The 55,892-nt window shown below is 66.6% G+C and carries 57 protein-coding genes and 1 pseudogene (2 of these 58 running past the window's edge); 29 read left to right on the forward strand and 29 right to left on the reverse strand.

Annotation, left to right across the window (positions count from 1 at the left end):
- The 6 genes from QF038_RS21460 to QF038_RS21485 all read right to left on the reverse strand — a co-directional run.
- On the reverse strand, nt 1–1,719 hold the 5' portion of the coding sequence (locus tag QF038_RS21460; protein WP_307613138.1) for a cation-translocating P-type ATPase. The gene continues 549 nt to the left of window position 1, outside the view; the window shows 1,719 of its 2,268 coding nt (coding positions 1–1,719); the start codon lies at nt 1,717–1,719; its stop codon lies beyond the left edge, outside the window.
- A 36-nt stretch (nt 1,720–1,755) separates the two neighbouring features.
- Complete coding sequence (locus QF038_RS21465) at nt 1,756–1,995, reverse strand: heavy-metal-associated domain-containing protein (protein ID WP_307613140.1); 240 nt, start codon at nt 1,993–1,995, stop codon at nt 1,756–1,758.
- A gap of 90 nt (nt 1,996–2,085) precedes the next feature.
- Nucleotides 2,086–2,445, reverse strand: coding sequence for a metal-sensitive transcriptional regulator (locus QF038_RS21470; protein ID WP_307613142.1), 360 nt, complete (start codon nt 2,443–2,445; stop codon nt 2,086–2,088).
- Nucleotides 2,446–2,716: 271 nt separating this feature from the next.
- Complete coding sequence (locus tag QF038_RS21475) at nt 2,717–3,235, reverse strand: universal stress protein (RefSeq protein WP_307613144.1); 519 nt, start codon at nt 3,233–3,235, stop codon at nt 2,717–2,719.
- A 54-nt stretch (nt 3,236–3,289) separates the two neighbouring features.
- Nucleotides 3,290–4,066: a class F sortase gene (locus QF038_RS21480; protein WP_307613146.1), complete on the reverse strand. Its 777-nt coding sequence runs from the start codon at nt 4,064–4,066 to the stop codon at nt 3,290–3,292.
- Between the two features lie 101 nt (nt 4,067–4,167).
- Nucleotides 4,168–4,881, reverse strand: coding sequence for an LPXTG cell wall anchor domain-containing protein (locus tag QF038_RS21485; RefSeq protein WP_307613148.1), 714 nt, complete (start codon nt 4,879–4,881; stop codon nt 4,168–4,170).
- 277 nt (nt 4,882–5,158) lie between these two features.
- On the opposite strand from QF038_RS21485, the gene QF038_RS21490 reads away from it, so the two are divergent.
- The 3 genes from QF038_RS21490 to QF038_RS21500 are packed head-to-tail and all read left to right on the forward strand — an operon-like array spanning nt 5,159 to nt 6,806.
- Nucleotides 5,159–5,359, forward strand: coding sequence for a hypothetical protein (locus tag QF038_RS21490; RefSeq protein ID WP_307613150.1), 201 nt, complete (start codon nt 5,159–5,161; stop codon nt 5,357–5,359).
- 60 nt (nt 5,360–5,419) lie between these two features.
- Nucleotides 5,420–6,526 carry an exo-alpha-sialidase gene (locus tag QF038_RS21495; protein ID WP_307613152.1) on the forward strand — a complete coding sequence of 369 codons (1,107 nt, stop codon included), beginning with the start codon at nt 5,420–5,422 and terminating at the stop codon, nt 6,524–6,526.
- Entirely contained in the window at nt 6,519–6,806 is a 288-nt protein-coding gene (locus QF038_RS21500) for a MoaD/ThiS family protein (protein ID WP_307613154.1), read from the forward strand. Before QF038_RS21495 ends, QF038_RS21500 begins: the two co-directional genes overlap by 8 nt.
- A 100-nt stretch (nt 6,807–6,906) precedes the next feature.
- Here QF038_RS21500 and QF038_RS21505 read toward each other — a convergent pair whose 3' ends face one another.
- From QF038_RS21505 to QF038_RS21520, 4 genes and pseudogenes are all read right to left on the reverse strand, one after another.
- A complete protein-coding gene (locus tag QF038_RS21505) occupies nt 6,907–7,143 on the reverse strand; it encodes a hypothetical protein (protein ID WP_091419481.1) in 237 nt (78 codons plus the stop codon).
- 136 nt (nt 7,144–7,279) lie between these two features.
- Nucleotides 7,280–8,506 carry a pyridoxal phosphate-dependent aminotransferase gene (locus tag QF038_RS21510; RefSeq protein ID WP_307613157.1) on the reverse strand — a complete coding sequence of 409 codons (1,227 nt, stop codon included), beginning with the start codon at nt 8,504–8,506 and terminating at the stop codon, nt 7,280–7,282.
- A gap of 40 nt (nt 8,507–8,546) precedes the next feature.
- Nucleotides 8,547–10,242: pseudogene (locus tag QF038_RS21515) on the reverse strand (alpha-amylase family protein).
- Nucleotides 10,239–11,267 carry a TIGR03885 family FMN-dependent LLM class oxidoreductase gene (locus QF038_RS21520; protein WP_307613159.1) on the reverse strand — a complete coding sequence of 343 codons (1,029 nt, stop codon included), beginning with the start codon at nt 11,265–11,267 and terminating at the stop codon, nt 10,239–10,241. The pseudogene QF038_RS21515 and the gene QF038_RS21520 overlap by 4 nt, the downstream one beginning before the upstream one ends.
- A 171-nt stretch (nt 11,268–11,438) precedes the next feature.
- Between QF038_RS21520 and QF038_RS21525 the strand changes: the two genes are divergently transcribed.
- Together QF038_RS21525 and QF038_RS21530 are read left to right on the forward strand one after the other, a co-directional pair.
- Nucleotides 11,439–12,362, forward strand: a complete 924-nt coding sequence (locus tag QF038_RS21525; RefSeq protein ID WP_307613555.1) for an AEC family transporter — start codon at nt 11,439–11,441, stop codon at nt 12,360–12,362.
- A 62-nt stretch (nt 12,363–12,424) separates the two neighbouring features.
- Nucleotides 12,425–13,501 (forward strand): ATP-dependent DNA ligase, encoded by a 1,077-nt coding sequence (locus tag QF038_RS21530; RefSeq protein ID WP_307613161.1) that lies wholly within the window; start codon nt 12,425–12,427, stop codon nt 13,499–13,501.
- On the opposite strand, the gene QF038_RS21535 is transcribed toward QF038_RS21530, so the two are convergent.
- The 5 genes from QF038_RS21535 to QF038_RS21555 form a co-directional block, all read right to left on the reverse strand.
- Nucleotides 13,458–15,107, reverse strand: coding sequence for an ABC transporter ATP-binding protein (locus QF038_RS21535; protein WP_307613163.1), 1,650 nt, complete (start codon nt 15,105–15,107; stop codon nt 13,458–13,460). The genes QF038_RS21530 and QF038_RS21535 overlap by 44 nt on opposite strands.
- Nucleotides 15,104–15,934 (reverse strand): ABC transporter permease, encoded by an 831-nt coding sequence (locus QF038_RS21540; protein ID WP_307613165.1) that lies wholly within the window; start codon nt 15,932–15,934, stop codon nt 15,104–15,106. Before QF038_RS21540 ends, QF038_RS21535 begins: the two co-directional genes overlap by 4 nt.
- Nucleotides 15,927–16,868: an ABC transporter permease gene (locus QF038_RS21545; protein WP_307613168.1), complete on the reverse strand. Its 942-nt coding sequence runs from the start codon at nt 16,866–16,868 to the stop codon at nt 15,927–15,929. Before QF038_RS21545 ends, QF038_RS21540 begins: the two co-directional genes overlap by 8 nt.
- 19 nt (nt 16,869–16,887) lie before the next feature.
- Nucleotides 16,888–18,444 carry an ABC transporter substrate-binding protein gene (locus tag QF038_RS21550; protein ID WP_307613170.1) on the reverse strand — a complete coding sequence of 519 codons (1,557 nt, stop codon included), beginning with the start codon at nt 18,442–18,444 and terminating at the stop codon, nt 16,888–16,890.
- Nucleotides 18,445–18,684: 240 nt separating this feature from the next.
- Nucleotides 18,685–20,004, reverse strand: a complete 1,320-nt coding sequence (locus tag QF038_RS21555; RefSeq protein ID WP_307613171.1) for an MFS transporter — start codon at nt 20,002–20,004, stop codon at nt 18,685–18,687.
- A gap of 227 nt (nt 20,005–20,231) precedes the next feature.
- Between QF038_RS21555 and QF038_RS21560 the strand changes: the two genes are divergently transcribed.
- The 17 genes from QF038_RS21560 to QF038_RS21640 all read left to right on the forward strand — a co-directional run bounded on the left by QF038_RS21560 (nt 20,232) and on the right by QF038_RS21640 (nt 36,039).
- Complete coding sequence (locus QF038_RS21560) at nt 20,232–21,059, forward strand: IclR family transcriptional regulator (protein WP_307613173.1); 828 nt, start codon at nt 20,232–20,234, stop codon at nt 21,057–21,059.
- A 132-nt stretch (nt 21,060–21,191) separates the two neighbouring features.
- A complete protein-coding gene (locus tag QF038_RS21565) occupies nt 21,192–22,073 on the forward strand; it encodes a shikimate dehydrogenase (protein WP_307613175.1) in 882 nt (293 codons plus the stop codon).
- Nucleotides 22,073–23,959: a bifunctional sugar phosphate isomerase/epimerase/4-hydroxyphenylpyruvate dioxygenase family protein gene (locus QF038_RS21570; protein WP_307613177.1), complete on the forward strand. Its 1,887-nt coding sequence runs from the start codon at nt 22,073–22,075 to the stop codon at nt 23,957–23,959. Before QF038_RS21565 ends, QF038_RS21570 begins: the two co-directional genes overlap by 1 nt.
- A gap of 36 nt (nt 23,960–23,995) precedes the next feature.
- Nucleotides 23,996–24,868, forward strand: a complete 873-nt coding sequence (gene pcaH, locus QF038_RS21575; RefSeq protein ID WP_307613179.1) for a protocatechuate 3,4-dioxygenase subunit beta — start codon at nt 23,996–23,998, stop codon at nt 24,866–24,868.
- 3 nt (nt 24,869–24,871) lie between these two features.
- The gene (pcaG, locus tag QF038_RS21580; RefSeq protein ID WP_307613181.1) at nt 24,872–25,429 is read left to right on the forward strand and encodes a protocatechuate 3,4-dioxygenase subunit alpha; all 558 of its coding nucleotides are present in this window, start codon (nt 24,872–24,874) and stop codon (nt 25,427–25,429) included.
- Complete coding sequence (locus tag QF038_RS21585) at nt 25,426–26,865, forward strand: lyase family protein (RefSeq protein WP_307613183.1); 1,440 nt, start codon at nt 25,426–25,428, stop codon at nt 26,863–26,865. The genes pcaG and QF038_RS21585 overlap by 4 nt, the downstream gene beginning before the upstream one ends.
- Complete coding sequence (locus QF038_RS21590) at nt 26,858–27,676, forward strand: alpha/beta fold hydrolase (protein ID WP_307610297.1); 819 nt, start codon at nt 26,858–26,860, stop codon at nt 27,674–27,676. The genes QF038_RS21585 and QF038_RS21590 overlap by 8 nt, the downstream gene beginning before the upstream one ends.
- The gene (gene pcaC, locus QF038_RS21595) at nt 27,673–28,098 is read left to right on the forward strand and encodes a 4-carboxymuconolactone decarboxylase (protein WP_307613185.1); all 426 of its coding nucleotides are present in this window, start codon (nt 27,673–27,675) and stop codon (nt 28,096–28,098) included. The genes QF038_RS21590 and pcaC overlap by 4 nt, the downstream gene beginning before the upstream one ends.
- Nucleotides 28,095–29,312 (forward strand): thiolase family protein, encoded by a 1,218-nt coding sequence (locus QF038_RS21600; RefSeq protein WP_307613187.1) that lies wholly within the window; start codon nt 28,095–28,097, stop codon nt 29,310–29,312. The genes pcaC and QF038_RS21600 overlap by 4 nt, the downstream gene beginning before the upstream one ends.
- Nucleotides 29,313–29,317: 5 nt before the next feature.
- The gene (locus QF038_RS21605; protein ID WP_307613190.1) at nt 29,318–30,019 is read left to right on the forward strand and encodes a 3-oxoacid CoA-transferase subunit A; all 702 of its coding nucleotides are present in this window, start codon (nt 29,318–29,320) and stop codon (nt 30,017–30,019) included.
- A 1-nt stretch (nt 30,020) separates the two neighbouring features.
- Entirely contained in the window at nt 30,021–30,707 is a 687-nt protein-coding gene (locus QF038_RS21610) for a 3-oxoacid CoA-transferase subunit B (protein WP_307613192.1), read from the forward strand.
- Nucleotides 30,708–30,745: 38 nt separating this feature from the next.
- The gene (locus QF038_RS21615) at nt 30,746–31,558 is read left to right on the forward strand and encodes an IclR family transcriptional regulator C-terminal domain-containing protein (RefSeq protein ID WP_307613194.1); all 813 of its coding nucleotides are present in this window, start codon (nt 30,746–30,748) and stop codon (nt 31,556–31,558) included.
- 118 nt (nt 31,559–31,676) lie between these two features.
- On the forward strand, nt 31,677–32,015 hold the full coding sequence (locus tag QF038_RS21620; protein WP_307613197.1) for an MmcQ/YjbR family DNA-binding protein: 339 nt from the start codon (nt 31,677–31,679) through the stop codon (nt 32,013–32,015).
- Nucleotides 32,016–32,178: 163 nt separating this feature from the next.
- Entirely contained in the window at nt 32,179–33,348 is a 1,170-nt protein-coding gene (locus tag QF038_RS21625; protein WP_307613199.1) for a Re/Si-specific NAD(P)(+) transhydrogenase subunit alpha, read from the forward strand.
- Entirely contained in the window at nt 33,348–33,668 is a 321-nt protein-coding gene (locus QF038_RS21630; RefSeq protein ID WP_142057375.1) for an NAD(P) transhydrogenase subunit alpha, read from the forward strand. Before QF038_RS21625 ends, QF038_RS21630 begins: the two co-directional genes overlap by 1 nt.
- On the forward strand, nt 33,665–35,038 hold the full coding sequence (locus QF038_RS21635; protein ID WP_307613202.1) for an NAD(P)(+) transhydrogenase (Re/Si-specific) subunit beta: 1,374 nt from the start codon (nt 33,665–33,667) through the stop codon (nt 35,036–35,038). Before QF038_RS21630 ends, QF038_RS21635 begins: the two co-directional genes overlap by 4 nt.
- Nucleotides 35,039–35,121: 83 nt before the next feature.
- Nucleotides 35,122–36,039, forward strand: coding sequence for a diacylglycerol kinase family protein (locus tag QF038_RS21640; protein ID WP_307613204.1), 918 nt, complete (start codon nt 35,122–35,124; stop codon nt 36,037–36,039).
- Nucleotides 36,040–36,049: 10 nt separating this feature from the next.
- Here QF038_RS21640 and QF038_RS21645 read toward each other — a convergent pair whose 3' ends face one another.
- From QF038_RS21645 to QF038_RS21670, 6 genes are all read right to left on the reverse strand, one after another.
- Nucleotides 36,050–36,793, reverse strand: a complete 744-nt coding sequence (locus tag QF038_RS21645; RefSeq protein ID WP_307613206.1) for an aspartate/glutamate racemase family protein — start codon at nt 36,791–36,793, stop codon at nt 36,050–36,052.
- An 8-nt stretch (nt 36,794–36,801) separates the two neighbouring features.
- Nucleotides 36,802–38,226, reverse strand: coding sequence for an amidohydrolase family protein (locus tag QF038_RS21650; protein WP_307613208.1), 1,425 nt, complete (start codon nt 38,224–38,226; stop codon nt 36,802–36,804).
- A gap of 35 nt (nt 38,227–38,261) precedes the next feature.
- Nucleotides 38,262–39,047 (reverse strand): aspartate/glutamate racemase family protein, encoded by a 786-nt coding sequence (locus tag QF038_RS21655; protein ID WP_307613210.1) that lies wholly within the window; start codon nt 39,045–39,047, stop codon nt 38,262–38,264.
- On the reverse strand, nt 39,047–39,727 hold the full coding sequence (locus QF038_RS21660) for a GntR family transcriptional regulator (protein ID WP_307613212.1): 681 nt from the start codon (nt 39,725–39,727) through the stop codon (nt 39,047–39,049). Before QF038_RS21660 ends, QF038_RS21655 begins: the two co-directional genes overlap by 1 nt.
- A gap of 80 nt (nt 39,728–39,807) precedes the next feature.
- Entirely contained in the window at nt 39,808–41,169 is a 1,362-nt protein-coding gene (locus QF038_RS21665) for an MFS transporter (protein WP_307613214.1), read from the reverse strand.
- Between the two features lie 359 nt (nt 41,170–41,528).
- The gene (locus tag QF038_RS21670) at nt 41,529–42,365 is read right to left on the reverse strand and encodes an amino acid-binding protein (protein WP_307613217.1); all 837 of its coding nucleotides are present in this window, start codon (nt 42,363–42,365) and stop codon (nt 41,529–41,531) included.
- A gap of 161 nt (nt 42,366–42,526) precedes the next feature.
- Here QF038_RS21670 and QF038_RS21675 point away from each other — a divergent pair, with 161 nt between their 5' ends.
- The 3 genes from QF038_RS21675 (at nt 42,527) to QF038_RS21685 (ending at nt 45,717) form a co-directional block, all read left to right on the forward strand.
- On the forward strand, nt 42,527–43,630 hold the full coding sequence (locus QF038_RS21675; protein ID WP_307613219.1) for an FUSC family protein: 1,104 nt from the start codon (nt 42,527–42,529) through the stop codon (nt 43,628–43,630).
- Between the two features lie 37 nt (nt 43,631–43,667).
- Nucleotides 43,668–44,411, forward strand: coding sequence for an IclR family transcriptional regulator (locus tag QF038_RS21680; RefSeq protein ID WP_307613221.1), 744 nt, complete (start codon nt 43,668–43,670; stop codon nt 44,409–44,411).
- A gap of 115 nt (nt 44,412–44,526) precedes the next feature.
- A complete protein-coding gene (locus QF038_RS21685) occupies nt 44,527–45,717 on the forward strand; it encodes a 4-hydroxybenzoate 3-monooxygenase (protein WP_307613223.1) in 1,191 nt (396 codons plus the stop codon).
- Here QF038_RS21685 and QF038_RS21690 read toward each other — a convergent pair.
- A complete protein-coding gene (locus tag QF038_RS21690; protein WP_307613225.1) occupies nt 45,714–46,250 on the reverse strand; it encodes a TetR/AcrR family transcriptional regulator in 537 nt (178 codons plus the stop codon). The two genes, QF038_RS21685 and QF038_RS21690, sit on opposite strands and share 4 nt — an antisense overlap.
- Nucleotides 46,251–46,304: 54 nt before the next feature.
- On the opposite strand from QF038_RS21690, the gene QF038_RS21695 reads away from it, so the two are divergent.
- On the forward strand, nt 46,305–47,360 hold the full coding sequence (locus tag QF038_RS21695) for an FAD-dependent monooxygenase (protein WP_307613227.1): 1,056 nt from the start codon (nt 46,305–46,307) through the stop codon (nt 47,358–47,360).
- On the opposite strand, the gene QF038_RS21700 is transcribed toward QF038_RS21695, so the two are convergent.
- The 5 genes from QF038_RS21700 to QF038_RS21720 form a co-directional block, all read right to left on the reverse strand.
- On the reverse strand, nt 47,361–49,175 hold the full coding sequence (locus QF038_RS21700) for an iron ABC transporter permease (protein ID WP_307613229.1): 1,815 nt from the start codon (nt 49,173–49,175) through the stop codon (nt 47,361–47,363). It lies immediately after the preceding gene.
- The gene (locus tag QF038_RS21705; RefSeq protein ID WP_307613231.1) at nt 49,172–50,239 is read right to left on the reverse strand and encodes an ABC transporter ATP-binding protein; all 1,068 of its coding nucleotides are present in this window, start codon (nt 50,237–50,239) and stop codon (nt 49,172–49,174) included. The genes QF038_RS21700 and QF038_RS21705 overlap by 4 nt, the downstream gene beginning before the upstream one ends.
- Nucleotides 50,240–50,285: 46 nt before the next feature.
- The gene (locus QF038_RS21710; protein ID WP_307613233.1) at nt 50,286–51,362 is read right to left on the reverse strand and encodes an extracellular solute-binding protein; all 1,077 of its coding nucleotides are present in this window, start codon (nt 51,360–51,362) and stop codon (nt 50,286–50,288) included.
- A gap of 207 nt (nt 51,363–51,569) precedes the next feature.
- Entirely contained in the window at nt 51,570–52,004 is a 435-nt protein-coding gene (locus QF038_RS21715) for an acyl-CoA thioesterase (protein WP_307613235.1), read from the reverse strand.
- A gap of 58 nt (nt 52,005–52,062) precedes the next feature.
- On the reverse strand, nt 52,063–52,566 hold the full coding sequence (locus QF038_RS21720; RefSeq protein ID WP_307613237.1) for a GNAT family N-acetyltransferase: 504 nt from the start codon (nt 52,564–52,566) through the stop codon (nt 52,063–52,065).
- Nucleotides 52,567–52,710: 144 nt separating this feature from the next.
- Between QF038_RS21720 and QF038_RS21725 the strand changes: the two genes are divergently transcribed.
- The 3 genes from QF038_RS21725 to QF038_RS21735 all read left to right on the forward strand — a co-directional run bounded on the left by QF038_RS21725 (nt 52,711) and on the right by QF038_RS21735 (nt 54,504).
- Nucleotides 52,711–53,223 carry a MarR family winged helix-turn-helix transcriptional regulator gene (locus tag QF038_RS21725; RefSeq protein WP_307613239.1) on the forward strand — a complete coding sequence of 171 codons (513 nt, stop codon included), beginning with the start codon at nt 52,711–52,713 and terminating at the stop codon, nt 53,221–53,223.
- A gap of 133 nt (nt 53,224–53,356) precedes the next feature.
- Nucleotides 53,357–53,581, forward strand: coding sequence for a hypothetical protein (locus tag QF038_RS21730; protein WP_307613241.1), 225 nt, complete (start codon nt 53,357–53,359; stop codon nt 53,579–53,581).
- Nucleotides 53,578–54,504, forward strand: coding sequence for a serine/threonine-protein kinase (locus QF038_RS21735; RefSeq protein WP_307613243.1), 927 nt, complete (start codon nt 53,578–53,580; stop codon nt 54,502–54,504). The genes QF038_RS21730 and QF038_RS21735 overlap by 4 nt, the downstream gene beginning before the upstream one ends.
- On the opposite strand, the gene QF038_RS21740 is transcribed toward QF038_RS21735, so the two are convergent.
- Together QF038_RS21740 and purB are read right to left on the reverse strand one after the other, a co-directional pair.
- A complete protein-coding gene (locus tag QF038_RS21740) occupies nt 54,501–55,175 on the reverse strand; it encodes a histidine phosphatase family protein (RefSeq protein WP_307613246.1) in 675 nt (224 codons plus the stop codon). The genes QF038_RS21735 and QF038_RS21740 overlap by 4 nt on opposite strands.
- A 123-nt stretch (nt 55,176–55,298) precedes the next feature.
- A protein-coding gene (gene purB, locus QF038_RS21745) for an adenylosuccinate lyase (RefSeq protein WP_307613248.1) crosses the window boundary here: on the reverse strand, nt 55,299–55,892 show its 3' portion. The gene runs 849 nt beyond the window's last position; 594 of the gene's 1,443 nt are visible here — the last part of the coding sequence; its start codon lies off the right edge, out of view — the gene reads right to left on this strand; it ends in the stop codon at nt 55,299–55,301.

Here is a 55,892-nt window from a genome sequence, read left to right on the forward strand (position 1 = left end):
AAGGCTGATGATCCCCGCAACTGTCCCGTCAACGGCCACCCAGATGGCCGTGGCGCCGGCAGCTTCCGCCGCTGCCTGGGCCTGTGCCTGGCTTGACGTCATGGCAATACCGTTCTGCTCAAGCCAGCCGGTGCGTCCGGCGATGACCTGCCTGCCTCCAACTATTCCCGTGACGCCGCCGCCCGGCGCCGACCGGAACTCCCGCACCGCCGGCAGGTGTCCGCCGTCGTGCGTCTCCGAGCGCTGCCCGCGCGCTTCCTCGACGGCAGCGGCGGCTATGGCGCGGGCCACCGGATGCTCCGAGGCCGCCTCTACGGCGCCGGCCAGCAGCAGGACGTCGCGCTGTTCAAACCCTTCGAAGGCGAGCGTGGAATCCACCGCCAGTGCGCCGGTGGTGACGGTGCCGGTCTTGTCCAGCAGGATGGTGTCCACCGTACGCGTGTCTTCAAGCACCTGCGGGCCCTTGATCAGGATGCCCAGTTGCGCGCCGCGGCCCGTCCCGGTGAGGAGGCCAACGGGAGTGGCAAGGCCCAGGGCACACGGGCAGGCGATCACCAGGACGGCGACGGCGGCCGTAAAGGCGGAAGGCAGCCACCCGCCGGTGGCTCCCGGCCCAGCAACGAGGAGCCAGAGGATAAAGGTGAGCGCGGCGACGGCCAGAACCACTGGAACGAACACTGCGCTGATGCGGTCGGCGAGGCGGGCGATGGGAGCCTTGCCCGTCTGCGCCTGGGACACCAGGCGGGCCATCTGCGCCAGGGTAGTTTCCGAACCAACACGGGTTGCCCTGACCAGCAGCCGGCCGGAGGTGTTGATGGTGGCGCCGGTGACCCGGCTGTCCGGTCCCACCTCCACCGGCACTGACTCACCGGTCACCAGTGACGCGTCCACTGCAGAGGACCCGTCAATAACAACGCCGTCGGTGGCGATTTTTTCGCCGGGACGGACCACCAGGACGTCGCCGGCCTGGAGCTGTTCCGCGGGGACCCTCCGTTCCCGGCCGTCCTTGAGTATGGTGGCGTCCTTGGCGCCCAGGCTCAGCAGGGCGTGCAGGGCGTCGCCCGCCTTTTGCTTGGCGTTGGCCTCGAGATAGCGGCCCAGGAGCAGGAACGTGGTGACAACGGCAGCAACCTCGAAATACAGGCCGCCCTGCCCCATCCCCTCCATGCCGGGGTGCTGGGTCAGCAGGGGATCGGAGAACAGTTGCCAGGCTGAGAAAAGGTAGGCGGCGGCCACCCCGATCGACACCAGGGTGTCCATAGTTGACGCGAAGTGGCGGGCATTGACGGCGGCCGCGCGGTGGAACGGCCAGGCGGCCCAGGTGACCACGGGCAGGGCCAGCCCGGCGGCCAGCCAGCCCCACTGGGGGAACTGGAAGGCGGGGACCATGGAGATCAGGAACACAGGCACCGTAAAGAGGGCGGCCAGGACCAGGCGCGGACGCAGCGTCCCGGGCCCGGCCTCCTGTGCCGGGACGGGCTGGCGGACCTTTGCTTTGTAGCCGGCGGCGTTGACGGTTTCTACCAACTGCTCGTCGGTGATGCCCTCGGGGACTGTTACATGAGCGGATTCGAGGGGGAGGTTGACCAGGGCGTGGACGCCGTCGAGTTTGCCGAGCTTTTTTTCCACGCGGTTGACGCAGGACGCGCAGGTCATGCCCTCGATATCGAGCTCCACCACCCGGTTTCCTGGCTGGTGGAGAAGGTCCTGGTTGCTCATATATTCCCTGTTCCTTGCTGGTGTCAGTACTGGTGTTTAGGCTTCGTTGGCGACCACCAGATAGCCCGCTTCCGCAACTGCTTCGCCGATTTCGGACGGCGACAGATCGTCGCTTGAGGTGATGGTGACGGTAGAGATCCCGCCGGCGTTGAGTTCGATCTCCACTGCCTCTACGCCTGCAAGGGCCTCAAGTTCTTCGCTGACGGCGGAGACGCAGTGGCCGCAGGTCATTCCGGAAACGCTGACGGTGGTGGTGGTAGGGGAGGTGGTGCTCATGGCTGCTCCTTGTTGTTCGGCCGGCGTGGTGAACCGGTTCGTTCGCCGGCGTTCGCCGGATGGCTGATGATGTGGAATTCGGGGAAAGGGCTACCGCAGGAGCCGGCCGATGGCATCGGCGGCTTCCTTGACTTTGGCGTCGATCACTTCTGCCCGCAGGCCCGGGTCCGGCTCGGCGGCAGCCCCCACTACGCAGTGGCCGATGTGCTCTTCCACGAGCCCAAGGCTGACGGCGTGCAGGGCTTTGGTGACGGCGGAAACCTGGGTGAGGATGTCGATGCAGTACTTGTCCTCATCCACCATGCGGGCAATCCCGCGCACCTGGCCTTCTATGCGTTTGAGGCGGCGCAGATAGGCGTCCTTGTTCCCTGTGTAGCCGTGCTGGGGCCCTTCGTGGTCCGTGCCAGCTTCAACAGCTGCATCTGCCACTGCTTCTTCCGTTGCGCTCATATTTTCAACGCTATACCCGGGAGGGGTATTTTTCAAGTACCCCCGAGGGGTATATCGCACGGGCGGGGCAACAAAAAAGCTCCGGAGTGCGTTATTGGGGGATACGCACTCCGGAGCAGCTCTTGGGCAAAACCGGCGTCCAAACTCCATGGAACCGGCCTGCTTGAATCAGCTTACTGGCTGGTAGCCACCTCCGCCAGCACATCGAATAACTACTTTCGCTTTACTTTCTTCGCTCTTAATTCGGCCCGAACAGCACACTGCCGAAGGGTCAAGGCGTGTCCTCGTGGGCCGGCATCCGGTAGGGAACTACGAGTACCGGACGGCTCTGGTGGTGCACCAGCCACGCCCCCACGGACCCATTGAGGGCTTCGGTGAGCCGGTGGGAGAAGCCCCGCTCCGACGTGCCCACCACAATCATCGGTGCATCACTCTCTGCTGCCAGCCTGGCCAGCGCGCGGGCGGGATCACCCGCAAGGGTTCGGAACGTCCACTCCGTGCGCCCGGCTTCCGCTGGCACGTCGGCCATCGCTGCTTCTATGGCACCCCGCAGCCCGGACACCACAGCCCTGATCTCGTCGTCGTCCGTGTCCGGGTGGAGGGAGAGACGGTGGGCGGAGCGTGCAGGATCCCATTCCACCAGGTAGCTGGCCTCGTCAACGTAAGCGCAGAGCAACGGCCTCTTGAGGCGGGCGGCGAGGAGGGCGGCGGCCTGCAGCACCTCAGGATGCTGCTTGGGCGCGATGCCTACCAGCAGGGGCGATGTACCGCTGAACCGATCTGATGTCATAGCTCATTCTCGGCCTCCGGACCGCCCTTGAACAGGGCAATTACTGCGGCGCCGTCACGGAGCGGGTGATGCCGTGACCACCACATTCTTGCCCCAGGGATCCTCCGTGAAGCAGCTGATCAGTACCAGCCGGTTGGGCACGATGCTCCAGATGGGACTGTCCTTAAGGCTGGACTTCACGTAGGTGGTCACGTTGTCCACCATGTAGGTGATGGTGCCGGTCGCGGTGTCCACCTCAAACCTGTCGCCCACAGCCGCTGAGCTCAAGTGGTTGAACGGTGCGTCCGCACCTTCCCAGCTGTGTCCGATTACGTAGGTGGTGTTTGCTGATCCCTGCCCCGGTGTCCCAAAGGGTGTCAGCCAGTAGCCGTCCTTGGTGGCCGGCGGCTCCACCGTTTGGCTGGCTTCGGCTGCAGCATCCACGTCAAGCGCATGGACCGGAACGTCGAACCCGGCGGAGGCATAACGGATGCGCAGCGGTTCAGCCGCTGCCGGGAGGGCCGGGGGAGGCGGCTTGAGAGCCGAATTGGCCAGGGCTGCTGGCACTTGCCCTTCCGTCACCCCGGGTCCATCTGCCGCCTCGGTTCCCCCTGCTGCCGGCGCCGTGGTGACCGTTGGCGCGGCATCCCGGGACACGATCCCGGCCGACGGAGATCCAATCGCCGCACTGCGTCCGCTGGAAGCCACCTGCATGTGGTGGAAAAGCGGTGCGCCGAAGGTCAGGGACAGAAAGGCCAGAACCCCGCACAGGAGGATGGCCAGGTCTCCCCGGTTCCAGCTCCGCCGCCTGCGCTCCTTCCGGACCACGTGCCGGCTGCGTTCCTTGAACATGCTGCTCCTCAACACTTGCAGGTAGAGAAAGGAAGGCGCCCCGCCGGGCACTGGCGGGACGCCTTCCTGTCATGAAGCCGCGGCTTGCGGCGCGGCCGCTGTTAGTCGGCCAGGAGCTGCGTGCGGCGGCTCCGGCGGAAACCCACCGCCGCACCCGCTGCCAGCAAGGCGCCCACGCCTGCCAGCCAGGACGGGCTGCTCGAGCCGCCCACCGCCGTCTGGGCGTTGTAGCCCTGGTTGGTCCCCAGCTCAGCCGTTGCTCCTGCGCCGGCAACTGCAGCTGCTTGCTGCCGGGGCTGGCTTACCGGCGGCTGGACAACAGCCGGTGTTTGGGGAACGACGACGGGCGCTGCTGCCGGCGGGACAGCAGCCGGCGGAACTACCGCGGCCTGCTCCACAGCGACCACAGGAGTTTCCACGACGGGTGTGACTACTGCCGGAGGTTCGACCACGGGCTGTTCCACCACAGGCGGCTCCACGACCGGCGGATTCACCACCGGCGGGTTTACGACGGGCTGTTCAACAACCGGCAGCTCCTCGCCTGGCGGCAGCGCAGCACATTTTTCGACATAGAGGAGCTTTCCGGCGTCCGTCCAATTCTTGCCCTCCGGTGCCTTCGGAGTCGGCGGGATGATGTCCGTGGCATGCTGCACGTGGCCGCCGATCCCGTTGACGTCGAATTCCAGCGGCGTCCAGGCGGATCCGTCGGTATGGCAAACGACAACTCTTTCGGACGCTGCGGTGGCCGGCGCCGTGACGCTGATCATTCCCAGCCCCAGCCCCACAACCCCCAGAGTCGCAAAGGTACGTTTCATTGTTTTCTCCCCAGTGTGTATTGAACGGACCATGATGAGGAGGAGCAGCGATAGCACCGAATGCCCCAGCAGCACGGTCAGCTTGCGTGAGATTTCAGGCTAGGCGGGCGGCCTTAACCAGTCGCGAGTAGGCGGTACTCGTCTTTCGGCGGGAGCCGGAGGCCCGGTTACTTGTGGGTACCCGAAAATCCCGCAGCCCTACTTGCCTGCGCTGCCAATCCCTTGTAGCGCGAGGGGCGCGCGCCTAACGTTGAATTGGACGAAAGGGCGTGGATGGATGCAAATTTTCATGTGGTGGCTGGACCTGGACCTCGCGAGCAAGGAGTGGCTGCGGGAGAACCTGCGTGCCGGGGAACTGCCTCTTCCGGTCCTCCAGGGGATCGCCGAGGCCGGCGGTCCCCATCCGGACAACCCTGCCGCGGTGCTGACGGCGGCGGACTGGGACTTCATCGAGACGCAGTCGGAGTTTGTGGACTGACCACCGCCCAAGCCTCCTTTCAGGCATAAACCGTTGCGGGCTGCCCGGGGCGGTGGTTGCATGGTGGGCATGGCAACCCAAGGAAGTTTTGTCCTAGCGATCGGAACCAAAAAAGGCCTGTGGCTGGCCACCAGCACGGACAGGCGCGAATGGTCCTTCACCGGCCCGCATTTCCTGATGAGTGAGATTCCCAGTATTGGGATCGACACCCGGGAAGGCCGCACCCGGATCATGGTGGGAGTCCGGAACGAGCATTGGGGGCCCACGGTGGCCCACTCGGACGATCTTGGCGCCACCTGGTCCGAGCCGGAGCAGGGCGCCATCACGTTTCCGGAAGATACCGGCGCCGCGCTGGAACGCATCTGGCAGATTTATCCGGACGCCGAGTCCCGCCCGGGAGTGGTGTGGGCGGGGGCGGAACCCATCTCCGTGTGGAAGTCCACGGACGGCGGTGAACACTTCGAGCTGAACCGGGGCCTCTGGGACCATCCGCACCGCAGCGATTGGGGTGCCGGCTACGGGGGCGCGGCCGCCCACTCGATCGTGGTCCACCGGGCAGGCGAAACCGTCCACGTGGCCATGAGCACGGGCGGCGTTTACCGCTCGCTCGATGGCGGCACCTCCTGGGAGGCGCGCAACAAGGGAATCTCGGCCTACTTCATGCCGGACCCGAACCCCGAGTTCGGACAGTGCGTGCACAAGATCGCTGCGGATGCCGCCATCGACGGCCGGCTCTATGCGCAGAACCACCACGGCGTGTACCGCACGGATGACAACGCGGAGAGCTGGACCTCCATTGCTGAGGGCCTGCCGGCAGACTTCGGCTTCGTGATGCTGACCCATCCGCGGCGGGAAGGTACGGCCTGGGTGGTGCCGCTGAAGGCAGACGGCGAGCGTATCCCGCCCAACGGCGAACTGGCCGTCCACCGCACAGATGACGCCGGCGGCAGCTGGAAGAGGCTGGACAACGGGCTGCCCACCGGCGAGTACAACAGCGTCCTGCGCGATGCCGCGTCGGTGGATACGGCGGAGCCGGCAGGCGTCTACTTCGGAACACGCGGGGGTACGGTCTACGCCAGCGCCGATGAAGGGGAGACGTTTACGGAAGTGGCGTCGCACTTGCCCGACGTCCTGTGCGTGCGGGCGGCCGTGGTGGCCGGTGCCTGACATTTCGGTGGTGCTTCCCAGCATCCTGCAGCCACTGGCCGGCGGGCAGTCCGTTCTGACTGCGCCCGCCGACGGGCCCGTGTCCGTGGGAAAACTGCTGGATTCCGTCACTGCCGACTTCGCCGTGCTGGCCAGGCGGCTCCGCGACGAGACGGGAGCCTTGCGGCGGTTTGTGAATGTCTACGTGGATGGTGACGAGGTGCGTCGGCTGCAGGGCCTGGACACTGAAGTGGCGCCGGGCCAGGAGGTTCTGGTCATCCAGTCAGTGGCCGGCGGCTGACACCATGCCGGGGACGCGCAGGGTTCGCACGCTGCGGGCAGTCCTTACTGACTACACCCGCTGCCGCGGCCTGCTTCTCCGGCGCTGCCGGGAGTCCGGCTCAGGCAACCCGCCATACGCTGCATTCGTCCGTGTTGATTGCTTTGCGCAGGCCGGTAATCCTGTCCTGGATCCACACCACACCGATTCCCGGCGCTGTTTCCTGGACCCTGCCCCGGCGGATCACTACGTCATCGTAGGAAGGGCCAACCGAGAGGCGGGCTTCAATTTCATCGCCGCGGCGGAGCTGGTCCAATGTGCGGACCCGGGTTACATGGGCTGCTGCTTTCTTCAACATGGCGGGACCTCCTGGCTGGAGCTGGTGCCGGCTCTTGCCTGCACTACCAGTGTGGAGGGGCAATGTTGCGCCCTGGTTTCCTGATGGTTAGGCGCGGGTTAGTTCTTTGGGCCGGAGCTGTTTCCTGCCAATGGCGCTACGCTGCCTCGCGGTTCCGGTAGGCGGCGAGGAACGTTGAGATCCGCCGGACGGCTTCCTCGATGTCCAGGACGGACGGGAGGATCACAAACCGGAAGTGGTCCGGGGTGGGCCAGTTGAACGCCGAGCCGTGGGATACCAGGATCTTCTGGTCCCTCAACAGGTCCAGCACAAACTGCTCGTCGCTGGCGATCGGATAGAGCTCAGGATCCAGCCGGGGAAACAGGTACATGGCCCCCTCCGCGGGCACACAGGTGATGCCCGGAATGGCGGTCAGCAGCTTGTGCGCAAGGTCGCGCTGTTCCCGGAGGCGGCCCCCGGGGCGCACCAGCGCCTCGATGCTCTGGTAGCCGCCCAGGCAGGTCTGGATGGCATGCTGGGCAGGAACGTTGGGGCACAACCTCAGGGATGCCAGCAGTTCCAGGCCCTCGCGGTACGCGGCTGTGGCGGCCAGGGGCCCGGTGACGGCAACCCACCCGGCGCGGTAGCCGGGCATCCGGTAGGCCTTGGACAAGCCGCTGAATGTCAGGCAGCAGATATCCTCCGCCACGGCCGCCGTATGGATGTGCACGGCATCCCCGTAAAGCACCTTCTCGTAGATTTCGTCCGAGAAGAGGACCAGGTTGTGCTTCCGGGCCAGGGCGGCGAACTGTTCCAGGATGTGGCGGGGGTAGACGGCTCCGGTGGGGTTGTTCGGGTTGATGATCACGATGCCCTTGGTCCGGCTGGTGATCTTTGCCTCGACATCGGCCATGTCCGGCCACCAGTTCTCGGCCTCGTCACACAGGTAATGGACGGGCGTTCCGCCGGTGAGGGTCACCGCCGCCGTCCACAGCGGGTAATCCGGTGCCGGGACGAGGATTTCGTCGCCGTTCTCCATAAAGGCCTGCAGGCACATGGAAATCAGTTCGCTGACCCCATTGCCAATAAAAATGTCCTCCACGCCGATCTGCATCAGGCCGCGGGTCTGGTAGTACTGCGAGATGGCGGTCCGGGCAGAAAAGATCCCCTTGGAATCGCTGTAGCCCTGCGCGCCCCGCAGGTGGTGGATCATGTCCACCACAACCGATTCCGGCGTCTCCAGGCCGAACGGCGCCGTATCGCCGAGGTTCATCTTCAGGATCCGGTGGCCCTCTGCCTCCATGTTCTTGGCCGCCTGGAGGATCGGCCCGCGAAGTTCGTACCGGACGTTCTGGAGTTTGCTGGAATGTTGCATGGCGCGCATGGTTGATCTTTTCACAAACGCCCGCGTCCGGTGCTCCCGGTTACGGTGCCAGCCGGTCACCCTTCCTGTGCACCCGCAGCCAGCGGAAACCGTAACGGCCCAGCTCCACCGTGAAGCCGCCGTCGGGCTCCAACGGCACGCTGCCGCCGTCGAACACGTCCAGCAGGGCCGCGTCCTTAAAAGCCTGCGCCGGTCCATCTTCGGGGCCGGCCTTGGCACTAACCTTCACCGGATCTTCCCCCAGGTTGTGCAGCAGCACCAGCAGGCCGCCGTCCGAGCTGCAGGTATGCGCAAAGACCGCAGGCTCCGGCTGGTCGATGACGGCGAAGCTGCCCCACCCCAGCTCCGCGTTCTCCCTGTACCGCAGGATCAGGGTGGCCATGAAGTTGAACAGGGAAGCCGGGTCCCGCCTGGCAGCGGCCGCGTTGATTTGTTCCGGGCCGTACTCTCCCCGGGCCAGGGGAACGGCCAGGTCCGCCGCCTTTGCCGTGGAAAAGCCCCCGTTTTTCCCGTCGCTCCATTGCATAGGGGTGCGCACCGCGGCCCTGCTCTTGAGCCGGAGGTCCTCACCCATGCCGATCTCCTCCCCGTAGAACAGCACCGGGGTACCGGGCAGGGAGAACATCAGTGAGTACACCATCCGCAGGCGTTCCTGGTCGCCGTCGAGCATCGGGGGAAGCCGGCGGCGCAGGCCGCGCCCGTAGACCTGCATGTTCTTCGCGGGCCCAAAGGCGGCAAAAACCTCCCCGCGCTCGCCGTCGGTGAGTTTGTCCAGGGTGAGTTCGTCATGGTTGCGCACGAACATGGCCCACTGGTTGTCCGGGTGCAGCTGCGGGCGGCTCTTGAGGGTCTCCGCCAGGGGCCGCGCATCCTCCCGGGCGAGCGAGAGGTAGAGGTGCTGCATGGATAGGAAGTCGAACTGCATGTTCAGTTCGTTGCCTTCCGGGCCGCCGAAGTACTCCAGCTGTTCCTTGTACGGCAGGTTCACCTCGCCCAGCAGCACCGCGCTGCCGTTGCGGCGGTTCGCGAAGCTCCGCAAGGCTGCCAGGTAGCCATGCGGATCGAGGTTGGCGGCCTCGTCCTTGGGCTGGCCGCGGGTTTCGAGGAAGAAGGGCACGGCGTCCAGCCGGAAAACCGTCCAGCCCCAGTTCCAGCCACAGGCCCATGGCCTTGGCAATCTCGTTGCGTACGCCGGGGTTGGTGACGTTCAGGTCCGGCTGGTGTTTGGCGAACATGTGCAGGTACCACTCGCCCGTGGCGTCATCCTTGTTCCACAGGGAGGTCTCCTCGCCGGGGAACACCACCTCCGAGGACGTGTCCGGGGGAGTGTCGCTCCGCCACACGTAGTAGTCCCGGTACTTGTTGTCCTTGGACTTCCGGGCTTCGACGAACCAGGGGTGCTGGTCCGAGGTGTGGTTCACCACGAAGTCGGCGATGACCCGCATGCCGCGGTCCCTGGCGGCCCGGATAAACTCCACCAGGTCGCCCATGGTGCCCAGCCGGGGGTCAACCGTGAAGAAATCGGTGACGTCGTAGCCGTCGTCCCGGTCCGGCGACGGGTAGAACGGCATCAGCCAGATGCAGGTGACGCCCAGGGCTGCCAGGTAGTCCACGCGCTGGGTCAGGCCGGCAAAATCGCCGCAGCCATCGCCGTCGTCGTCAAAGAATGTCTCCACGTCCAGGCAGTAGATCACCGCGTTCTTCCACCAGAGATCAGAAGTTTCGGCGAGCCTCATGCCGTCACGTCCGACGCCGGTTCCGCACCGGCCGCCGCAAGCTGCGGGACTGCCGGGGTGCTGCTGCCGGGCGTGCGCAGTTGCGGCAGCACCTCCGCGGCAAACGTGTCGATGAACGGTGCCTGCTCCTGGCCAACAAAGTGCAGGTAGAGCTCGTCGAAGCCCAGGTCCGCGTAGCCGCCCAGCCACTCCACGTGCCGGTCCAGGCTTGCCGAAACGTTGACCGTTGTGCGGACCTGCTCCGCCGTCACGTGTTCGCCCACGGCGTCGAAATGCCCGGCCGTGGGCAGGTCCCAGGGAATGGGCGGAGGATAGGTGTTGGTCCGCCACTGGTCCAGGGCCACCGCCACCGCCTCGTCCTCGCTCCCGGCCCAGGACAAATGGACCTGCAGGACAGCCTTGCCCGTCCCGCCGTTGTCCCGGTAGGCGGCGAGCATCTCCCTGAGGGTGGCGGCGGGCTGGTTCACGGTGACCAGGCCGTCCGCCCAGGCCGCCGCACGCCGGGCGGTATCCACGCTGACGGCCGGCGCGATCAGCGGCGGCGGGGTCTCCGGGACGTCCCAGATCCGTGCCTGCTCCACTGTCACCAGGCCGCGGTGGGTGACTTCCTCGCCGCGGTGCAGCCGCCGGATCACCTCCACGCACTCCTCCAGCCGGCGCTGGCGCACGTCCTTGGCCGGCCAGCCGTCACCGGTGATGTGCTCGTTCATGTTCTCGCCGCTGCCGGGCGCGAACCAGAAGCGGCCCGGAAACATGCTGGCGAGGGTGGCGGACGCGTGGGCGATGATGGCCGGGTGGTACCGCTGGCCGGGTGCGGTCACCACGCCGAACCGGAGACCGGTGGTGGCCAGCGCGGCCCCCAGCCAGGACCAAGCGAAGCCGGAGTGTCCCTGCGCAGACCACGGCTCGAAGTGGTCCGAGCACATGGCCGCATCAAAGCCCGCACGTTCCGCGTGCTGGACGTCCTTGAGCAGCTGGCCCGGGCTGATCTGTTCGTGGGAAGCGTGGAAGCCGACAGTAACCATCGTTAATCTTTACCCGTCCGGCGTGTGCTGTGTCGAGGGCTTCCCTCCGGTGGCAAGCCCCGCGGGGATGTGTTGACGGCGGGCCGGCACTTGTCAGATAAGTTTGTAACTTGTAACACTGCGCTCGCCGTGAGCCTGCGCAGGCGGCGGAACGGGAAGGAAGTACCACTTGTGGGCGGTGTGCTGATCGGGCTGGCGGTGATCGGCGTCGTCATAGCAGTGGGCTACATTGCCGCACGGTGCGGGCTGGGCGGGGAGGCAACTGTCTCGGCGCTGACCCGCACGGCCTTCTTCATCACCAATCCGGTGCTGCTCTTTACGGTGGTCCTGGACTCGGACCTCACCGTGGTGTTTTCCGCCTACGTTCCGCTGGCCCTGATCACGGCGGCCGCCACGGCCCTGCTGTACGTCGTGGCCAGCCGCCTGTGGTTCCGCAGGCCGCTCGCCGAGACGGCCATCGGGGCCATGGCCAGTTCCTATGTCAACGCCAACAACATCGGCATCCCCATCACGTTGTACGCCCTGGGCGACGCAACCCCGGTGGCCCCCGTCCTGCTGGTCCAGCTGCTCCTGTTCGCCCCGCTGGTCCTCACCCTGCTGGACCTCTCCGAAGCCGGCCGGTTCTCGCCGCGCCTGCTCCTCACGCAGCCCTTCCGCAACCCGATGATCATTGCGTCCCTGCTGGGTGTGGTCCTGGCCGCGTTGAACGTGAAACTCCCTGATCCTGTGATGGCGCCGCTGGCACTGCTGGGCGGGGCGGCGGTCCCGGTGGTCCTGCTGGCCTTCGGCATGTCCCTGCACGGGAGCCGGATGCTGCAAAGCGGGGGGCACACGGCGGAAATCCTCACCGCCACCGCGCTGAAGTCAGCGGTGATGCCGCTGGTGGCGTTCGTCGTCGGACGTTTCCTGTTCAACCTGGAGCACCACATGCTCCTGGGGGTGGTGCTGATGGCGGCGCTCCCCTCCGCCCAGAACGTGTTCCTGTTTGCCGGCAAGTACGGGCGCGGGGTTGCGGTGGCCAGGGAGACCATCCTTCTCTCGACGGCGGCGGCCGCACCGGCCCTGATCCTCATCGTTTGGCTGCTGGCAGCCTAGCCCTGGTCTTCTACCAGCGGCAGTCTTCCGCCGGGGCAGGTCGCCGGGCAAGAATGGGCAGCATGGAACTTCCCGTGATGCCGCCCGTCCCGCCCATGCTCGCCAAGGCCGTCAGCGGCATCCCGGAAGGAGACCTCAGCTATGAGCCCAAGTGGGACGGATTCCGGTCCATCATCTTCCGCGACGGCGACGACCTGGAGATCGGCAGCCGCAACGAAAAGCCCATGACCCGCTACTTCCCTGAACTCGTGGAGGCGCTGAAGGAAAACCTGCCGCCGCGGTGCGTGGTGGACGGCGAGATTATCCTGATCGGCACCTCCGGCGACCGGCTGGACTTCGACGCACTCCAGCAGCGCATCCATCCCGCGGCCAGCCGGGTGAAGCTGCTTGCGGCGCAGACCCCTGCCTCGTTCGTTGCGTTTGACCTGCTGGCGCTGGGGGAGGACGACTACACCGGCCGGCCCTTCACGGAACGGCGGGCGGCACTCGAGAAGGCGCTCGCCGCCAGCAAAGCCCCCATCCACCTGACAGCGGCCACCACGGACAAGGACACCGCCGGCCGGTGGTTTGAGCAGTTTGAAGGCGCGGGGCTGGACGGGATCGTGGCCAAGCGCCTGGACGGGCGGTACGAGCCGGACAAGCGGGTGATGTTCAAGACCAAGCATGAGCGCACGGCCGACTGCGTGGTGGCCGGCTACCGGCTGCACAAGAGCGGGCCGGACGCCATCGGGTCGCTGCTGCTGGGTTTGTACAAGGACGACGGCGGCCTGGCCAGCGTGGGCGTGATCGGCGCCTTCCCGATGAAGCGCCGCCAGGAGCTGTTCGAACAGCTGCAGCCGCTGGTCACCGACTTTGATAACCACCCGTGGGCCTGGGCGAAGCAGGAGGAGGGCGAACGGACGCCGCGGAACGCCGAAGGCAGCCGTTGGAGCGCCGGCAAGGACCTCTCCTTCGTGCCGCTGCGCCCGGAGCTGGTGGTGGAGGTCCGGTACGACCACATGGAAGGCGACAGGTTCCGGCACACCGCCCAGTTCAACCGCTGGCGGCCGGACCGGGACCCGGAATCGTGCACCTATGAGCAGCTGGAGGAACCGGTCAGCTTTGACCTGGCCTCGGTGCTGGAGACCGGACGGCCGTAGCGTCCAGGACACTCCACAGCCCGTCCGCACGGCAGGGGATGGAGGCTTCCACCAGCGCCTGGCTGTGCGGGTGCCGCGGCGCCGCGAAGAAGTCTTTGGTTTCAGCCACTTCCACCACCTTGCCCTCGAGGAGGACAGCCACCCGGTCGCACATGTACCGCACCACGTCCATGTCGTGCGAGATGACGATCAGGGAGAGGTTGTGTTCCCGCTGCAGCCGCAGCAGCAGGTTCAGGATGGTGCGCTGGGTCAACGCATCCAGCGCGGACGTGGCCTCGTCGCAGATCAGGATTTGGGGTTCCAGCAGTAGGGCGCGGGCAATGGTGGCGCGTTGCAATTGGCCGCCGGAGCACTGGCCCGGCCGTTTGTCCAGGAGGGCTGCATCCAGTTCCACCTCGGTCATCGCGGCGGCGATCCGCTCATCGCGCTGTTCCGGTGTGAGGTCGTGGCGCGTGCGCAGCGGTGCCTGCAGGCTGGTGCGGAGCGTCATCCGCGGGTCAAAAGCGCCGTGCGGTTCCTGGAACACCAGTTGGACGGCGGTGGCCTGCCGGGCGCCGGTTGCGTCCAGGTGCCGGGTGATGGATCCTGTGCTGGCGGTTTCCAGTCCGACGATGGCTTTGGCCAGGGTGCTTTTGCCCGAGCCCGACTGGCCCAGCACGCCCAGGATCTCTCCGCGCCGCAGGGTCAGCGAGACGTCCTGCAGTGCTGCGTTCCCCGCTTTACGCCGGGGCCCGAAGTGCTTGCCCACCGTGCCCAGCACCAGGACGTCCCGTTCCGTCGAGGGCGGACGGCGGCGGGACTCGGGCGCGAGGCGGGCGGCGGCCAGCAGCTCACGGGTGTAGGAGGTTTGGGGCCGGGTGAGCAGGTCACCGGCAGGGCCGGCCTCCACGATGCTGCCGGCGTTCATCACCAGCACCCGGTCCGCGTAGGCGGCCACGGATGCGATGTTGTGCGTGATGTACAGGATGCCCAGGCCGCGTTCCCGGCGTTCCCTGTCCAGCAGCTGCAGGATCTGGCGTTCGAGCACCTTGTCCAGGGCCGACGTCGGCTCGTCTGCCAGCAGCATGCCTGGCCGGCCTGCCAGCGCCAAAGCTGTCATGGCGCGCTGCGCCATGCCTCCGGAGAGCTGGTGGGGATAGGCGCGGATGCCCTTGGCCGGATCTGCGAAGCCCACTTCGTCGAGCAGTTCAAGCGCCTTGGCGCGTGCCTTGGCCCCCCGGAGGCCGGCGTGGAGCCGCAGCGGCTCCTTCAGGTGCTGTCCAATGGTCCGGTTCGGGTTGAACATCCGCTTGGGCTGTTGGAACAGCATCCCCAGCCGGCCGCCGCGCACGGAGTTGAGCTCCTGCTCGGTTGCCCGGGTCACGTCCAGGCCACCGAGCCGGATGGAACCGCCGGTAATGGCCAGGCCCGTAGGCAGAAGCCGCAGGCAGGACATCGCCGTCAGGGTCTTGCCCGAACCGGAACTGCCCACCAGCGCCACGAACTCGCCGGGCTCTACGGACAGGGAGACATCCGAGAGCAGGGGCCTGCCGGAAGTCCCGCCGTCGGGCCCTTGATGCCCCACCTCCAGCCCCTCGAGGACCAGCCCCGGATTCACCTGCCTCATTTCTCCGCCACCAGGGGCAGCAGCAAAGGTGCCTCGGCCATGTTTGCTGCGCGCTGGCCGATCAGGGTGACGCAGAGCGCCACAATGAAAATAACCAGGCCCGGCGCCAGGATCCCCATCGGGGCGCGGTCCGCGAAGGGCTGCGCGGCCGCCAGCATGGAACCCCAGTCGGACTGCGGCGGCTGGACGCCCAGGCCCAGGTAGGAGAGGGCACCCACGCTGATGAGCAGGTGCCCGAAGCGCAGGGTGGCCTGGCCAAGGATGGGCGAAGCGAGGTGGGGCAGCACGTGCCGGAAGATAATAAACGACGGCGTGCAGCCCACCACGCGGGCGGCCTCCACGAAGCCGCGGGCCGAGACGTCATACGCCAGGGTCCGCGCCAGGCGGGCGAAAGGTGTCCACCCGGTTACCGTCAGGGCGAGCAGCAGCGGCCCGAAGCCCGTGCCCAGCGCCGCCACGATGAACAGGGCCACCACCATTTCCGGCAGCGCAAGCAGGACATCGTTGGTGCGGGTCAGGAATTCATCCACCCAGCCCCTCCGGCGCGCGCTCAGGATCCCGATGGCCACGCCGAGCAGGCACGTCAGCACCGTGGCCAGCGCCGCCACGGACATGGAGAACTGGCCGCCTTCGAGGATCCTGCTGAGGGTGTCCCGGCCCAGGTTGTCCGTTCCCAGCCAGTGCTTTGGCGACGGCGCGGCCAGGCGCTCCGCCAGGTTCTGCTCCGCCGGGGGATAGGGCGAGATCCAGGGTGCCAGCAGCACCGCCAGCACAATGACGGCCAGGACGGCGGCGGCCACGGTGGAAACGGTAAACCGGCTACGCAAGGGTTCCTCCCACCGTGCGGCTGAGGAACCGGTGGACGAAGTCGGCCAGGGTGGTCACCCCGACGGCGAGTGCCACCACAACCACCACACCCCCCTGGGCGAGCGGGATATCGCTGTTCACCACGGCGTCGAAAAGCAGCCTTCCCATCCCCGGTACGGCGAAAATGACCTCCACAATGACCGATCCGCCGAGCAGTCCGGCGAACCATACGGCGAACAGCGTGGACAGCGGCACCAGGCCATTCGGCACCACATGGCGGAGGATCGCCTGCCCCTGGCTCAGGCCGCGGGCCCGGGCCGCCGGCACATGCTCTGCCGCTGCTGCATCGATGATCCCGGCGCGGACCGCCGAGGTGAAGAAGCTGATGGGCCGCAGCGCAAGGGTCAGGGCCGGCAGCACAGCGGAGGAGAGGTCGTTCCAGCCGGCCGTGGGCAGGACTGACATCTTCAGGGCGAAGACCAGGACCAGCAGGGGAGCCACCCAGTACTCAGGCATGGCGATCAGGGCCTGGGTCACCGCCGTGATGGCCTTGTCTGCAACGCTCCCCGGGCGCAGTCCGGAAAGAATCCCCAGGGGCAGTGCCACGGCCGCGGCCAGGACCAGTGACATGGTGACCAGGCTGAGGGTTACGGACAGCGCCGGCAGCACCTGCTCCGCCACGGGTGTGCGGCTGACGAAGGACAGGCCCATGTCACCGCTGAAGAAATCCCCGAGCCACCGGAAGTACTGGACGGCCAGGGGATCGTTCAGGCCGAGGCTTTCGCTGAGGCCCTGCACCGCAGAATCTTCGACGGCGTCGCCCGCCACGCGTGAGCGGATGATCTTCCGTACCGGGTCCCCGGGCGTGAAGTACGGGATCAGGAAGACCGCAAAGGAGGACACCACAACGGCGGCCACCAGGGTGGCCGTCCGTTTGGTGATGAACTGCAGCATTCGCGGCGGGCTTCGGGAACTAGGACCGGGCCTTGGCGGTCTTTGCCGTCAGGACGTAGCGGGATAGCGGGTCCTGGACGTAGCCCAGGACGTTGGTGCGGATCGCGTCCGTGGCCTGCTCATTGACCAGCCAGGCGTTGACGGCCTTGTCCTGCAGGATCTGGCCGGCCTTGGCGTAGAGCTTGTAGCGCTCGCTGGTGTCCACGGTCTTGGCGGCGTCGGCGATGATCCGGTCGTACTCCGGGTCGCAGAAGTGGCTCAGGTTGTAGGTTCCTTTGCAGGTGTAGTCAGCGGTGAGGAAGCCGATGGGGTCGGCGATGTCGATCAGCCGGTTCCGCTGGCTGAGGAGCATGTCGTAGTTCCCGGCCAGGACATCCGGCTCGGCCGAGGCGTATTCCTTGGATGTGATGGTCACCGGGATACCGATGTTCTTCAGGTTTTCCTGCACCACGGCGGCAACATCCGCGAACTCGGCACGCTCCACAATGGCAATGATCTCGAGGGGCCGGTCCGCCGTGTAGCCGGCACTGGCGAGCAGCTTGCGGGCTTCCTCAACATTTTGCTGCTGCTTGTCCTGATTCCCGCCGGCCCAGGGCTCGGACGGGGCGAACGGTCCGGTGGCCGGAAGTGCTGCGCCTTCATAGACACTGGCGGCGAGGGCGTCGAGGTCCAGCGCGTCGCGGATCGCTTTGCGGACGTCAACATTGTTCAGCGGAGCGCGGCCATTGTTCATGTACATGGTGGCAGTGCGGGGGGAATCGGCACCCAGGACGGAGACGCCGTCGTCCGCTTTCAGTCCGGCGAGGCTGGCGACGGGGATGGACAGCGAGATGTCCGCTTCGCCCGTCTGCACCTGGGCGGCACGGGTGGGGCCGTTGGTGATGAACCGGACCTCGGCGCCGGCAAGCTGCACGTCGCCGCCCCAGTAGTTCTCGTTGCGGTCCAGCGTGAGGGACTGCTTTGCCTTCTCCGAGACGGGGGTGAAGGGTCCGGTGCAGTGCTTGAACGGGTCCAGGCCTTCAGCCTTGTAGGCGGCCGGGGCCAGGATGCCGGTGTTGACGCTGGCCAAACGGTACGGCACCAGCGGGTTCTCGGCCGGGGTGCTGACCCGGACGGTCTGCGCGTCCACTGCGGTAACGCTGCTGATCATGGTGCGGTTGAAAGCGCGCGCCGGAACCTTCGCGTCCAGGACGTGGTTCAGCGCCGACACCACGGACTCGGCGGTGAGGTCGGTGCCGTCCTGGAACTTGACGTCCTGGCGGATGCTGAAATCCCAGTCCAGGGGTGAGGACTGCTTCCATTCGGTGGCCAGCGATGGCAGGACCTTGCCCTCGGCCTGGTTGTAGGTGGTCAGGGTCTCCAGGCAGCCGGAGAGGGACAGGATGTACGCAGCATCCGATTCCACGGCCCAGTTGGCTACCGGTGCGCGGAAGTTGTCCACCACGATCCGCTGGCTGGTGTCCGCCGCAGCGCTGGGCTGGGTGGACTGGGTCTGGGTGCCGCTGAACCCGCAGCCTGTCAGGGTGAGGGCAGCGGCCGCGGCCAGAAGGACGCGGGGACGGAGGGAGGAGCGCACAGGAAACCGCCTAGCAGGGCTGCCGCGGGGAAGGGCAGGAATAAAAAGGGGACGGACTTAGGGTAGCCTTCCCTTCCGCCAAAGCGTGAATTGATGAAGTTGCTGCCCAGCCGCGGGGAGGCGGAGCGCGCTGGTGCCGGAACAGCCCGGTTAATGAAAAGGAAAGCCCGCCATTTGGGGGAATGGCGGGCTTTCCGGTCTAAAAACCGGGCTGGATTGTTTCTCCGGACCGGCGAAGTGCTACTTCAGGCCGAGCTGCTTGGTGGGGATCTTGTAGGACTCCTTGGCGGTCAGCGCGGAGACGGCGGCCACCACGCAGATGGCGGCGGTGAAGATGCTGATCTGGACCCAGCCGCCGGGCTTGATGCCGCCCATGGCCGCCACGATGGCAGGTGCGAATCCTGCCATCAGGAAGCCCAGCTGGGTGCCGATGGCCAAGCCGGAGAAGCGGACCTTGGTGCTGAACATCTCGGCGTAGAAGGACGGCCAGACGGCGTTGGAGGCGGCATAGCCGCAGGAGAAGAAGCCGATTGCGGCCAGGAACATCAGCGGCACGCTGCCGGATTCCAGGCTGAGCAGGAACACGGGCGTCAGGGCTGCGCTGGCAAGGGCGCCGTAGATGTACACGGGCTTCCGGCCGATCTTGTCCGCGAGCATGCCGAACAGCGGCTGGGTGCCCAGGGCCACCACGTTGGCGGCCACCACAAGCCAGAGGGTGGTGGTGCCGTCCACGCCGGCAACGGTCTTGGCGTAGCTGATGGCGAGGGTGCCAAACACTGTGGAGACGGCGGCGATGAAGGCGCAGCAGATCACGCGGAGGACGTCGCGCCAGTGGCCCTTGAGCAGGTCGGCGACCGGGAGCTTGGAGATCTGGGCCGTCTTCTGGGCTTCCTCGAAGGCCGGCGGCTCATGCAGGGTGCGGCGGATAAAGAACGCGACAATGACCACGACGGCGCTCAGCCAGAAGGGGATGCGCCAGCCGATGCCGTACTTGATCTCGTCCGGGAGGGCCAGGACGGGGATGAAGACGAGGGCGGCGAGGATCTGGCCGCCCTGGGTGCCGGTGAGCGTCCAGGAGGTGAAGAAGGAGCGGCGGTTGTCCGGAGCGTGTTCCAGCGTCATGGAGGAGGCGCCGGCCTGCTCGCCTGCAGCGGACAGGCCCTGGCAGAGCCGGGCGAGGACCAGCAAGGCCGGAGCCCACCAGCCGACGGTGTTGAAGTCCGGGAGGCAGCCGATCAGGAAGGTGGAAGCGCCCATCAGGAGCAAGGTGAACATCAGGACCTTCCGCCGGCCCACCCTGTCGCCGAAGTGGCCCAGGATGACGGCGCCCACGGGGCGTGCCACGTAGGCGAAGCCGAAGGTGGCGAAGGACATGATGGCCGCATTCGCGTCAGCATTCGGGAAGAAGACCGTGGGGAAGATCAGGGCGGCGGCGGAACCGAAGATGAAGAAGTCATAGTATTCGACGGCGCTGCCCAGGAAGCTTGCGAGGGCTGCCTTCTTCGGCGTCCCGGCCGGGGCAACAATGCCTGGCTCAGCGGACGGAAGTATCTGGCTCATGGAGTTCCTTTGATGTGACGACTTTGTCGCGGATGGATCGGGGGCTTCAGCCGGCATGCCCAGGTGTTGCCTTGGGCGGCACGGCTGCAGTGGCGGGAGAACCCGGGCAGTAGCCACATGGTGGGAGCTACTTGTGCGATACAGCAATGATGGCTGTGAGGGCAGTCACTTGTCAATAAAATAATCATCTAGTAGCAATAGCTCTCACAATGTGGCAACATCGAGGTATGAGTGTGAACCAAACCACAGCGCCCGATGATGTTGCCGCTGACGAAGGCCCGGCCAAAACAGGGCGCTCCGCTGACCGTACGGACATGGTGGGCAAGGCCCTGGGCCTGTTGGTCCTCCTGGGCGATGAACCCCGCGGCGCGAGTGCTGCGGAGATCTCCCGCCGGGCCCAGCTGCCCTTCAGTACCACGTACCGCCTCCTCGGCTCCCTGACGCGGGACGGCTTTGTGGACTACGAGCCGGATGGCCGCCGCTACCATCTGGGCCTGCGGATCTTCCAGCTGGGCCAGCGGGTTTCCAACCATCACGGCTTCGCCGGAACCGCCCTGCCTGTCCTGCGCCGGGTGACCGAGCAGACGGGGGAGGCCACTATCCTCAGCGTCCGGGACGGCCACCACCATCTCACGGTGAACAAGGTGGACGGCCCGCAAATGTTCCGGGTGACCAGCGATCCCGGCCACCTGGGCTCGCTCTCCACCACCGCCGTCGGCAAGGCGCTGGTGGCGTTTGCGGAGGACGCCGAGCGGGAAAAGCTCCTGGCGGAGCTTCCGCTGGAGCCCCTCACGGAAAAATCCATCACGGACCGGGATGCCTTCCGTGCCGAAATCGAGCTGGTCCGCCGCCGCGGGTTTGCCGTGATGGACGAGGAGAACGAGACGGGCATGCGGGCCGTGGCCGTTCCGCTGCTCAACAGCCAGGGGCACGCGTTCGCTTCGCTGGCCACTGCAGTCCCGGTCTTCCGCCTCAGCCTGGAGGGGTTGGAGGCGCACGTCCCGCTGCTGCAGGAAGCCGCGGCTGAGCTCGCTGCCCGCCTGCCCCAGCGCTAGCCGCCGCCCTGTTTGTTCGTATCTAGAACAAAAGTGCGAAAAGTGAACAAATGATGTACCGTAATTTCCATCACCCCGGCAGTGCACCTCCGCAAGGAAGCTGCCCGGTGCCGTATCAAAGGAGCTGCACGGATGAGCAATCGAACTGAGTCCTACCTGGTGGGACTGGTCGGCGATGGCGTGATGCCATCACTCACCCCGCCCATGCACGAACGCGAAGGGGACGTGCAGGGCCTGCGCTACCTGTACCGGCCCATCGACCTGTTGGAGCTCGGCCTTCCCGGCGAATCCGTGGGCCAGCTGCTCCAGAGCGCCCGCAGCCTTGGCTTCAACGGCCTGAACATCACCCACCCCTGCAAGCAGCTGGTCCTGCAGCACCTGGATGAGGTGTCGCCGGACGCCCTGCGGCTGGGTGCGGTCAACACCGTGGTGATCGAGGACGGCCGGTTCGTCGGCCATAACACCGACTTCTCCGGCTTCGCCGCAGCCCTCGCCGCCGGACTTCCCGGCGCGAAGCTGGACCGCGTGGTGCAGCTGGGTGCCGGTGGCGCCGGCTCGGCTGTCGCCTACGCCCTGCTCACCGCCGGGGTCCGCCACCTGGACCTGGTGGACATGGACGCCGCCCGTGGCGCTGCCCGGGCCGCCGAGCTGGCCGGGTTCTTCCCGGACAGCACCGTGGCGGCACGTACGACGGCGGAGCTGCCGCAGCTGATGCCCCTTGCCAACGGCCTGGCGCACTGCACTCCCGTGGGCATGGCCGCCCACCCGGGGCTCCCGCTGGACCTGGACCTGCTCGAGTCCCGCCACTGGGTGGCGGACATCGTGTACCGCCCCATCGACACCGAGCTGGTCCGGGGCGCCCGGGCCAAGGGCTGCGAGGTTCTTGACGGCGGCCGGATGGCAGTGGGCCAGGCCGCCGACTCCTTCCGCATCTTCACGGGCCTGGAAGCGGACCCGGACCGGATGCGCAGCCACTTCCTGGAGCTTGTGGCGGCCGAAGAGGTGGCCGCCTGATGCGCACCGGAATCGCCACCGTCTGCCTGTCCGGCACGCTCAAGGAAAAGATGCAGGCTTGCGCGATTGCAGGCTTCGACGGCATCGAGATCTTCGAACAGGACCTGGTCACCTCTCCGCTGAGCCCCGAGGACGTGCGGACCATGGCCGCCGACCTCGGCCTGGGATTGGACCTCTACCAGCCGTTCCGGGACTTCGACGGCGTCACCCCGGACCTGCTGAAGGCCAACCTCCGGCGCGCCGAGGCGAAGTTCAAGCTGATGTCCCGGCTGGGCATGGACACCATCCTGGTCTGCTCGAACGTGGCAACAGCCACCATCGACAACGATGGCCTCCGCGCCGAACAGCTCTCCGAACTCGCGGGACTGGCCGGGGACCACGGCGTCAAGGTGGCGTACGAGGCCCTCGCCTGGGGCAAGTACGTCAACGATTACGAGCACGCCTACCGGTTGGTGGAGATGGTGGACCACCCCAACCTCGGTACCTGCCTGGACTCCTTCCACATCCTCTCCCGCGACTGGGACACCGCGCCGATCGAGAAGATCAACGCGGACAAGATCTTCTTTGTCCAGGTGGCGGATGCCCCCAAGCTCTCCATGGACGTCCTGTCCTGGAGCCGGCACTACCGGGTGTTCCCGGGCGAAGGCCAGTTCGGGCTCGCCAAGTTCATGGGCCATGTGGTCCGCGCCGGCTACACCGGCCCGGTGTCACTGGAAGTCTTCAACGACGTCTTCCGCCAGTCCGATCTCGAACGCACCGCCGTGGACGCCATGCGCTCGCTGATCTGGCTGGAGGAGCAGAGCGCCAAATGGCTCGCGGGGAACGGCCCGGAAGGTGCCGCAGGCGCCGCCGCCCGCCGTCGTTACCCCATGGAACTGGCCACACTGCCCAAGGTGAGTGAACCGGCAGGTTTCAACTTTGCCGAGGTCAAGGCGGACAATACCGCGCAGCTGGAGAAGCTCCTGGGGCAGCTCGGCTTCGCCTTCGAGGGCCGGCACCGCACCAAGGACGTCCAGCTGTGGACCATGGGCCAGGCGCGGGTCATCATCAACGAGCAGGCGGCCACGCACGCCGAGCCGGCCATCGCCGCATTGGGGTTCGACGTCGATTCCCCCGTGATTGCCTCTGCCCGGGCACAGCAGCTGAAGGCACCGGTGGTGGCCCGCAAGGTCCAGGCCGACGAGGAAGTGTTCCAGGGCATCTCCGCCCCGGACTCCACCGAAATTTTCCTGTGCCAGGGTAGTCCCGACGGCACTGCGGCGTGGACGTACGAATTCGGTGAGGGGCTTGAACACCCGCGGCAGTCACATAACGCGGTGATTGACCACGTGAACCTGGCCCAGCCGTGGCAGCACTTCGACGAGGCCGTCCTCTTCTACACCAGCGCCCTGGCTCTGGAACCGCAGCCGTTCGCGGAAGTTCCGAGCCCCAGCGGCCTGGTGCGCTCGCAGGTCATGCAGACGTCCGACGGCGCGGTGCGGCTGGTCCTGAACCTGGCCCCCGTCCAGCAAGCACCAGCTCAGCAGTCGCCGGCCCAGCAGGCCCACAAGACCTACCAGGAGCACATCGCTTTCGCGGTGGACGACCTCGTGTCCGCGGCGCGGTCCGCCCGGGACCGCGGCCTCGAGTTCTTGCAGATTCCAGCCAACTACTACGAGGACCTGGACGCCCGCTTCGACCTCGAACCGGGCTTCCTGGCCACCCTCCAGGAGCTCAACCTCTTGTACGACCGGGACGCCAGCGGGGAATTCCTCCATTTCTACACCGCCACCGTGGGCAGTGTGTTTTTCGAAATGGTGGAACGCCGCGGCGCCTACGACGGTTACGGAGCCCCCAACGCTCCCGTCCGCCACGCAGTCCAATACGACTCGCTCCACCGCCTCTGAAAACCACCAACGAACCACCCACGAAAGGAGCCAGCCGTGCCGGAAGACATCAATGCCGAGCTGGAATCGGAAGAGCTCGTGCCGCCCGCCGAACCGAAGGCAGCCCACCTGCCGCTGGACCGCGCCATCGAAACACAGGCTGACCTCAGTGCTGAGATCAACGCGATCGGCGATGCCTACGTGCGGGCCCTCAAGGACGGGGCTCCTGCCGAGACCCAGCCGCGGCTGGACTACCCGCCGTACCGCAGCAGCATCCTGCGGCACCCCACCAAGAGCCTGCATCACACTGACCCGGAAACCATCGAGCTGTACTCCCCGGCGTTCGGCCACCAGGACGTGCACGCCCTGGAATCGGACCTGACCATCCAGCACAACGGCGAGCCGCAGGGCGAGCGGATCATTGTGGCAGGCAAGGTCCTGGACGGTAACGGCCGCCCGGTGGCAGGCCAGTTGGTGGAGATTTGGCAGGCCAACGCATCCGGCCGCTACATCCATAAGCGCGACCAGCACCCGGCCCCCATCGACCCCAACTTCACGGGCATCGGCCGCTGCATCACCGGCCCGGACGGCTCGTACCGGTTCACCACCATCAAGCCCGGCGCCTACCCGTGGAAGAACCACCTCAATGCCTGGCGCCCGGCGCACATCCACTTCTCGCTGTTCGGCACCGAGTTCACCCAGCGCATCATCACCCAGATGTACTTCCCCGGCGACCAGCTCTTCCCGCTGGACCCCATCTACCAGACCATCGTTGACCAGGACGCCCGGGACCGGCTCGTGGCCAACTACGACCACAGCCTCACCGAACCCGAATGGGCGCTGGGCTACAACTGGGACATCGTCCTGACCGGTCCCAAGCGGACCTGGACGGAAAACGAGGCGCTCGGCGCAGACAGTGACGAGGAGTAGAAGATGAGCACCAAACTGGTACCCACCCCCGCCCAGACCGTGGGCCCCTTCTACGGCTACGCCCTGCCGTACGAAAAGGACAACGAACTCCTGGCCCCCGGCTCACCCGGCTCCATCCGCCTGCAGGGCACGGTCTACGACGGATCCGGCCAGGCCGTTGTGGACGCCATCCTGGAAATCTGGCAGCCCGACGCCGAGGGCAGGATCGTCCAGAAGACGGGTTCCCTGGTCCGGGACGGCTACACCTTCACCGGCTGGGGCCGCGGCGCCGTGGGCAACTCCGGCGTCTACACCTTCACCACCGTCAACCCCGGTCCCACCACGCCCGGCGCGGCGGCGTTCATCTCCGTGGCCATCTTTGCCCGCGGCCTGACCAACCGGCTCTTCACCCGGATCTACCTTCCGGAGGACACCGAGGCGCTGGCCAATGATCCGCTGCTCACCTCGCTGGAGCCAGAGCGCCGCAAGACGCTCATCGCCCGGCGTGATTCCGACGGCGGCCTGACCTTTGACATCCGCCTGCAGGGTGAGGGCGAGACAGTCTTCCTGGACTTCCAGTGACTGACGCCGGCCTGCTCAGCCCTGTCTCGGCGTCGCCGCTTGTCGGCGCGCTGACAGGGGACCGTGCGGTGCTGGCGGCGATCCTCGCCGTCGAGTCCGGCTGGGCCGCCGTGCTCGAGAAGGCGGGCCTGGCACCTGCCGGTGCGGCCGCCGTCGTCGCTTCCGCAGCTGAAGCGGGCCGCTACGATCCCGCGGACATCGCCCGACGTGCGCAGGGCGGCGGCAACCCCGTCATCCCGCTGCTGGCCGACCTCCGCAAGCACGTGGCAGCGCTGGACACCGGCAACGCGGGGGCCGGGAAGGCCGTGCACACGTCGCTGACCAGCCAGGACGTCCTGGATACCGCACTCATGCTGCTGGCCCGCAACACCGTTGAGGCGCTGCTGGCCGACCTGAAAGGCACCACGACGGCGCTCGCCGCCATGGCGGAGCAGCGTGCGGACACGCTGTGCGTGGGCAGGAGCCTCACTCAGCATTCGCTGCCGTTCACCTTTGGCCTGCGCGCTGCCCAGTGGTTCCAGGGCGTCGCGGCTGCGGGCGGGTACTTGGAAAGCCTGAAGTTCCCTGTCCAGTTCGGCGGCGCGGCCGGCACCCTGGCTGCAAGTATTGTCCTTACCGACGGCTCGTCCACCACGCCTTTCAGCCTGGCTGATGCCCTGGCATCCCAGCTGGGCCTCGCCCCTGCGCCGGCGCCGTGGCACACCAACCGGTTGACCATCACGTCACTGGGCCATGCACTGGCCGCAGTGCTGGATGCGTTCGGCAAGATCGCTGCCGACGTCCTGTTCCTGAGCCGGCCTGAGGTAGGCGAACTGGCGGAGCCGCGCGCCGCAGGCCGGGGCGTTTCCTCGGCCATGCCGCAGAAGCAGAACCCGGTGCTGTCCGTCCTGGTCCGCAGCGCCGCGCTGCAGGCCCCGGGCCTGGCAGCCCAACTGCACCTGGCCGCCGCGAACTTCAACGACGAAAGGCCGGACGGAGCCTGGCATATCGAATGGCCGGCACTTCGGCAGCTGCTGGCCCTGGCCCTCGGCGCCGCCGGCCACGTCCGGGAGCTCGCTGAAGGGCTGCAGGTCTTCCCGGACGCCATGCGCCGCAACCTGGACCTCGCCGGTCCGCTGCTGCTGGCCGAGGGCGTCGGGGCCGCGGTGGCCCCTTCGCTTGAGGACAAGGACGGGCTCAACGGCAAGCAGCAACTGCAGGCCGTGGTGGACCAGACCCTCCAGGCACCGCCGGCGGACCAGCCGGCCACCTACCGCAAGCTGCTCCGCGAAGCCGTCCCGGCGTCGGTCCTTCCGGACGTCCGGCTGGAGGAACTCCTCAACCCGGCCAGCTACCTCGGCGAGACCGCGGAGATCTCACGGCGGATCCTCGCCGCGTACCCGGACTTTGCCAATTCACCTGCCCACACCGATGCGAATGGAGCTTCCCGTGGCTAAACCAGTCCTGAAGGCAGTGCTGTTGTCACCCCAGCGGCCCTTGGGCGAGCACCCCCTGCTGGTGGTGGGCCCGTCCCTGGGCACGTCCTCGATCCTGTGGAACAGGGCCGCCTCGCTGTTGGGGACCGACTACGACGTGGTGGCCTGGGACCTGCCGGGCCATGGTGTCTCGCCCGCGGCGACGGAGACGTTTGACGTGGCTGCGCTGGCGGACGCCGTGGTGGGCCTTATGGATTCCATCGCCCCCGGCGAGGCGTTCCACTATGCGGGGGTCTCCCTGGGCGGCGCCACCGGCCTGCAGCTCGGCATCAAGCACGGGGAGCGGCTCAAGAGCCTCTCCGTCCAGAACAGCGGGGCCAAGATGGGCACCCCTGAGGGTTGGCTGGAGCGCGCCGAAACGGTCCGGAACCAGGGGACGCCGGTGATGATCCAGGGTTCGGCCCAGCGTTGGTTCGCTCCTGGTTTTATGGACCGTGAGCCTGAGCTGAGCAGCAGGCTCCTGCATGCCCTGCGTGACGCCGACCGCTTCAGTTACGCCTTCTGCTGCGAGGCCCTGGCGGCCTTTGATGTGCGCGACGAACTCGGCGCCATCCGCGTCCCCACGCAGGTTATTGCCGGGGCGCTGGATGGCGTGGCCACGCCGTCGATGGCTGAGGAAGTGGCGGCCGGGATCACCGCGGGCGGCGGCACCGCCACCGCCGTCACGCTCGAGGGAGTGGCCCACCTTGCCCCCGCCGAGGCGCCCGCCCACCTGGCGGAGCTGATGCGCGGGCTCCTGGCCTGGGCCGAATCACGGGAGGCGGCCAAGTGAGCGGGACGGAGCGGCACGGCGTGGTCCAGCCCGGCGCCAGCAGCCAGGAGATTTACGACGGCGGCATGGTGGTCCGCCGCGAAGTCCTGGGCGATGCGCACGTGGACCGGGCCAATGCCAACAAGGATGGGTTCACCGAGGACTTCCAGGACATGATCACGCGGATCGCGTGGGGTGGCATCTGGACCCGGCCGGGCCTGACCCGGCAGATGCGGTCCGCCGTGACCATCACGGCGATGGTGGCGCACGGGCACTGGGAAGAGCTGGCGATGCACATCCGCGCGGCCCTTACCAACGGCCTGAGCAGGGACGAGATCAAGGAAATCCTGCTCCAGACCGCCATCTACTGCGGCGTCCCGTCCGCGAACACCGCCTTCAAAACTGCCCAGCAGGTCTTTCGAGAAATGGACACAACCCCATGAACCAGGCTTTTGTGTACGACGCCGTGCGCACCCCGTTCGGCAAGTTCGGTTCCGGCCTTGCCGGCGTCCGCCCGGACGACCTTGCCGCGCATGTGATCAGGGAGTCCGTGAAGCGCGCCCCCGGGTTGGATCCGGAGCGGATTGATGAGGTGGTGTTCGGCAACGCCAACGGTGCCGGTGAGGAGAACCGGAATATTGCCCGGATGGGAACGCTTTTGGCGGGCCTTCCGGTGTCGATTCCGGGGACCACGGTGAACCGGCTCTGCGGGTCCTCTTTGGACGCTGCAATTATCGCCTCGCGCCAGATCAACGCCGGCGACGCGGACCTGGTCCTCGTCGGTGGGGCCGAGTCGATGTCCCGCGCGCCCTGGGTGTTGCCGAAGACGGAAAAGCCCTACCCGGCAGGGGACATGACGCTGGCCTCGACTACCCTTGGCTGGCGCCTGGTGAACAAGGCGATGCCCAAGGAGTGGACCATCTCCCTGGGCGAGGCCACCGAACGGCTGCGCGAGAAGTACGGGGTGTCTCGGCAGGCGCAGGATGAGTTCGCCGCGAACTCGCATAACCTGTCCGCCGCGGCGTGGGACGAGGGCTTCTACGACAACCTGGTGGCACCGGTGCCGGGAACTGACCTGGTCCGGGACGAGGGCATCCGCCCCGGTTCCACCGCGGAGAAACTCGCGGCCCTGAAGACCGTGTTCCGTTCAGAGCCCGAGGGCGCGGAGGTGGGCGGCACGGTCACCGCCGGCAACGCATCCCCGCTGTCCGACGGCGCCTCCGCAGCCTGGGTGGGATCCGAGGCCGCCGCCGGGCTGCTCGGGCTCGACCCGCTGGCGCGTATTGCCGGGCGCGGTGCGCACGGCAATGATCCGCAGTACTTCGGCTTCGCCCCGGTGGAGGCGGCGAACAAAGCCCTCGCGAAGGCGGGCATCGGCTGGGACCAGGTGGGCGCCGTCGAACTTAACGAAGCGTTCGCCGCGCAGTCGCTGGCCTGCATCAACGCCTGGCGCATCGACCCCGCGATCGTGAACCGGCACGGCGGGGCCATCGCGATGGGCCACCCGCTCGGCGCCTCGGGTACCCGGATCCTGGGCACCCTGGCCCGGTCCCTGCAGGCCTCCGGCGAACGCTGGGGCGTCGCGGCTATCTGCATCGGTGTGGGCCAGGGCCTGGCCGTGGTCCTGGAAAACGTAACTGCTGGTGTGAAGGGCTAAGAGAGATGCTGAATTTTGTTGATTCGGTCCAGGAGGCCGTGGCCGGCATCAAGGACGGCTCCACCGTGATGATCGGCGGCTTCGGCAACGCCGGGCAGCCGTTCGAACTGATCGACGCCCTGCTCGAATGCGGCGCCACCGGCCTGACCGTGGTGAACAACAACGCCGGCCAGGGCGACCAGGGCCTGGCGCTGCTGATCAAGGAGGGCCGGGTGAAGAAGATGATCTGCTCCTTCCCGCGGCAGTCCGATTCCTGGCACTTCGACGCGAAGTACAAGGCCGGCGAGATCGAACTCGAACTGGTCCCGCAGGGCAACCTCGCCGAACGCATCCGCGCTGCCGGGGCCGGGATCGGCGGGTTCTTCACCCCCACCGGGTACGGCACCATGCTGGCCGAGGGCAAGGAAACCCGGATCATCGACGGCCGCGGCCAGGTCTTCGAAACGCCCATCCACGCCGACGTCGCCCTGATCAAGGCCCTGAAGGCCGACGGGAAGGGCAACCTGGTCTACCGCAAGACCGCCCGGAACTTCGGCCCCATCATGGCCGCCGCCGCGAAGCAGACCATCGTCCAGGTCTCCGAAATCGTCCCGGTCGGCGGGCTGGACCCGGAAAACGTGGTGACCCCGGGTATTTACGTCAACACTGTGGTCCGCGTCCCGGCGGTCCCGGGCAGCACCGCCGGCACGAGCGAGAAGGTGGCCTGAGATGAGCATCCAGTCCAACGACACATCCATCCAGACCTCCGCCACACCCCTGGGCCGGGACGACCTGGCACGCCTCGTGGCCAAGGACATTGCCCCGGGATCGTTCGTGAACCTGGGCATCGGCCAGCCCACCCTGGTCTCCAACTACCTCACCGAGGAACAGAACATCACCCTCCACACGGAGAACGGGATGCTCGGCATGGGACCCGCCGCCGAGGGGGAGCAGATCGACGGGGACCTCATCAACGCCGGCAAGATCCCCGTCACCGAACTCCCGGGTGCGTCCTACTTCCACCACGCCGACTCGTTCGCGATCATGCGCGGCGGGCACTTGGATATCTGCGTGCTGGGCGCGTTCCAGGTCTCTGCCACCGGCGACCTGGCGAACTGGCACACCGGGGCACCCGGGGCGATTCCCGCCGTCGGCGGTGCCATGGACCTCGCCACCGGTGCGAAGGACGTGTTCGTCATGATGACCCTGCTGACCCGCGACGGTGCCTCCAAGATCGTGGAAACCTGCACCTACCCGCTCACCGGCGTCGGCTGCGTCACCCGCGTCTACACCGACAAAGCCGTGTTCCTCACCGGCCCCGACGGAGTCCAGGTCCGCGAAACCTTCGGCTGCACCCTCGAAGAACTCCAGGAACTGGTGTCGGTCCCGCTGACAGCCGCCGCGGCCGGTGGTTGAGCCGGCCGAAACCTGAGGCCGCTCTAGGATTGATAACCATGACCGACGCAGTCCGTACAGACACCCAACCTGCACCGCAGGCCAGCGACCAATACGTCCAGTCGCTGGCCCGCGGGCTTGCTGTGATCCGTGCGTTTGATACAGACCACCCGGTCATGACCCTCACCGAAGTGGCAGCCCGGACGGACCTGACCCGGGCAACGGCACGGCGGTTCCTGCACACGCTGGTGGAGCTGGGCTACGTGCGGACTGACGGCAAGACCTTCGCACTCACCGCCAAGGTCCTCCAGCTTGGGTACGCCTACCTGTCCGGCTTGTCGCTGCCGCAGCTGGCGCAGCCGCACCTGGAGGAGCTGTCCCTGAAGCTCGGTGAATCAACATCCGCGGCGGTGCTGGACGGGACGGACATCGCCTACATCGCCCGCGTAACCACCCGGCGGATCATGAACGTGGGCATCACCGTGGGCACCCGGTTCCCGGCCTATGCCACGTCCATGGGCAGGGTGCTCCTGGCCGGCCTGCCGCCCGCAGATTTGAAGGCATACCTGGCAGCCGCGGAGATCAAGCCGCTAACACCACGCGCCATCGGAACTGCCAAAGAGCTGCTCGCAGTGCTGGACACCGTCCGCGCCCAGGGCTGGTGCCTGCTGGACCAGGAACTGGAACTGGGTCTGATGTCCGTGGCGGCCCCCGTGTATGACGGCCCAAAGGTAGTGGCTGCCGGCAACGTCTCCCTGCAGGCGCAGACCGTTGCGGCGCAGCCGGACCCGGACGCCTACCTGGCATCGGTGGCCCGGGAAATCGTGGCGACGGCGAAACTCGTCTCCGCGGACCTGACTGCCCGGGGGTAAAAGCGACTTAGCGCGCCGGAGCGCACCCAGCGCGCCTCTCAGTGCGCAGGGACTGCCAGTGCGCAGCGAACCCGGGTTTCATTGTGCAGGCCGGTACCCAGAGCGCAGACTGTGGCCTATGGCTACAGAGGAGGATGTCAGAAGATCCGCCCTGGCACTGCCCGGTGTCTCAGAGCGGCCCAGTTGGGGCCAGCCGGCGTGGTTCGCCAAAACCCTGATGGCCCGGATCTGGGAACCCGGAGTCCTCACGGTCAAGACAGAAGAGCGTGAAGCCCTGGCTGGCACCCAGCCGGAGATTTTCTTCTGGACGCCCCATCATGAGCGCTCACCCCAGTTGGTGCTGGTCCGGCTCGAGCGAATCGACGGGAAGCTGCTCAAGGAACTGCTGGAGGACTCGTACCGCCTGGCGGGAGGGAAAGCGGGAGGGAAACACGGCGACCGGCCGGGCAGCCACTAGGTAACTCTTTGCCACCCAAGCCGGCCGCCCTACTCCCGCCGCAGCTGAACGGGCCATAGACTCTAGCCAACTACGTGCAGCAGCGCCGCTCCGGGAAGCCCCTGGTCCACCAGGGGAAACAGGGGCGGCGCCAAAGCACTCGTGCAGCGATGGGAGTCGGCGGGTGAAACTGGGCATACCGCGGGAACGCCGGGAGGGTGAACGGCGGGTGGCCGCCACACCCGAGTCGGTCAAGCAGTTGGTGGCGCTGGGCGTGGACGTGCTGCTCGAGGCGGGCGCGGGTGACGCCGCCGGCCACCCGGACACGGCGTACAACCAGGCCGGAGCGCAGGTCGTCCCGGAGCTGGACCTGGCCCAGCTGGATGTCCTGGCCCATGTCCGCCCCCTTGACCCGAACACCGTGAGGTCCCTGAAAAGGGGAGCGGTCACGGCAGGGCTCGGGTCGCCGTCGTCCGAGCTCCCAACGGTGGAGGCCCTCGCGGACGCCGGCGTCACAGCCTTTGCCCTCGAACTGGTGCCCCGCATCTCCCGCGCCCAGTCCATGGATGCCCTCAGTTCCCAGGCGCTCGTCGCCGGGTACCGCTGCGTGCTGGAGGCCGCCATCCGGCTTCCCCGGTTCTTTCCGCTTTACATGACCGCAGCTGGAACCGTTCCGCCGGCACGGGTCCTGGTCCTGGGCGCCGGGGTGGCCGGGCTGCAGGCCATCGGCACGGCAAAACGGCTCGGCGCCCGCGTCTTCGCCAACGACATCCGCCCTGCTTCCGCAGATGAGGTGGCCTCGATGGGCGGCACTTTCATCCGGCTGGACCTCGAAACCGCGGAGGCTGCCGGCGGCTACGCGCGGCAGCTCAGCTCAGACGCCGGCACCCGGCAGCGCCAGCTGCTCGCCCCGCATGTGGCGCAGGCGGACGTGCTCATTACGACGGCGGCCGTCCCCGGCAGGCGCGCACCGCTCCTGGTCACCACTGAGATGGTGCAGGGCATGCGGCCAGGCTCGGTTGTGGTTGACCTCGCCGCCGAGTCCGGCGGCAACGTGGAGGGTGTTGTCCCCGGCCAGGACATTCCGGTCCCCACCGCGGACGGCTCCGGCCATGTCACCCTGGTGGGCCTGAAGGATGCCCCCTCGGCGATGGCCTCCGACGCTTCCCGTCTTTATGCCAAAAACGTGGCCAACCTGCTGGCTCTGGTGATCAAGGACGGCGTTTTGGCATTGGATTTCGACGACGAAGTGCTGGCCGGAGCCTGCCTGGTACACGACGGCGCGGTGCGGCATCAGCCCACCGCTGAACTGCTCGCGGCGAGGGCCGGCAGCCGGCGGGAAGGGGTGCTCTGATGGATGGGATCAGCCTGCTGACCATCACTGTCCTGGCAGTGTTTGTTGGCTTCGAAGTGGTCTCCAAGGTTTCCAGCACCCTGCACACGCCGCTGATGTCGGGTGCAAACGCCATCCACGGGATCATCCTGGTGGGTGCCATCATCGTGGCCGGCCAGGCAGCGGACCCGTGGGTGCTCGCGGTAGCCCTTCTCGCCGTCGTCCTGGCCACCGCCAACCTGGTGGGCGGCTTTGTGGTCACCGACAGGATGCTGCATATGTTCCACGCCCGAAAGGAAGCCGGCACAAAGGCTGCAGCGGGGAAGGTGGGCGGCAAGTGACCCTCTTCGACCCCGTCTGGTCCTCGCTGTTCTACCTGGCCGCGGCCGTCTGCTTCATCCTGGCCCTGCGCGGCCTCAGCTCCCCGCGCACCGCCCGCCGCGGAAACCTGATCGGCGCGCTGGGAGCGCTGATCGCCGTCGTCGCTGTTTTCCTGTCCTCCCGGCTGGAGAACATCCCCTGGATCCTTGCCGCCATAGCTGTGGGTGCGGCAGTGGCGGCGCCGGTGGCGCGGCGCGTGAAGATGACCCAGATGCCGCAGCTGGTGGCGCTGTTCAACGGGGTGGGCGGCGGCGCGGCCGCACTCGTGGCGCTCCTGGAGCTAAGCCACGCGGACGATCCCTGGGTGCGCCTGGCCATCGTCTTCACCCTCCTCGTCGGTGCCGTTTCCTTCGCCGGCTCCGGCGTCACCTTTGCCAAGCTGCAGGAGCTGATGACCACCCGTCCAGTGGTGTTCCCGGGCCTGCCGGCAGTCATGACGGCGGTGCTGCTCGCGGCGGTGGCGGCCGGCGTCGCTGTCATCCTCACCGGTTCATCCGCGCTCGCGGTGCTGCTGCTGGTGCTGGGCCTTGCCGCCGGGATCCTCCTGGTGCTGCCCGTGGGCGGCGCGGACGTCCCCATCGTGATCTCGCTGCTGAACGCCTTCACCGGCCTGGCCGTTGCGGCCTCGGGGCTGGTGCTTGGCAACGTGCTGCTGGTAGTGGCGGGCACCCTGGTGGGCGCTTCCGGTACCATCCTCACGCGCGCCATGGCCGCCGCCATGGGCCGCAGCGTGGCGGGCATCCTGTTCGGTGCCTTCAGGGGAGGTTCGACGGCGGGATCCACCGCCGTGAGCGAGCGTCCCGTGAGGTCCTCCAGCGCCGAGGACGTGGCAATGTTGCTTGGTTACGCGCAGCGCGTGATTATCGTTCCCGGGTACGGCCTGGCCGTCGCGCAGGGCCAGCACACCGCGGCCGAACTGGCCCTGGCGCTGGAGGCGCGCGGCATTGACGTCGACTTCGCCATCCATCCCGTGGCCGGCAGGATGCCCGGGCACATGAACGTGCTCCTGGCCGAGGCAAATGTGCCCTACGAATCGCTTAAGGAGATGGGCGAGATCAACCCGGAGTTCAAGACGGCGGACGTGGCGCTGGTGGTGGGTGCCAATGACGTTGTGAACCCCGCGGCCAAAACGTCCTCCGGGTCGCCCATCTACGGCATGCCCATCCTCGAGGTGGCGGATGCCCGGCAGGTGGTGTTCCTGAAGCGGTCCATGCGGCCCGGTTTCGCCGGGATCGAGAACGATCTGCTCTACCAGCCACAGACGTCCCTGCTCTTCGGCGACGCCAAGGACTCCCTGGTGCAGGTCCTTGGCGCGGTGAAAACGCTCTAGCCTGCCGTGCTGCAGCGCACCTCCCGCCCGGCGGGTTAGTCTTCTTTGAGAAGTAGCCTTTCCATCCGCCACCAGAGGACGCCATGACTGCCAATTCCACTGCCCCCCAGCGCGCAGCCATCATCATCAATCCTGCCAAGCCGGTGGATATCGACGTGCGCGGCCTGGTGGCCAAGCACTGCGTGGAGAACGGCTGGGGCGAAAGCCTCTGGTTCGAAACCACCAAGGAGGATCCCGGCGTCGGGCAGGCCAAGGAAGCCCTCGCCCAGGGCGCGGACATCGTGATTGCCGCGGGCGGTGACGGGACGGTCCGGTGCGTGGCGGAGGTCCTGTCCGGCGGAGACACCCCGATGGGCCTGCTTCCCCTGGGCACGGGAAACCTCCTGGCCCGCAATCTTGGCATGGATGTCACGGACTACGACGGCGCCATGGCCGGCGCGCTCATCGGCACCGAGCGGAAGATCGACGTCGTCCGGGCCCGCCGGAGCGATCCGGACAAGGAGCAGCTCTTCCTGGTAATGGCCGGGGTGGGGTACGACGCCACCATCATGGCCGACACCAACGAGGACCTCAAGGACAAGGTGGGGTGGCTGGCCTATGTGGATGCGGGCATCCGGAACCTGCCCGGCAAGCCCGTCAAGGCGACCATTGTGATTGACGGACAAACCGCCGTGCACCGCGGTGTCCGCAGCGTGATGGTGGGCAACTGCGGCAAGGTCCAGGGCGGGCTGGAAATTTTCCCGGAGGCGAAGATGGACGACGGACTGCTGGATGTGGCGGTGCTGGCACCACACCACGGAAAGCTGGGCTGGCTCTCAGTGATTGCCGGGATGATCGGCAAGGGCCGCGGCAAGGACACCGCTGTGGAGTATTTCCAGGGCAAAACCGTGGAGATCAGCTTGGAACACAAGGACGATTACCAGCTCGACGGCGACCACGAGGGCCAGGGCAAACACGTCCTGATGACCATGGAGCCGTCCGCCCTGACCCTCCGGATGTAACGCTGTGGCTCTAACCCTTCGGAGGTAGCTGGGCCAGCAGTGTCCCCCACCGCGGGTCCAGCAGCGGTGCGCCGGAAAGTCTGAGGGCATGCCATAGCGTCACGGCCACCGAATCAAGCACGGGCACCCCGGTGCTTTCCTCGATGTCGGCGGTGATGTTGGCGCCGTAGAGGTTGGTGCACAAATACACCAGGGCATCCGGCGCGGCTGCCGCAAGTTCCCGCGAGCCCGGGAGCATCTCGTCGTCGGCCACACGCGCGAAGGATTCGTTGTCACTCAGGCCCAGGGCGCGGTGGTCCACCGTTTTGATCCCTTGCCGCTCGTAGGCTGCGATGACCCGGTGGTTGACGTCCTCCGTGTACGGCGTGAACAGCCCGATCCGCTCGGTACCGAAGGCCCGGAATGCTTCGAGGTACGCCAGGGTGGAGGTGGTGGCGGGGATGCCGGTGGCGTCGGTGATTTCCCGCACGAGTTCCTCGTCGTGGGCTGGTCCCAGCCAGGAGCCGGAGGTGCCGTTCCAGGCAATAACGTCCACATCCGCCGTCGCCAGGAGCCGGGCAGCCTCGCGCATCACCGCGGGGTCGAACTGCCGGTCGGAGGAATCATCCAGGGCGATGCGGGTGACGGGGATCCGGGTGAAATGGACGGTGACGTCGATGCGGGAGCCCAGGATCCGGTAGGTCTGGGGCTCAAGGCAGGTGTTGGAGGACGGCACGATCATGCCGATGCGGGTGGGACGCGTGGTTGAGGGCATGGGGACTCCTAGAGGGCTGCCGCGTGGGCGGGGACGGCGGGAGTGGCCTGGTGCTGGCGGAAGCCGTTCCGGGGGATGAAGCGGCCCGCGGCGCCGGGGTCGTGGAAACCTTCGCCGTCCAGCACTACCCGGCCGTTGGAAACAACAACGGCGGGCCAGCCGGTCAGTGCCTTCCCGTCAAAGGGCGAGAAATCCGTTCCCATGTGCAGGGCGGCGCCGTCCACTACACGTTCCTCTGCGGGGTCAAAGACCACCAGGTCGGCGTCGAATCCTTCGGCAATGCTTCCCTTGCCTGGAACAGCATTAATCCGTGCCGGGGCAGCCGAGAAGGCTTCAACGAAGTCCTCCACTGAGGCACCGGCGGAGGTCATGGCCGTAAATGTGACAGGCATCCGGGTCTCCACACCGGGCAGGCCGTGCGGCATGGCACGCACGTCGTCGGTGCGCTCGCGCTTCTGGGACAGGTCGTAGCAGGAGTGGTCCGAGGACATCGTGTGGATGGCCCCCGAGGCGAGCCGCTCCTTGAGTGCGGCCACCGTTTTGGCGTCGCGCATGGGCGGGCAGCAGGCGAACCATTCCGGGAAGGCCGAGCTGTAGACGGAGTCATCCAGCGTGACGTAGTGCGGGCAGGTTTCCGAGAAAGCATCCAGGCCGCGGGCACGTGCCTCCGTCACCAGATCCACGGCACCCGGTGTTGACTGGTGGACGAAGTAGACGGGGGCGCCGGTGTACTCGGCCATCGCCAGTGTTTCCTTGACCGAAATTTCCTCGGCGAGTTCCGGCCGGGTCCGGTGCAGGTGCGTGATGCCGATACGTCCGTCCTGGGCGTGCTGCTCCGTGCAGTCCGCAATGATCGGATCGTGCTCGGCATGGATGTAGGTCAGCCCGTCCAGGCGGACCATCTCCCGCATGACCTTCAGGATGGTGTCCCCGTCCGCCATGGTGGTGCCCCGGTTGGTGGTGTACATCTTCACCGAACGCACGCCCTCGGCGGCGAGCTGCTCCAGCTGCCACGGCACTGTTTCGTCCCAGTTGATGACGGCCCCATGGAGGGCAACGTCGCACCTGGATTCGGTGGCCAGTTCCTTCTTGTGCAGGGCGGCGGCAAGGGGTGTTTCCTGTGCGTCCCGGGGGATGCCGAAGTCGATGATGGTGGTGGTGCCGCCCCACAGGGCCGCGGTGGAGGTGGTGCGGTAGTCGTCCAGGGTGCGGAACCGGCCCGTCACCTGGGCTACGTGGCAATGCCCGTCCACCCCGCCGGGAACCACGAGGCGGCCGGCGGCGTCGATGGTCCGTGCAGCGGCGGGCACGGCTTCGGAAGCGTCGAGGAGCTGGGTGATCAGTCCGTCCTGCACCAGGATGTGGGCGTTCCGGCGCCCGGAGCTGTTGACTACGGTGGCGTTGGCAATAACAAGGTCTGGCTGGCGGGACATCGGTGTCCTCTTTCTGAAAATGATGCGTTGGGGGGTTAGGCGGTTGGCGCCGGCTGGACGGCGTGCTGGCGGGCGGAGAGGGCGGCGTCCAGGTTTTCGCTCAGTCCCTTGCGGTCTTTGTCGGGCGGCGGAGCGAAGGCGCCGGCGTGGTGCGGTCCGGACTGGAGCCCTGCCACCGCCTCGGCCATCCGGATTCCGGCGGAGATCCCGTCCACCACCGGTACGGGGATTTGCCCTGCGAGTTCCCGGGCCAGTCCCGCGAGCGGGGCTCCGGCAAGGATAACGACGTCGGCTCCGTCCTCCGTGACGGCCTGCCGGCTCAGTGCCAGGAGGGTTTCCTTGAAGTCCTGCTGGACGGAGCCGATGCTGTTGAGCGATTCGTTGATGGACCTGATGGAGGCGAGTCTTCCGGCCAGGCCGAACCTCTCCACGCAGTCGCGGTACCAGGGTTTGATCCGGTCCGAAATGGCAATGATGGAGAAGCGGTGGCCCTGCAGCGCGGCAGCACACAGGGCGGCTTCGGTGATGCCGACGACGGGCACGGCAGTGAGTTCCTTTAGTGCCGGCATGCCGGGGTCGCCGAAGGCTGCCACCACAACCGCGTCCACGGGCTCGGCTCCCGGGCGCGTGTATTCTGCGATGATTTCGGCCACGGCGCCGGCGGCGAGCAGGGATTCAAAACGCGTCTCGATGTACTCCATGCCGTGGCCTGCGGTACGCACCAGCAGTTCGGTGCCGGCCGCGGCCGAGCGGAGGGCCTCGGATTCGATCAGGGCGGTGACATCGTCGCTGATGTTGGGGTTGATGACCAGGAGTCGCATTATTTCTTCCGGTGGAGTTGGGGTTCGGTTTTCTGGAAGTCCTCGGGAAACTGCTCGCGGTACTTGCCGATGTGGGACGCGGATTGTGCCGCGGCCCGGTCCGGGTCCCCGCTGGCGATTGCCTCATACAGCTCGCGGTGCTCGCGGATGAGTTCGGGCAGGTCGCTGACGTGCCGGAACAACCAGTGCATGCGGCCCTGAAGGGGCTCCAGGGCCGACTTGAGGAAATTGTTGTCCGCGATGCCGGTGATGGCATCGTGGAATTCACTGTTGGCCCGGTGCGCCTCCATGACGGCCCCCTTGGCCAGGAAGCCTTCGGCGCTGTCCAGGAGTCCCAACAGGAACGCGAGGTCCTTCTCGGTGGCCCGTTGCGCCGCAAGCCGGCAGGCCAGGACTTCCAGGGATTGGCGGACGTCGAAAAGGTCTTCCACGTCCTTGGGGCTCAGTGAACTGACCTCCGCTCCACGTGCCCCGCGGTCGCTGATGAGGCCTTCCTGGCGGAGCATGCGCAGCGCTTCGCGGACCGGCAGCCGGGACACGGAGAATTCTGCTGCGAGGTCGCGTTCCACCAGCCGGGTGCCGGGAGCGTAGTGTCCTTCGAAAATCCGGGTGCGGAGGGTGTCCCGGACAGTCTCGCGAAGGGGGCGGTCCTTGTCCTGGGTCTCTTCTGCGGTCAGCATGATGCTCCATTTTCGATTCTTGGTATGACACGGCTCCCGGCAGCGGGGGCGCGGATTGCGTATTGCCTCGGATGGCCAGCTTAGACAGGAAGCCGCTTGTTGTAATTCAGGGTCAGGACGGAGGCGCCCATGATGATTGCGGATCCCACGAAGTACAGCAGCGCCCAGGTGTAGGAGCCCGTGGCGCCAACAATAAGTCCGACGGCGATGGGTGTGAGGAAGCCGGAGATGTTGCCGCTGAAGTTCATGGCGCCGCCCAGGACGCCGGCGTTGGTGCGCCCGCCCAGGATGGAGGGGATGCTCCAGAACAGGCCTACCCAGCGCAGGAAGAACATCACCAGGGAGAGCAGTACGACGGCGGTGGTGGGGTCCGCAACAACCGTGACGCCCACCAGGCCACCGATGACCACGGCGCTGGAGATGCCCAGGAGGGTACGCATGACGCGGTTGGCCGAGGCGCCGGCTGCCCGCCATTTGTCGGCGATGGTGCCGCCGATGATTTCGCCGACGAAGCCTGCTCCGAAGATGACGAAGGTAGACCAGCCGATGGTTTTCAGGTCAAAGCCCTTGGCCTGGGCCAGGTAGAGCGGGCCCCAGGTCAGCAGGCCGTAGAAAACGCCGTTGAATCCCAGCCAGCCGAAGCACATGGCCCAGAAGGAACGGAACTTGAGGTAGGGGAGCAGTCCCCGCTTGCCCTGCCCGCCGTCGAGCTTTGCCTCGGCATCCTCTGCCGCATGCGAGGCCTCGATGTACGCGGCTTCAGCCTTATTGACGCCCCGGTGCTCGCGGGGGTTGTCGCGGACGTACCACCAGACGGCCAGGCCCATCAGCACGGTGGCGGCGCCGGCGATGACGAAGGCCCAGCGCCAGCTGCCGGTGGAGGCGATCAGGCCAGCAATGATGATGCCGCCCAGACCGGCGCCGAGCGGTGCACCGGCGTCCAGGATGGTGGCGCCGCGGCCGCGTTCGGACTTGTGCATCCAGATCGCGTTGAGTTTGCCGCCGGCGGGCATCACACCGGCTTCGGTGACGCCGATGCCCATCCGGGCAATGAACATGCTGAGGAATCCGCCGGCCATACCTGAGGCGGCGGTGGCGGCGCCCCAGCCGATGCACGAGGCGGTCATGACTTTGCGGGGTCCGAACTTGTCGATCAGCCAGCCCACCGGGATCTGCATCACGGCGTAGGTCCAGAAGAAGGCCGAGAGCAGGAGACCCACGAGTTCAGGAGCGAGGTTGAACTCTTTCTGGATGATCGGGAGCGCAACGGAGATCGAACCGCGGTCTATGTAATTGACCGCAACCAGGACCAGCAGCAGCAGGAAGAGTTTCCAGCGGACGGCGGTGCGCCGTTGCACGCCGTCCTTGCCGGGTTCGCTCGATGGTTGGCCGGTGGTGCCTTCGGCAGCTGCCGGCGTTGTTTCAGTGTTGGGGATGGACACAGCTTCTCCTTCACGGGGAAGTTTACGGATAGGGAAGGTACGAATTGTGTGTGCGGACGGGATGACACGGTGAAAGGCCCGCAGAGAGTAAGACAGGATCAGCACGGCGATCCGGAGCGCCGGACGGATGACCTCTTTTGGGATCCCAATTTGGGATCCCAAAATCAAAGGTAGGAGTGACCCGCGCCACTGTCAAGGATTTTCCCGTTCTGCGGGCGGAGAGGTCCGTAAATACGGATTGTGACTGCCCGAAATCCCAACTGGCTCGCAGCTAACGTCGTGAAATCGCGTTTTCACGACGTCACCTTGCCAGTTGGGGCATGCAGTCAGTTGTGCCGGAGGAGGGGACAAGGCGGCAGCTACTGAGGGGAGCCGGCCCGCCGGTGCACGAGGATTTCAGCGAGCTCTGCGAGTCGGTGGGCGCGGGCGGACTCTGCCGGCGTGAACGGTTCCCCGGGCCGGACGAAGGTGATGGGGCCATGCCAGGCGGTGGGAATCTTCAGGAGGGTCCCGGCGCCGTGTTTCTCCAGCGCCGCCTCTGCAGGGGCGAGGATCCTTGCCTGGAGGAGTTCGGCCACCGCCAGGGGGAGCTCGTCCGGTGCGTCGGCGATCCGCGCGGCGAGGCTGAGGGCCTTGGTCTGCCCGTCGGCCATCGCCAGGGCGGTGGTGGGCCAGGCGTGGGAACGGGTGCCGCCGCCGTCGTGCAGGGCGTCCAGGAGCTCGCGTTCACCTACGTGCCCGGGAGCGGAGAGGACAAACTCGTCCAGCACGCCGCCGGCCACCGGGTGAACGTGGATGCTCAAAATGTTGGTTCCTGTCCTGGCCAATGCCCTGGTGAGCTTCTGCAGGGAACCCGGCTCATCGCACAGGACGGTCCGCGCCCGCCAGAGTGCAGGGGCCGCACCCAACTTCCGCCGATGGCGCAGCGCCGGCGCGTGCAGCCAGCCGCGCAGGATCCGGGCTGCCGACGGCTCCGCCACCCAGATCACCAGCACCGTGGCAGTGAGGGTAAGTACCAACACCTTGGCCACATAGGGCAGGTGGGTCTCCACCACCAGGGCGTGCACCAGGAGTTCGATGGGCAGCATCACGGCCACGTTGGCCAGGGTCAGCCGCGCTTTGGGGGGTTCGGGCATCATGCCGCAGACTTCGCAGCTCAATTCGGCCGCGGGCGTGTTCCGTGCGGGAGGCTTCATGTCTCAAGCATCGGCCGGGGCTGTTTCGGTGGTGTTGCCCCATGGTTCCATTCATGGGAACGCCATATCCGGCTGCGGAGAGTCGCGCCGTAGGATTTAGCAGGAACGTCAGCGCGGCCGCCCTATAGAAAACCACCCACCCCGCAGGAAGGCGCCGCCCGTTGAAGCTGCTCGCCGAGATGTTCAGTATTGGTCCCGGCAACAAGGACCACCACCCCGCGCTGCGGTGCGCCGTGGGAGTCTTCGTTCCGCTCCTCACGCTGGTGTTCCTGGGCCGGCTGGACCTGGCCATCTTCGCGTCCTTCGGCGCCTTCACCGGCATCTACGGCCGCGGCGAGCCGCACGGCACGCGCTTTTCGCTGCAGTTGCGGGCCGGGCTGCTCATGCTCGCGGTCATCCTGCTGGCCACCCTCGCGGCCCGGACTGCCACAGCCCTCTACCTCGACAGCACCGGCACAGCCTGGCTCCTGGTTGCGGCCACCACGCTTGTAGCCGGCGCCTGCTCCCTGATCATCTCCTGGTGGCGGATCCGTCCCGCGGGCTCACTGTTCCACATCTTCGCGTTTGCGGCCATCGCCTCCATACCCCACCAGCCGCCGCTGTGGCAGGCCATGCTGGTGGCCGTGCTCACCTCTGCGTTCTGCCTGCTGATCGGCTTCTCCGCCAGGATCCTGCCCAGCCACCGCACCCCGTGGGTCCGGCCGCGCCGTGTCCGGCGCACGCCCAACGAGAAACGTGCGGCCTGGCTGGAGGGCCTGGGCTACCTCGTCGCGGCCGGGCTGGCCGGCTCACTGGCCACCTGGGCGGGGGAGCTGCTGGGCTTCGGGCACAATTATTGGGCCATGGTTGCGGCCGTGGTCCCGCTGGTGGGGCACACCACCAGGCACCGCGTCCGCCGCGGCATCCAAAGGATCATCGGCACCATCCTTGGCCTGGTGATCCTGGCCGGGATTGTACTGCTGCGCCTGGAGCCCTGGCAGACGGTGCTGGTGATGGCCCTGTGCCAGTTCGGCGCCGAGATGTTCATCATCCGCCAGTACCTGCTCGCCCAGCTTTTCGTGACACCCCTTGCCCTCATTTCCACCCTCCTGGTGGTCCCCTCGCCGGCGGAGGTCCTGCTCCGGGACCGCATTATCGAAACGGTGATCGGGGCCGCCGTCGGCATTGCCGTGGTGCTGGCACCAGGCGCCTGGCGCCGGTTCCGGGAACGTACGACGGCGGGTCCCGGCAAAGTGCCTCACTCCCCGCCGGTGCGTCAGGAGTAGGCTGTAAGCAGCCCATTGAACGGAAGCGGGGTGCGCGGTGGCCAATTCCCCTTCCCGTGATTCCGTGGTGGACAGGATTGTCCGGCTGATCGCGGCCTTCCCACAGGACGTGGGTGCCCTGCAGCTTTCGGAGCTGGCTGCCCGCGCCGGCTTGCCGCTGACCACCACCCACCGCCTGGTCCGCCAACTCGCCGGACATGGACTGCTCGATACCGGCCCCGGCGGCACGGTCCAGCCGGGACTCCGCCTGTGGGAGCTCGTGAACCGCACCTCCCCTGCGCTGGTGCTGCGTCAGGCGGCGATGCCATTTATGGAGGACATCCAGCACGTCCTGAACCAGAACGTGAACCTCGCGGTGCTGGACGGCTGGGAGGCCCTCTTCGTGGAGCGGCTGTCCCGGCGCGGTTCGGTGGCCAACCGCGCCCAGGTGGCGGGCCGGATGCCCGTCCATGTCTCGTCCGCGGGGCTGGCGCTGATGGCCCACCAGGACAAGGTGGTCCAGGCTGAGTACCTGGATCAGTTCGCCGACCCGGACGGGAAGCTCACCAAGGAGGACGTCCGGACCCTGCTGGCCGAAACAGCCCGCCAGGGCTTCGCCCAGTTGAAGGGCGTAGTGGATCCGGACACCTGGGGAATCGCCGTACCGGTACTCAACCGCAGGCAGCGCGCGGTGGCATCGCTCGGCGTCGTGGTTCCTTTGCGGGAGATGCGCCTGCAAGCCTTGGTGCCGGCGCTGCAGACCGCTGCCCGCGGAATCGCCCGCCAGCTGGCCGACCCTTAGCCGCACCATTGAACGGAATTCTCGTATCGGGAATCACCCCCGGTGGCACACACTGAGTGCCAGACCGACAATCCGGCACCGCCCCGCGGAGCCCCGCAACGAAGCGAGACACGCCATGCCAGCACGCAAGACCATCACCACCCAGGTGGCCATCATGGGAGCCGGGCCGGCCGGGCTGATGCTCTCCCACCTGCTGGCAAAATTAGGCATCGAGTCCACGGTCATCGAAGTCCGGAGCCACGAGGAGATCGCCCACACGGTCCGCGCCGGCATCCTGGAACACGGCACCGTCAACCTGCTGGTGGACAGCGGAGTCTCGGACCGCGTGCTGCGCCAGGGCGACCGGCATGATGGCATCGAATTGCGTTTCAACGGCGAGAGCCACCGCGTGGACTTCAAGGATCTCGTGGGCGAGTCCGTGTGGCTCTACCCGCAGACGGACGTCTTCCTGGACCTCGCGGCCTGCAGGAAGGACGACGGCGGGGACGTCCGCTACAGCGTCACTGACACTTCCGTCCACGATCTTGAGGGCAAGCCGAAGGTCTGGTTCACCGACGCCGACGGTGTGGAGTCCGAGATCCAGGCGGACTTCCTGGTGGGCGCGGACGGTTCCCGCAGCCACTGCCGGTTCCAAATTCCGGAGGCGCACCGCAAGTGGTACTTCCACGAGTACCCGTTCGCCTGGTTCGGCATCCTCGCCGAAGCCCCGCGCAGCTCCGATGAGCTGATCTACGCCAACTCAGACAACGGCTTCGCCCTGATCAGCCAGCGCACCGAGACCGTCCAGCGGATGTACTTCCAGTGCGATCCCAAGGAAAACGTGGCGGAGTGGGATGACGACCGGATTTGGGCCGAGTTCCGCAGCCGGGTCAACGGCAATGGCTTTGAGCTGAAGGAGGGCCCGGTCATCGAGAAGATGGTGCTGCCGTTCCGCAGCTTTGTCCACACCCCTATGCGGTACGGCAACCTGTTCCTTGCCGGCGACGCCGCGCACACCGTTCCGCCTACCGGGGCCAAGGGCCTGAACCTGGCCATCCATGACGTCAAGGTGCTCTTCGAAGGGCTGGACAGCCACTACAACTCCGGCTCCGAGCGGCTCTTGGAGACCTACAGCGACCGCGCTTTGGAGCGCGTATGGAAGGCCCAGCAGTTCTCCTACTGGATGACCACCATGCTGCACACCCCTGCCGGCGCCGATGACTTCTCCCGCGCGCGGCAGTTGGGTGAACTCCATTCTGTGGTGACTTCCCGGCACGGCATGGCCTACCTCGCCGAGGCCTACACGGGCTGGCCGGGCGCGAGCTAACCCAGCAGGCGCCGGACTGCTGCGGCGATGGCTGCAGCATCAGGCTGCTCGTCCCGCCTGACGGTGAGCAGGTGGAGCAGCACGCCGTCGCCGTAGTCCGCCACGTCCCTCGCACGGGCCGGTGCGTCGGCTATGCCCAGCGCGGCGAGGGCGTGTTCCAGTCCGCCCACCAGCCGGAAGTGCCCGGCTGTTACCGACTCGGGCTTATCCAGGGAGAGGGCCAGGCGGGCGCGGGTGAGGCCCGCGTGGTGCCCGGCCAGTGCCAGCACCAGGGCGGCCAGTTGGGCTGCCAGTTCCTCAACGTTTTGCGGCGGTCCGGCCGGCCCCTGGTCCTGCAGGAGCGCGGCGTCCAGCTCCAGCAAACGGTCCAGAACAGCTTCGACCAAGGCAGCGCGGTTCCGGTAGTAGTTGGAGGTGGTGCCTTCGGACAGGTGGGCGGCGGCATCCACCGCCCGGTGGGTGAGGCCCTTCATGCCCTTGTCCGCCACCACCGTGAGGGCAGCATCCAGCAGTTGGGTCCGGCGGTCAGGCATGGGCCCAGTGTATTGCCCCTTCCGGTTCACTACAAAAGTAGTAGAATCGACCGCATGGAGATAATCTCGATTGTTGGCGGCGGCATCGCCGGCCTGGCGCTTGCCTCATGCCTGGACCAGGACCAATTTGAGGTGACGGTTTACGAGAAGCGGCCGGAACTGCCCACCGTGGGCAACGCGCTGGGGATGTGGCCGAACGCCCAGCGCGCCTTGGCCCGGATTGGGGTGCTGGAGGAGGCCCGGGCCGTCAGTCCCGTGATCGGCAGCGGCTCGGTCCGCAATGCCGCAGGCGAGCCCTGGGTGACAGTCAGCGCGGGGGACATGTTCGCGATTTCCCGCATCGACCTGCTGCCGCTGCTTGATGCGGCCGTACCTGGCACAGTCCGCCGCGTCACGGACCATGTCCGGACGCTCCCAGCGCATGGGGGCCTGGTGGTAGGGGCGGACGGCGTGCACAGCGTGGTTCGCCGCGAGGGCTGGGGCAGCCGCAGCACCGCCAAACTCACCCCCCATCTCGCCCTGCGCGGCACCCTTCCCTCGACGGTCAGCCCGGACGTGGTCGGCGAGTACTGGGGCCGCGGCGACTTGTTCGGCATCGCCTCCGCCAGGGGCGGAATGTTCTGGTACGCCAGCTACCGGTCCACGCTTGGCCCTTACGACATCGACGCAGCGTCAGCCCTGGAGCAGGCCCGGGAGCGCTACGCGGGGCACGCGCCGGCCATACGCCAGGTACTGGCGGCCGCCACCCCAGAAGCCTGCCTGGTGCAGCGGATCTGGACAACTCCGCGCCTCAAGTCCTTCGTCCGGGGCCGGACCGTACTCATCGGTGACGCCGCGCACGCCATGGCCCCCACCCTCGGACGTGGCGCCTGTGAATCCCTGGTGGACGCGGTCACGCTGGCTGACCTCCTCAACACGCTGCCCGAGGAGCAGGCACTTAAGGCGTACGACCGGCAGCGCCGCCTGCGCACCGGTGCGCTGAGCCTGGCGTCCTCGGCGCTCGCGCGCATCGCCCTGGCAGAAGGCGGCCAGCCCGTGCGTGACCGGCTGCTCACGCTGGCCCGACGGCGGCCGGCGGGTGCCGTCGTCGGCAGCGGTTCCGCAGGCTGATCAGCGGACAGGAGCGGCGGCCTTCCCTGCGTCGTCGTCGGACATCATGCAAAGTGCGGGGCCGGGAACTGCTGCGGGAGGAGGCGCTGCCGGCAACCGCTTCTTGCGCGGCCCTTTCCCGCGCGACCGGCCGTACACCAGGTACATCGTGACGCCGGTGATGACCATGAGCAGCACGGTGTAGACAAAGGTGTTGGCCACGCCCTCCACACCTTCTGCCCCATCGGTGTTGGCCTTGATCACCAGGCCCAGGGGCTGAACCAACGGGTGGGCCAGGAAGATGGCGGTGTCGTAGTCATCCAGCAGGCTGTTGAAGTTCAGGGCGGTGATGGCGGCGGCTGCCGGCAGCACCAGCGGCAGGAGGATCCGGCGGAACACGTAGAGTGTTTTGGCGCCCATGATGGCCGCTGCCTCTTCAAGCGAGGAATTCACGGAGGCGAAGGACGCCTTGAGCATCCGGAGCGTAAACGGGATCTTGACCGTCACAAAGGCGATCAGCAGGATCACCGTTGTGCCCGTAAGGACAGCGCCGCCCACCAGCGGATTCGGGTGGTCGTAACTGACAATCAGGCCCAGTGCGAGCAGTGCCGAGGGCAGGATCCACGGTATGTGCAGCAGGTATTCGAAGGCGGTTGACACCCAGTTCCGGTACTTCTGCAGCAGACGGGCCACGAAGAGCAGGCCGCCGACGGCGATCAGGGCAGCCAGGGCGCTGTACACCACACTGACGATGAACGGCCGCAGCCCCGACCGCTGCGTCAGGACCCGCGCGTAGTTCTCCAGCGTCAGGCTGCCCAGGGAGAGCTGCCCGGTTTGGATGGCGGCGCCGTCGGCAAACGAATACAGCACAATCAGGAGCACCGGCAGGGTGTACACGGCAAAGAGCAGGTACGCCAGGGTGTGGACCACCACGTTGGCCACCGGGTTGGTGATCTGCTGCTTCTGCAGTGCTGAGGATACCTTTGACACCGAAAAGTACGTGCCGCCTTTTTCGAGCCGGGACATCACGGCGAGCATCAGGATGGTGGCCACGCCCAGGATGACAGCCAGCAGCGCAGCGAGGTCGCGGGAGGTGGGGCTGTTGGTGAAGGTCAGGATCATCGGCGTGATGGTCTGGAAGTCCCGGCCGCCCAGTACCTGTGGGGCGCTCAAAGCGCCGAGGCCGGTCAGGAAGGACAGGATGGTGACGGCGAACAGCGTGGGCTTGAGCATGGGCAGCACAATCCGCCGCAGGATGGTCCAGGTGGAAGCGCCGAGGTTCCGGGCTGCCTCCACGGTTTGGTAGTCGATGCCCTTCAACGCGTTGGCCACAAACAGCATGTGGTTGGTGGTGGTGGCAAAAGTCATCACCACCAGGACCGCGAAGAAACCCGAGAACCAGCCCGGGTCCAGGCCCGGGAACACCTTGACCAGCAGGGACGTGACAATGCCTTTGTCCCCGTAGATGAACTTGTACCCGGCCGCCAGCACAATGCCGCCGTAGATGAACGTGGAGGCGTAGCCCAGGAACAGGATCCTGGACCCCCTGATCCGGAAGTAGTGCGTCACCAGGACAATGAAGATTCCCACCAGATTTACGGTGATGGACAAGGCCATGGCGAGCAGGAAGCTGTTCCCCAGGGCCTTCATGGCCCGTTGGGAGGAGAAGAGTTTCTCCGCGGCCCGGCCGGAGAAACTGCCGTCCGGGAAGAACGTCGCCATCAGGATGTTTACGTTGGGCCACACCAGGAACGCGGCGATGAACCAGGTGAGGACAACGCCCACCACCAGGACGAAGGGGGAGCGGGCCATGCTACGGACCGGCATGCCGCTCATGGCAGCGGTACCGCCTGGTCTTCCCGCTCCAGGGCCACACCGGTCGCAGGGTGGTACTGCAGGATGTGTTCAGGCCGGAGATACACCGTGGCGTCGGTTTCAGGCTCCGGCTGCGGCCCGCCGTCCTCCCGGACCAGGAGGCGGATATCCGAGCCGTGGCTGCGCACCACGTAGCGGCTGTGCAGCCCGTGGTAGGTGCGGGACACCACCGTGCCCGGAAGTCCGACGGCGGTTCCCCCTTCCGCGTCCGGATGCAGGGACGCTTTCTCCACCCGCAGGTAGGAGCTGGCGTCCGTGCTGAGGCCCGCCCCCGAGCGGCGGTTCAACTCCGCGACGAACTCCGGCGTCAGCGCCGAGCTGTCCCCGATGAAGTTGCAGACGAACTCGGTGGCGGAATGGTCGTAGATCTCCTGGGGAGTACCCACCTGCTCCACCACACCCTTGTTGAACACCGCCACCCGGTCGCTCATGGCCAGCGCCTCGTCCTGGTCGTGCGTGACGTAGACGGTGGTAATGCCGAACTGGCTTTGCAGGTCCTTCAGCTGCTGCCGCAACTGGTGCCGCAGCTTCGCGTCCAGGTTGGACAGAGGTTCATCCAGCAGCAGGATCTTGGGCCGCAGAACCAGTGCACGCGCCACAGCCACGCGCTGCTGCTGCCCGCCGGACAGTTCCGCCACGTTCTTGGCCAGCTGATCATCGCTGAGCTCCACCCGCCGGGCGATGTCCCGGACCATACGGTCGCTGTCCGCCGGTTTCTCTTTCCGTACCCGCAGGCCGAAGGCAATGTTTTCCCACACGCTCATGCTGGGGAAAAGGGCATAGTTCTGGAACACCATGCCCACCTGCCTCTTGTCGCTGGGAAGCCGTGTGACATCCTTGCCGTCCACCCGCACTTTGCCCTTGGATGGCTGGATGAATCCGGCCAAGGTGCGCAGCGCCGTCGTCTTCCCGCAGCCTGAAGGCCCCAGGAGGGTGAAAAACTCGCCAGGCCGGACGTGCAGGTCCAGGTTGGGGATGGCGGTGAAATCGCCAAAGGAAACTTCGATGTTGTCCAAGCGGATCATGGCTAACCTGTCTGGTGGAACCGGAAGCGGGCGGGGGTGGAACCGGTTACGTCATGTACTCGAGCTCGATCTTCTCCACCCAGGCGCCCATGTTTTCCTGCACAAATTCCCAGTCAATGTCCTGCTGCTTGAGGTCGGCGAAGAAGTCCACCACGTCCGGGTTGGCTTTGGCCTGGGCGGTCTTGTTCACCGGCATGGCGTTGAACTTCTGCGCAAACTCTCCCTGCACGTCTGCGCTGCCGAACCAGTCGATGAACTTCTGTGCCTCGTCCTTCTTCTTTGTGCCCTTCACCAGGGCTATCTGCTCCACGGCAAGGGGAACGCCGACGGAAGGGATCACGGTCTCGACGTTGACGTTGAAGGACTTTTCGCGGTCGGCAATGATCGACGACGGCATCTGGCCCATTTCCACTTCGCCGGAGGCGATGCGGGCAAAGAGGTCAGTCTTGGCAATAGCAGGGCTGCCGTGCTGGAAGTACTGCTCCACCTGCTTCCAGCCCTCATCCGAAATGCCCAGATCGCCCGAATCATCACGGTAGCGGCTGAGGATGCCGGCGAAAACCAGCTGGGCTGTGGCAGTGCCCAGGCCCGTCACACGCTCGTAGCGGGTTTTGAATTCGTCCTTCGTCCAGAGATCAGTCCAGTCCCGGGGCGCGGCATCCTTGGAAATTTTGTCGGAGTTGTAGCCCAGGAGGATGGCTTGCTTGACCAGGGGCCAATAGGTTTCGCCGTCCCCCAGTTCCTTATCCACGTCGCCGGCCCAGGCGGGCTCGTACGGTTCAAGTGCGCCTTCGGCTTGGATCTGGGAGAAGTACATGTTGTTCAGGCCAAATGCGATATCCGCGATCGGGTTGTTCTTCTCGGCGATCAGTTTGTTTGTGGCGTCCGCACCGCCTGCGCCCACGATCTCGATCTTGAAACCTGCTTCCGCGGCCTTTGCGCTCAGCCAGTCGCCGCGGCCTTCGCCGTTGGAGTTGGTGTAGACCACCAGGGTTTCCCCGGAACCGCCGACAGGAGCCGTCGACGGATCTTCTGAGGCGGCTGGTGTTGCTGCTTGCCCGCCGCATCCGGCGAGAAGGGTGACGGCGACGGCGGCGGCAACCAAAGTTTGAAGTTTACGCACGATCAGGACTCATTTCTGGACTGGAATCGGAGCATGTCCGGCCAGCCTATAGCCGCACATGGCAAATGTCGGGCGTTATTGCTATCGATTCGATAAACAGCCCGACTGGCCACTCTGATCCTGCGGCAGAAACTACGGGTGCCCAGCGCGTAAACCTGGGGTTAACTCTCTTTGCCGCCGTCAGCCGTCGTGCGTCCTGTCCTTGATTCAGTCCTTCTGAAGCGTGTCCGTCAAATGGTGCGTGGGAATCCTGTCCCGCTCGTAGGTGATTTCGGTGTAGCCGTGCGGCTCCGGCTTGCCGGACGCGTCGAGGTTGACGAAGACAATCTCCTCGATGGTCAGGATGCTTTGGCGGGTGATCATGTTCCGCACCTCGGCGCGCATGGTCAGGGACGTCCTGCCGAAGCGGGTGGCGGTCAGTCCCATCTCGATCAGGTCGCCCTGGACCGCGGAGCTGACGAAGTTGATCTCCGAAATGTACTTCGTGACCGCGCGGCCGTTGCCGAGTTGGAGGATGGCGTAGATGGCCGCCTCCTCATCGATCCACTTCAGCAGGCTGCCGCCGAAAAGCGTTCCGTTCGCGTTGAGGTCCTCGGGCCGGACCCACTTTCGGGTGCGGAAGGTGATGTCTGCTGATTCCATAGGCAGAGGTTAGCCGAGGAGCGCTGGCGCCACCGAGTGTGACGAACCCGGTGCGCCGTTACGCCATGGCAGTGTGGGCGGCGCTGCGGGCGTGGATGCTTTTCGCGTAGCAGTAGGAATGTTCAACGCCAATGTAGGGGCCGAAGTTGGGAACGGGTTCGAAGCCGGAGTTCTCGTAGAAGTTCCGCCCGTCGGGTTGGGCAGAACCGGCTTCGGCCTTGATGCGGGTGATTCCCTGTTTGAAGGCTTCGGCTTCCAGGGCAGCGAGGATGGAGCTGGCCACGCCCGAGCCGCGCGTGTAGGGCAGGACGTACAGGCGCTTGATTTCCGCCGTCGCCGCGTCCAGGAGCCGCAGTCCGCCGCAGCCCACCGGCTGGCCCGATCCCTTGTCGTACGCCACGAGGAACACTGCGCAGTCAGCGCCCGACGGCGGCATGCCGGGTTCGTGGTCCGCGGTGCCAAAGCGGGCGTCGAGTTCGGCCTGCTGTGCTCGGCGCAGGTCGGCGCCCACCGGGTTGGACCAGGTGACCTGCCGGATGTTGAGCCGTGGGTTGGTCTGCATTTCTGCCTCGATTCGCCGAAGGGATATGCATAACAAGGCTAAAAGGCAGCGGTTACGCGGGTGTTTCTTCCGCGTAAGCGCCGGGATAACGCTTTGCTTCAAGTCTCTTGCCTGTCTAGTTATCAGCTGGTCTAGGATATTTTTATGCGCTCTACGGGAAATGAAGGCTCCGGCTACTGGTACGGCCCGGACGGCCAGCTCGATTACAGTGCGGCGGTACTGAAGTCGCTGCGTGACTACCGGGCAGCTGAGACAGCGGTCCGCCGTTCCACCCGGGACTCCATGGGTATGGGCGAGACGGATATCCTCGCGCTGCGCTACCTGCTCCGCGCCCAGGCTTCCGGCAGGAGTGTCGCGCCCAAGGACTTGAGCCAGTTTTTGAGCATCACCAGCGCTTCCACTACCTCGCTCATCGACAGGCTCGTGGCCAGCGGGCATCTGCGGCGCGAGGCGCACCCCACTGACCGGCGATCCGTGGTGGTGGTTCCGACTGTGGAGTCGGACAAAGAGGTACGGGTGACGCTTGGGGCAATGCACCGGAGGATGATGGCTGTGGCGGAAACGCTGGGTGCCGAGGAGGCGCGGGTAGTAGTCGATTTCCTGCAGCGCATGGCTGAGGCCCTGGAGCACCTCGATGAAGGGCATCAGGAAAAGTAGCTAGGTGAGCTAGCTAGTCAGGCTAGTAATATGTATGCTTACGCAGTTCCTGAACCCAACAGACGGAGTCGTGAGTGCCTTGGTTACTTTTACTGAGCTTGGTTCCCCTGAGTTTTGTGCTGACCGAACATCTTTGAACGGCCTTCCGCTGGGACAGGAACAGGCCGGGCTGGCCGCAGTCCATTGCGGCATCACCATGGAACTCGTGGTCCCGGCGGTGGGACCGGCCGCCGTCGGCTACACCTTTGCACCGGACAACGGCGGCCCTGTCCAGCTGCCGCCCGTGTGGCGCTGCGGCTGTGGCTTCCAGCTGGACGCAGGTCTGGGTGCAGCCCAAGTCCCCGCCCTGTCTGCATGAGCACGCATGCCCCGGTGATGGGGCAGAAGCAGGCCACGCTCCTGCCCGGGCCAACCGTGGCGGGACGCTACGAACTCAAGGAACGGCTGGGCCGCGGTTCGCTCGCTGAAGTCTTCCGCGCCGTTGACCGTGAGGGCGGTCCGAACGTTGCCGTCAAGGTGGCTGTGGGCCACTCGAGGAAACACTTCGAGCGGACCACGAACGAAGCCGCCGTCCTGGCAGGACTGGATCATCCGTCGATCATCAGGTTCATCACCGAGGGCGTGATGGCTGCCGGGACGCCGCTGGCCGGGCGTCCTTATCTGGTCGAGGAACTGGCCCTGGGAACGAGCCTCGCCGAAGCGGCCCGCGCCCGTCCACCCTTGGCCGGCGACGTTGCCAGCTGGGCCGCCGGCCTCTTCGGAGCCTTGGCCCACCTGCACGGGAAGGGCCTGGTGCACCGCGATATCAAGCCGGCCAACCTGATGCTGAGCGGGCTGCGGAGGAGTCCGGTGCGCATCATCGATTTCGGCATCGTAACTGCGATGGGCGCGCCGCCTGAGCCTGGCATCTCATCGGGAACAGTCCACTACATGAGCCCGGAACAAGCCGGGGGCGGACCCGCGCGCACCACCTGGGATGTCTACGCCATGGGACTGGTGCTGCTGGAGCTGCTAACCGGAGCCAAGGCTTTCCCCGGCACGGCCATCGAGTCGCTGGTGGCCAGGACTCTCCGAAGCCCCGCTATTCCACACTCCCTTGGTCCTGGCTGGTGCAACCTGCTCCAGGCGCTGACGGCAATGGACAGCGATGCGCGGCCGACGGCTGCCGAGGCCGCCGCAATGGCCGGCCGGCTCGTACGGACCCCACCTGCGGCGAAGGCCAGCGGTCCTTGCAGGAAATTGACCGTGTTCCCCTCGCGCCGGATCGGGCAGCTGGCTTAGGGCTCCGCCACGTTCTTTCCGGTGGGGTCCTCCGCGGTGGGATCGGCAAGTGCCAGCCCGCCCACGGGGCTGCCGTCCCAATGCAGGAGCTTCCAGCCATTGCCCGGATCGCCCTCCAGGGCAACGATTCCTGTGTTGGCCAGTACATGCTTCGCAGCGAATTCGGAGTCCGCGCCCTCTGCCCTGCGCCCGGCCCAGGTACGGATGGCAGCACCGTGGCTGACCACAGCCACGGTGGCCTCCTGGCCTGATGATCGCTCCAGGGCGGTTGCGATGGCTGCGTCGAATCGCCCGAAGAAGTCGTGCCCGTCCGGACCCGCAGGCATCCGCTGGTCAAGGTCCCCTGCCGCCCAGGAAATCACTGTTCCCATGTACCGTTTGTGCGACTCGTGGTCGGTCAGCTTTTCCAGTGCCCCTGCCTCGATCTCGTGCAGGCCGTCAAGCACCGCCACATCCAGGCTGTGCAGCCGGCCCAGCGGCGCCGCGGTGATCTGGGTCCTGATGAGAGTGGACGCGTACAGGGCGTCGATCCGCTCATTCGCCAGCGAGCGGGCCAGGGCTTCCGCCTGCCGTTCGCCCAGTTCGGTCAGGCCGGGGCCGGGGTGGGCCGTGTCCAGTTGGCCAAGCACGTTGCCGGGGGTTTGCCCGTGGCGGATGAGGAGCAGCTTCATGCCTCCAGTTTCGCACCTGGCAGCCTGCCACCCGGCCAGCCCCGGGAAACACTCCCGCAACAGAAGGCGCCGGGCTCCGCAAAGCCCGGCGCCGCCGTCGTACTGTTTCCTTGCGTGCAGGCGCTACTTCAGGTGGTCCACCAGCTGGTCCGCGATGCCCGTGTACTTGCCGGGCGTCAGCGCGAGCAGGCGCGCCTCGGCGTCGGCCGAAAGGCCAAGGCCCTGCACGAACTCCTGCATCCGGGCGGCGTCAACCCGCTGTCCGCGGGTCAGGTCCTTGAGCCGCTCATAGGGATTTTCCATGCCCTCGACGCCGGCAATCGCCTCGGCGCGCATCACCATCTGGATGGCTTCGCCCAGGACTTCCCAGTTGGTGTCGAGGTCCCCGGCCAGCACATCCTCCGCCACATCGAGGCGTTCCAGGCCCTTGGCGACGTTGGAGATGGCCAGCAGGGAGTGGCCGAACGCCACACCGATGTTGCGCTGGCTGGAGGAGTCCGTGAGGTCCCGCTGCCAGCGGGAGGTGACCAGCGTTGCCCCCAGGGTGTCCAGCAGGCCGTTGGAGATCTCCAGGTTCGCCTCTGCGTTTTCAAAGCGGATGGGGTTAACCTTGTGCGGCATCGTGGACGATCCCGTGGCACCTGCCACGGGGATCTGCGCGAAGTAGCCGATGGAGATGTAGCTCCAGATGTCCGTGCAGACGTTGTGGAGGATGCG

Origin of the sequence: Pseudarthrobacter sp. W1I19 (assembly GCF_030817835.1) — a bacterium.
GTDB lineage: Bacteria > Actinomycetota > Actinomycetes > Actinomycetales > Micrococcaceae > Arthrobacter.

Bases quoted from the DNA above. Each gene is read 5' to 3' on its own strand.
- QF038_RS21465 (WP_307613140.1), bottom strand. From the start codon at position 1,995: ATGAGCACCACCTCCCCTACCACCACCACCGTCAGCGTTTCCGGAATG.
- QF038_RS21470 (WP_307613142.1), bottom strand. From the start codon at position 2,445: ATGAGCGCAACGGAAGAAGCAGTGGCAGATGCAGCTGTTGAAGCTGGC.
- QF038_RS21475 (WP_307613144.1), bottom strand. From the start codon at position 3,235: ATGACATCAGATCGGTTCAGCGGTACATCGCCCCTGCTGGTAGGCATC.
- QF038_RS21480 (WP_307613146.1), bottom strand. From the start codon at position 4,066: ATGTTCAAGGAACGCAGCCGGCACGTGGTCCGGAAGGAGCGCAGGCGG.
- QF038_RS21485 (WP_307613148.1), bottom strand. From the start codon at position 4,881: ATGAAACGTACCTTTGCGACTCTGGGGGTTGTGGGGCTGGGGCTGGGA.
- QF038_RS21490 (WP_307613150.1), top strand. From the start codon at position 5,159: ATGCAAATTTTCATGTGGTGGCTGGACCTGGACCTCGCGAGCAAGGAG.
- QF038_RS21495 (WP_307613152.1), top strand. From the start codon at position 5,420: ATGGTGGGCATGGCAACCCAAGGAAGTTTTGTCCTAGCGATCGGAACC.
- QF038_RS21505 (WP_091419481.1), bottom strand. From the start codon at position 7,143: ATGTTGAAGAAAGCAGCAGCCCATGTAACCCGGGTCCGCACATTGGAC.
- QF038_RS21510 (WP_307613157.1), bottom strand. From the start codon at position 8,506: ATGCGCGCCATGCAACATTCCAGCAAACTCCAGAACGTCCGGTACGAA.
- QF038_RS21520 (WP_307613159.1), bottom strand. From the start codon at position 11,267: ATGGTTACTGTCGGCTTCCACGCTTCCCACGAACAGATCAGCCCGGGC.
- QF038_RS21530 (WP_307613161.1), top strand. From the start codon at position 12,425: ATGGAACTTCCCGTGATGCCGCCCGTCCCGCCCATGCTCGCCAAGGCC.
- QF038_RS21535 (WP_307613163.1), bottom strand. From the start codon at position 15,107: ATGAGGCAGGTGAATCCGGGGCTGGTCCTCGAGGGGCTGGAGGTGGGG.
- QF038_RS21545 (WP_307613168.1), bottom strand. From the start codon at position 16,868: ATGCTGCAGTTCATCACCAAACGGACGGCCACCCTGGTGGCCGCCGTT.
- QF038_RS21555 (WP_307613171.1), bottom strand. From the start codon at position 20,004: ATGAGCCAGATACTTCCGTCCGCTGAGCCAGGCATTGTTGCCCCGGCC.
- QF038_RS21560 (WP_307613173.1), top strand. From the start codon at position 20,232: ATGAGTGTGAACCAAACCACAGCGCCCGATGATGTTGCCGCTGACGAA.
- QF038_RS21565 (WP_307613175.1), top strand. From the start codon at position 21,192: ATGAGCAATCGAACTGAGTCCTACCTGGTGGGACTGGTCGGCGATGGC.
- QF038_RS21570 (WP_307613177.1), top strand. From the start codon at position 22,073: ATGCGCACCGGAATCGCCACCGTCTGCCTGTCCGGCACGCTCAAGGAA.
- pcaG (WP_307613181.1), top strand. From the start codon at position 24,872: ATGAGCACCAAACTGGTACCCACCCCCGCCCAGACCGTGGGCCCCTTC.
- QF038_RS21600 (WP_307613187.1), top strand. From the start codon at position 28,095: ATGAACCAGGCTTTTGTGTACGACGCCGTGCGCACCCCGTTCGGCAAG.
- QF038_RS21605 (WP_307613190.1), top strand. From the start codon at position 29,318: ATGCTGAATTTTGTTGATTCGGTCCAGGAGGCCGTGGCCGGCATCAAG.
- QF038_RS21610 (WP_307613192.1), top strand. From the start codon at position 30,021: ATGAGCATCCAGTCCAACGACACATCCATCCAGACCTCCGCCACACCC.
- QF038_RS21615 (WP_307613194.1), top strand. From the start codon at position 30,746: ATGACCGACGCAGTCCGTACAGACACCCAACCTGCACCGCAGGCCAGC.
- QF038_RS21620 (WP_307613197.1), top strand. From the start codon at position 31,677: ATGGCTACAGAGGAGGATGTCAGAAGATCCGCCCTGGCACTGCCCGGT.
- QF038_RS21630 (WP_142057375.1), top strand. From the start codon at position 33,348: ATGGATGGGATCAGCCTGCTGACCATCACTGTCCTGGCAGTGTTTGTT.
- QF038_RS21640 (WP_307613204.1), top strand. From the start codon at position 35,122: ATGACTGCCAATTCCACTGCCCCCCAGCGCGCAGCCATCATCATCAAT.
- QF038_RS21645 (WP_307613206.1), bottom strand. From the start codon at position 36,793: ATGCCCTCAACCACGCGTCCCACCCGCATCGGCATGATCGTGCCGTCC.
- QF038_RS21650 (WP_307613208.1), bottom strand. From the start codon at position 38,226: ATGTCCCGCCAGCCAGACCTTGTTATTGCCAACGCCACCGTAGTCAAC.
- QF038_RS21655 (WP_307613210.1), bottom strand. From the start codon at position 39,047: ATGCGACTCCTGGTCATCAACCCCAACATCAGCGACGATGTCACCGCC.
- QF038_RS21660 (WP_307613212.1), bottom strand. From the start codon at position 39,727: ATGCTGACCGCAGAAGAGACCCAGGACAAGGACCGCCCCCTTCGCGAG.
- QF038_RS21670 (WP_307613217.1), bottom strand. From the start codon at position 42,365: ATGAAGCCTCCCGCACGGAACACGCCCGCGGCCGAATTGAGCTGCGAA.
- QF038_RS21685 (WP_307613223.1), top strand. From the start codon at position 44,527: ATGCCAGCACGCAAGACCATCACCACCCAGGTGGCCATCATGGGAGCC.
- QF038_RS21690 (WP_307613225.1), bottom strand. From the start codon at position 46,250: ATGCCTGACCGCCGGACCCAACTGCTGGATGCTGCCCTCACGGTGGTG.
- QF038_RS21695 (WP_307613227.1), top strand. From the start codon at position 46,305: ATGGAGATAATCTCGATTGTTGGCGGCGGCATCGCCGGCCTGGCGCTT.
- QF038_RS21700 (WP_307613229.1), bottom strand. From the start codon at position 49,175: ATGAGCGGCATGCCGGTCCGTAGCATGGCCCGCTCCCCCTTCGTCCTG.
- QF038_RS21705 (WP_307613231.1), bottom strand. From the start codon at position 50,239: ATGATCCGCTTGGACAACATCGAAGTTTCCTTTGGCGATTTCACCGCC.
- QF038_RS21715 (WP_307613235.1), bottom strand. From the start codon at position 52,004: ATGGAATCAGCAGACATCACCTTCCGCACCCGAAAGTGGGTCCGGCCC.
- QF038_RS21720 (WP_307613237.1), bottom strand. From the start codon at position 52,566: ATGCAGACCAACCCACGGCTCAACATCCGGCAGGTCACCTGGTCCAAC.
- QF038_RS21725 (WP_307613239.1), top strand. From the start codon at position 52,711: ATGCGCTCTACGGGAAATGAAGGCTCCGGCTACTGGTACGGCCCGGAC.
- QF038_RS21735 (WP_307613243.1), top strand. From the start codon at position 53,578: ATGAGCACGCATGCCCCGGTGATGGGGCAGAAGCAGGCCACGCTCCTG.
- QF038_RS21740 (WP_307613246.1), bottom strand. From the start codon at position 55,175: ATGAAGCTGCTCCTCATCCGCCACGGGCAAACCCCCGGCAACGTGCTT.